This window comes from Myxosarcina sp. GI1(2024) (assembly GCF_053543375.1).
Genome location: NZ_JBKGTY010000003.1, coordinates 604,829 through 649,009, shown reverse-complemented (window position 1 = coordinate 649,009; position 44,181 = coordinate 604,829). Strand labels below are relative to the sequence as shown.

General features: G+C 40.7%; 35 protein-coding genes, 1 other RNA gene and 3 pseudogenes (1 of these 39 running past the window's edge). 17 read left to right on the top strand and 22 right to left on the bottom strand.

Translation table 11 applies throughout. From position 1 onward, the window contains the following. The coding region (locus ACLFKQ_RS16560) for an IS701 family transposase (RefSeq protein ID WP_449000191.1) at positions 1-1,047 on the bottom strand (1,047 nt) is incomplete at its 3' end. Between the two features lie 231 nt (positions 1,048-1,278). Between ACLFKQ_RS16560 and ACLFKQ_RS16555 the strand changes: the two genes are divergently transcribed. Together ACLFKQ_RS16555 and ACLFKQ_RS16550 are read left to right on the top strand one after the other, a co-directional pair. Next, entirely contained in the window at positions 1,279-2,169 is an 891-nt protein-coding gene (locus ACLFKQ_RS16555; protein WP_449000873.1) for an SDR family oxidoreductase, read from the top strand. A 15-nt stretch (positions 2,170-2,184) separates the two neighbouring features. After that, the gene (locus tag ACLFKQ_RS16550) at positions 2,185-2,379 is read left to right on the top strand and encodes a hypothetical protein (RefSeq protein WP_449000872.1); all 195 of its coding nucleotides are present in this window, start codon (positions 2,185-2,187) and stop codon (positions 2,377-2,379) included. Positions 2,380-2,514: 135 nt separating this feature from the next. On the opposite strand, the gene ACLFKQ_RS16545 is transcribed toward ACLFKQ_RS16550, so the two are convergent. The 4 genes from ACLFKQ_RS16545 to ACLFKQ_RS16530 form a co-directional block, all read right to left on the bottom strand. Continuing rightward, positions 2,515-2,952: a YMGG-like glycine zipper-containing protein gene (locus ACLFKQ_RS16545; protein ID WP_449000871.1), complete on the bottom strand. Its 438-nt coding sequence runs from the start codon at positions 2,950-2,952 to the stop codon at positions 2,515-2,517. A 50-nt stretch (positions 2,953-3,002) separates the two neighbouring features. Then, entirely contained in the window at positions 3,003-3,830 is an 828-nt protein-coding gene (locus ACLFKQ_RS16540) for a DUF2092 domain-containing protein (RefSeq protein ID WP_449000870.1), read from the bottom strand. Between the two features lie 245 nt (positions 3,831-4,075). Then, positions 4,076-5,785 carry an alpha/beta hydrolase gene (locus tag ACLFKQ_RS16535; RefSeq protein WP_449000869.1) on the bottom strand — a complete coding sequence of 570 codons (1,710 nt, stop codon included), beginning with the start codon at positions 5,783-5,785 and terminating at the stop codon, positions 4,076-4,078. A 380-nt stretch (positions 5,786-6,165) separates the two neighbouring features. After that, positions 6,166-6,720: a hypothetical protein gene (locus ACLFKQ_RS16530; protein WP_449000868.1), complete on the bottom strand. Its 555-nt coding sequence runs from the start codon at positions 6,718-6,720 to the stop codon at positions 6,166-6,168. A gap of 391 nt (positions 6,721-7,111) precedes the next feature. Between ACLFKQ_RS16530 and ACLFKQ_RS16525 the strand changes: the two genes are divergently transcribed. From ACLFKQ_RS16525 to ACLFKQ_RS16515, 3 genes are all read left to right on the top strand, one after another. Continuing rightward, a complete protein-coding gene (locus ACLFKQ_RS16525; RefSeq protein WP_449000867.1) occupies positions 7,112-7,639 on the top strand; it encodes a type IV pilin-like G/H family protein in 528 nt (175 codons plus the stop codon). A gap of 73 nt (positions 7,640-7,712) precedes the next feature. Next, entirely contained in the window at positions 7,713-8,357 is a 645-nt protein-coding gene (locus ACLFKQ_RS16520; protein WP_449000866.1) for a hypothetical protein, read from the top strand. A 28-nt stretch (positions 8,358-8,385) separates the two neighbouring features. After that, positions 8,386-8,685, top strand: a complete 300-nt coding sequence (locus tag ACLFKQ_RS16515; RefSeq protein WP_449000865.1) for a hypothetical protein — start codon at positions 8,386-8,388, stop codon at positions 8,683-8,685. A 101-nt stretch (positions 8,686-8,786) separates the two neighbouring features. Here the strand turns inward: ACLFKQ_RS16515 and ACLFKQ_RS16510 are convergent, their stop codons facing one another. Next, positions 8,787-10,448 carry a mechanosensitive ion channel family protein gene (locus ACLFKQ_RS16510; protein ID WP_449000864.1) on the bottom strand — a complete coding sequence of 554 codons (1,662 nt, stop codon included), beginning with the start codon at positions 10,446-10,448 and terminating at the stop codon, positions 8,787-8,789. A 581-nt stretch (positions 10,449-11,029) separates the two neighbouring features. On the opposite strand from ACLFKQ_RS16510, the gene ACLFKQ_RS16505 reads away from it, so the two are divergent. The 3 genes from ACLFKQ_RS16505 to ACLFKQ_RS16495 all read left to right on the top strand — a co-directional run bounded on the left by ACLFKQ_RS16505 (position 11,030) and on the right by ACLFKQ_RS16495 (position 13,391). After that, positions 11,030-11,431, top strand: coding sequence for a hypothetical protein (locus tag ACLFKQ_RS16505; RefSeq protein ID WP_449000863.1), 402 nt, complete (start codon positions 11,030-11,032; stop codon positions 11,429-11,431). 357 nt (positions 11,432-11,788) lie between these two features. Continuing rightward, positions 11,789-12,790 (top strand): arsenosugar biosynthesis radical SAM (seleno)protein ArsS, encoded by a 1,002-nt coding sequence (gene arsS / locus ACLFKQ_RS16500; RefSeq protein ID WP_449000862.1) that lies wholly within the window; start codon positions 11,789-11,791, stop codon positions 12,788-12,790. A 118-nt stretch (positions 12,791-12,908) separates the two neighbouring features. Next, entirely contained in the window at positions 12,909-13,391 is a 483-nt protein-coding gene (locus tag ACLFKQ_RS16495) for an OsmC family protein (protein ID WP_449000861.1), read from the top strand. Between the two features lie 26 nt (positions 13,392-13,417). Here the strand turns inward: ACLFKQ_RS16495 and bchD are convergent, their stop codons facing one another. Continuing rightward, entirely contained in the window at positions 13,418-15,442 is a 2,025-nt protein-coding gene (gene bchD / locus ACLFKQ_RS16490; RefSeq protein WP_449000860.1) for a magnesium chelatase ATPase subunit D, read from the bottom strand. Positions 15,443-15,922: 480 nt separating this feature from the next. Between bchD and ACLFKQ_RS16485 the strand changes: the two genes are divergently transcribed. The 4 genes from ACLFKQ_RS16485 to ACLFKQ_RS16470 all read left to right on the top strand — a co-directional run bounded on the left by ACLFKQ_RS16485 (position 15,923) and on the right by ACLFKQ_RS16470 (position 20,804). Beyond that, on the top strand, positions 15,923-17,173 hold the full coding sequence (locus ACLFKQ_RS16485) for a class I SAM-dependent methyltransferase (RefSeq protein ID WP_449000859.1): 1,251 nt from the start codon (positions 15,923-15,925) through the stop codon (positions 17,171-17,173). After that, the gene (locus ACLFKQ_RS16480; RefSeq protein WP_449000858.1) at positions 17,170-18,216 is read left to right on the top strand and encodes a glycosyltransferase family 4 protein; all 1,047 of its coding nucleotides are present in this window, start codon (positions 17,170-17,172) and stop codon (positions 18,214-18,216) included. The genes ACLFKQ_RS16485 and ACLFKQ_RS16480 overlap by 4 nt, the downstream gene beginning before the upstream one ends. Before the next feature lie 4 nt (positions 18,217-18,220). Further along, a complete protein-coding gene (locus ACLFKQ_RS16475; protein ID WP_449000857.1) occupies positions 18,221-19,516 on the top strand; it encodes a glycosyltransferase in 1,296 nt (431 codons plus the stop codon). 130 nt (positions 19,517-19,646) lie between these two features. After that, on the top strand, positions 19,647-20,804 hold the full coding sequence (locus ACLFKQ_RS16470) for a glycosyltransferase family 4 protein (protein ID WP_449000856.1): 1,158 nt from the start codon (positions 19,647-19,649) through the stop codon (positions 20,802-20,804). A gap of 101 nt (positions 20,805-20,905) precedes the next feature. Here ACLFKQ_RS16470 and ACLFKQ_RS16465 read toward each other — a convergent pair whose 3' ends face one another. The 8 genes and pseudogenes from ACLFKQ_RS16465 to ssrS all read right to left on the bottom strand — a co-directional run bounded on the left by ACLFKQ_RS16465 (position 20,906) and on the right by ssrS (position 27,684). Further along, the gene (locus ACLFKQ_RS16465; RefSeq protein ID WP_449000855.1) at positions 20,906-21,040 is read right to left on the bottom strand and encodes an endonuclease; all 135 of its coding nucleotides are present in this window, start codon (positions 21,038-21,040) and stop codon (positions 20,906-20,908) included. A gap of 328 nt (positions 21,041-21,368) precedes the next feature. Further along, positions 21,369-21,554 (bottom strand): annotated as a pseudogene (locus ACLFKQ_RS16460) (IS982 family transposase); the annotation flags it as partial. Between the two features lie 252 nt (positions 21,555-21,806). Next, positions 21,807-22,514, bottom strand: coding sequence for a hypothetical protein (locus ACLFKQ_RS16455; RefSeq protein WP_449000854.1), 708 nt, complete (start codon positions 22,512-22,514; stop codon positions 21,807-21,809). A gap of 22 nt (positions 22,515-22,536) precedes the next feature. Continuing rightward, positions 22,537-22,992: a hypothetical protein gene (locus ACLFKQ_RS16450; RefSeq protein ID WP_449000853.1), complete on the bottom strand. Its 456-nt coding sequence runs from the start codon at positions 22,990-22,992 to the stop codon at positions 22,537-22,539. Positions 22,993-23,032: 40 nt separating this feature from the next. Next, complete coding sequence (locus ACLFKQ_RS16445) at positions 23,033-24,448, bottom strand: MotA/TolQ/ExbB proton channel family protein (RefSeq protein WP_449000852.1); 1,416 nt, start codon at positions 24,446-24,448, stop codon at positions 23,033-23,035. A gap of 337 nt (positions 24,449-24,785) precedes the next feature. Continuing rightward, the gene (locus tag ACLFKQ_RS16440; protein ID WP_449000851.1) at positions 24,786-26,099 is read right to left on the bottom strand and encodes a M16 family metallopeptidase; all 1,314 of its coding nucleotides are present in this window, start codon (positions 26,097-26,099) and stop codon (positions 24,786-24,788) included. Between the two features lie 19 nt (positions 26,100-26,118). Next, a complete protein-coding gene (locus tag ACLFKQ_RS16435) occupies positions 26,119-27,393 on the bottom strand; it encodes a M16 family metallopeptidase (protein WP_449000850.1) in 1,275 nt (424 codons plus the stop codon). 108 nt (positions 27,394-27,501) lie between these two features. Further along, positions 27,502-27,684, bottom strand: a non-coding RNA gene (ssrS, locus tag ACLFKQ_RS16430) — 6S RNA. Between the two features lie 158 nt (positions 27,685-27,842). On the opposite strand from ssrS, the gene ACLFKQ_RS16425 reads away from it, so the two are divergent. Both ACLFKQ_RS16425 and ACLFKQ_RS16420 read left to right on the top strand, forming a co-directional pair. Continuing rightward, positions 27,843-28,763, top strand: a complete 921-nt coding sequence (locus tag ACLFKQ_RS16425) for an NAD(+) kinase (protein WP_449000849.1) — start codon at positions 27,843-27,845, stop codon at positions 28,761-28,763. 91 nt (positions 28,764-28,854) lie between these two features. After that, a complete protein-coding gene (locus ACLFKQ_RS16420; protein WP_449000848.1) occupies positions 28,855-30,498 on the top strand; it encodes a mechanosensitive ion channel family protein in 1,644 nt (547 codons plus the stop codon). Positions 30,499-30,502: 4 nt separating this feature from the next. Here ACLFKQ_RS16420 and tnpC read toward each other — a convergent pair. From tnpC to ACLFKQ_RS16400, 4 genes and pseudogenes are all read right to left on the bottom strand, one after another. Beyond that, positions 30,503-31,961 (bottom strand): annotated as a pseudogene (tnpC, locus tag ACLFKQ_RS16415) (IS66 family transposase). A gap of 218 nt (positions 31,962-32,179) precedes the next feature. Beyond that, positions 32,180-33,133, bottom strand: coding sequence for a bacteriorhodopsin (locus ACLFKQ_RS16410; protein WP_449000847.1), 954 nt, complete (start codon positions 33,131-33,133; stop codon positions 32,180-32,182). Between the two features lie 228 nt (positions 33,134-33,361). Further along, a protein-coding gene (locus ACLFKQ_RS16405) for an IS5 family transposase (RefSeq protein ID WP_448998612.1) occupies positions 33,362-34,116 on the bottom strand; the annotation gives its coding sequence in 2 pieces (ribosomal slippage) (positions 33,362-33,793 and positions 33,796-34,116; 753 coding nt in all). 60 nt (positions 34,117-34,176) lie between these two features. Then, positions 34,177-34,416, bottom strand: coding sequence for an orange carotenoid protein N-terminal domain-containing protein (locus ACLFKQ_RS16400; RefSeq protein WP_449000846.1), 240 nt, complete (start codon positions 34,414-34,416; stop codon positions 34,177-34,179). A gap of 1,040 nt (positions 34,417-35,456) precedes the next feature. Between ACLFKQ_RS16400 and cobA the strand changes: the two genes are divergently transcribed. Next, positions 35,457-36,998 carry a uroporphyrinogen-III C-methyltransferase gene (cobA, locus tag ACLFKQ_RS16395; protein WP_449000845.1) on the top strand — a complete coding sequence of 514 codons (1,542 nt, stop codon included), beginning with the start codon at positions 35,457-35,459 and terminating at the stop codon, positions 36,996-36,998. Between the two features lie 177 nt (positions 36,999-37,175). On the opposite strand, the pseudogene ACLFKQ_RS16390 reads toward cobA, so the two are convergent. Continuing rightward, positions 37,176-37,978: pseudogene (locus ACLFKQ_RS16390) on the bottom strand (hypothetical protein); the annotation flags it as partial. A gap of 169 nt (positions 37,979-38,147) precedes the next feature. Here ACLFKQ_RS16390 and purL point away from each other — a divergent pair. Further along, positions 38,148-40,472: a phosphoribosylformylglycinamidine synthase subunit PurL gene (gene purL, locus ACLFKQ_RS16385; protein ID WP_449000844.1), complete on the top strand. Its 2,325-nt coding sequence runs from the start codon at positions 38,148-38,150 to the stop codon at positions 40,470-40,472. 133 nt (positions 40,473-40,605) lie between these two features. Further along, positions 40,606-42,084, top strand: coding sequence for an amidophosphoribosyltransferase (gene purF / locus ACLFKQ_RS16380; protein WP_449000843.1), 1,479 nt, complete (start codon positions 40,606-40,608; stop codon positions 42,082-42,084). Positions 42,085-42,671: 587 nt separating this feature from the next. Here the strand turns inward: purF and ACLFKQ_RS16375 are convergent. Continuing rightward, positions 42,672-42,935 carry a glycosyltransferase family 2 protein gene (locus ACLFKQ_RS16375; RefSeq protein WP_449000842.1) on the bottom strand — a complete coding sequence of 88 codons (264 nt, stop codon included), beginning with the start codon at positions 42,933-42,935 and terminating at the stop codon, positions 42,672-42,674. Between the two features lie 335 nt (positions 42,936-43,270). Then, positions 43,271-44,181: the 3' portion of a sodium:solute symporter family protein gene (locus ACLFKQ_RS16370; RefSeq protein ID WP_449000841.1), read on the bottom strand. The gene runs 592 nt beyond the window's last position; only the last 911 of its 1,503 coding nucleotides appear in the window; the start codon falls outside the window, past its right edge — the gene reads right to left on this strand; it ends in the stop codon at positions 43,271-43,273.

The window sequence follows — 44,181 nt, the reverse complement described above, 5'->3', positions numbered from 1 at the left end:
GTAAGCTGAGAAAATAATTTCCCACCACCTTTCAATTTGTTCGAATTTAGTGAAACGGTAATCTGTCCAACCTAACTCTTGTTTGCACTGTCGAAATCCATATTCAACCCAGGTTCTCAATCCATAAAGATTACCAAGACGTTGCTTAATTTGACTTCTTTTGTCAGTAAGATTAGTCATAACAAAGGATGTAGAATTCTCTGGCATGGTTTCGGGGTTAGTAGTTAATTCCCAGTAGGTTCTCCAACATCTGCGACCAAAAACAATTTCTCTAACATATCTGATTTCTGAATTTTGATTACTAAAAATTCTTTCAAATTCACACCATTTATTAGCTCTAACTTTTTGATTATGAGGCATCCAAACCCCGTGATTATTCCTAATTGCTAAGACCCAAGGCAATTTAGGTTTGTCTAATGTCTGTATGAAATAACTGCTTTCTCCATACAAACTGTCTGCTAATACTAATTCAATCTCAAACTCAAAATCTATTAGTTCTTCGATTATTTCGGCAGCTAATTCAATCTTGGTTTGATATTTATCCCCTGGTTTTAATGTTCCTTTCGGTTTAAAAACTTTCAACATTAAAGGAAAAGTAATATTGTCGTATATCCCATAGCTATTTACTGTAACTATCCCCTGGTCTATCTTGCCAATACTTCCTAAGTATTGCCGCGCTACGTAGTCGGTTTTTTTTCCTTTCTTTCTATCTCCTGTTTCATCAATGACTACTGTTATTTTCTTCCCTGATAATGCCGAAAGTGTTTTTGATAATCTTCGTTTTCGAATCTCAATTATTGACCAAGGGGACTTAGCTAAAAAATGATGTAGTGATTGCGCTGAATTAATACCTACTATTTTCGCTATTTCTGGGAGTGATTTTCTCTTAATTGGTGAGACAATTCCTAAATGTAAGTACTTAAAACACTCGTAACTTCTTACTTCAGGGAATAAGTCTTTGTAGCTGCTACAATATTCGTCAATCACCGATACTGTCGGTCGTGCATCTCTGGCTAAATGTTTGAGAATTTGTAACTCTACATCCATTGCACTATGTACTCTCTAGCAATTTTGTTTTTCTAGTCCTTTATTTTACTACTCGGAGAGTGACATAAGAGGGATAAATACCCTCATTATGTATAGTAATTAATCTGTATTCATCACTATCTATGGGCTGTTACATTTAAATTACTCTATCTATAGTGGTGAGTGCGGAATGTCAGATATATATCTGCCGAAAAGTGACAAAAAAAAGATTAAAGTACTCAGAATAATCTTATGTTTAAATTGTCATCCTGCCCAAAATTGATTAGGGGCTGTCTGAAGGATTTACTTTCGCAAGTTAAAAGCTCCATTCTTCCACTAAAGTGGCGTGGTGGATTTAAAAAAAAACAGTTACAAAATCAAGTAGCTCTAATTACAGGAGCTTCCTCTGGTATTGGTGCTGCTTTAGCACGAGAACTTGCCCCACAAAATGTCAAATTGGTTTTGTTTGCTAGACGAGCTGAAAAATTAGCCGCCATCGCCGCCGAAATCGATCCTAGTGGACGACAAGTACTTACCGTTCCTGGGGATGTAACTCAGGACGTAGATCTCCAACGAGCAGTAGATTTGGCTCGTAGTAAGTTCGGTCAAATCGACATAGTAATTGCCAATGCTGGTTTTGGTGTGAAGGGAAATTTCGAAGAGCTTACTGTCGATGACTACCGACATCAATGGGAAACAAATGTCTTTGGTGTTCTCCGTACCATTTACGCAACTTTAGATGACCTCAAGCAAACACAAGGAAGATTGACGCTCATCGGTAGTGTTAATGGTTATGTGACTTTCCCTGGAGTTTCGCCCTATGTTATGAGCAAGTTTGCACTTAGAGCTTTATCGGAGTCATTATCCTCAGAATTGAAACCTTATGGCATATCCGTTACTCATGTTTGCCCGGGATTTGTGGCCACAGAATCCCGTTTGGCAAAGCTACAAAACTCGAAAAATCTCGAACGAGAGTCAATCCCATCATGGATGCTGATGTCTACCACAGAAACTGCAAGACAAATCATTCGAGCGATCGCTACAAGAAAAAGCGAAGTTATTTTGACAGTTTATGGCAAATTAGCTGTTTGGCTCAAACGGCATTTACCTCGATTGCTTTCTTGGTTGTTATCATTAGCCTAAGAATTTGACGCACAAATGCTGTGGTTGCATCGCATCTATGTGCAATTAACCGGATTCGATCTCACGATCGACTTTGGCCGCGGTTCCTCCGACGAAATCGACAACCTTCCGATCGCTCCAGACTGGAATTACATCGTCCGACTCTACAAACCGCGCAAGAAAATCCTCGACGGTTCGTGGGTCCTACCCGAAGCGATGCCAGTAGAATGAAAGTTGGAAATCTTGAGCCAGGACGCTCCAATCCGCAATTAGCCAATTGCAGTGAACGGGAAGCTCAGCAACTCATGCGATAATTTGAACACTTAAAATTACCTCACTTAAAATGTCTGAAAAAAATTCCCAACTCTACTTCACGGTATATCCTCTACCTTCCATGCAAGCAGCAAAAGCCTTGTTAAACTGAGCTTTCTGTGTTTTCTCATCATGATGGCGTATACCACCAGAAACTCCACCAACGGCTGCACCAATGGCGGCACCAGTACCAGTATCACCACCAATGAGTCCGCCGATTGCTCCTACGCCCGCACCGCGAGCCGCACCACGCAAAGCTCGGTCTGAGACGATACCACCGTCCGAACCACTTTTAGCTGGAGGTTGATATCCGGTTTGCTGAGTTGCCCAATTGCTACACTCACTTTTGTCAGTTTGCTGCTGTTGAGGACTTTGTCCCTCTTGATGATAAATATACTGTGCCCTTGCCAAACCAGCATTTACAAAGTTCATTGCTAGTAAGATTGAGACTGTAGTTATAATTAAATTTTGCTGTCGTTGTTCCTTATTCACGAGCTTATACCTCCCTCAAAATTTCCGAGTTTACATAACTCGATTAGCTGTTAATAGGGTGTTGCCCCAACAAACTCCACCTCTTTAGCATCAGCCGATGGCGAGAAAATGAACTGCCCTGCAGCTATTTCTGGGTTTAAATTCCAATCTGATAGAGTCGCCGTATATCTCGGTACACCTTCTCTTTCTTTGTAAGCAATCGCTACTTTTCGCAGTAGAGGGGTCTCGCTATCTTCAATCCATACCTGCCAGTCGATACTGTCTTGAACGAAGACTAAGTGATGACAGGGGATACCATCAACCTCAGACAGATTCGAAACGTAGTAACCGTATTGAACATTTTTGGTTAATCCCTCATAGATATCGCTATAGAGTAGTTCGGCTAAGGGCATATTGACATTTAATTTTTGAATTAAGGCATCTAATGTCTCATCCATACTCTCGGCAGCCTCGTCACTAGCATAAATATTACGTTCCGTGTCAACCACACTTACTCGTTCGCCGTCGTACCAAAACTCTCGTTGTACTAAATCTCCAGTGGTAGTGACCCTAAATTGATTGGGACGATTGACGATTACATCACTCTCGTGAGCAACTTGGAGATAAACGCCGGTGGTGGTAAGAATGTCACGTTCGGTCTCGGCAGAAAAAGCAAATTTTTCTTGAGCTTCAAGAAAATCAGACATCTGACGCAAAATTTCATCAGCTTTTTCTTCAATTGGCGAGGAGGCTACACCAGATTCATCAGTCTGAGCAATAATACCCTTGGTATCTAGCTTTTCAAACAATGGAAGCTCTGCAAAGGTAGCGAGTTGCGCACTAAGCAGCAATCCTGTCGTCAGAGCCGCTATCTTAAAATAATTTCCATATCTTTTCACTTGCGTACTCTCTTACTAGAGTCTCTATTATCTATACTACAATATTTGACTATCGCTCCGGAGGTACCAATCTCTCCTTTAGTAGCGATGGCCAAAACGTAAATAGTGGTTTATTTATCTAACCTTTGTCACCACAGAGGATAATTTTTCGGCGACAGAAGACAGATATAAACTAGTACCGCCAGAGCAAAAATATTATCGAGGCGTAAGGGATAGAGTTAACGGTAAAAGATGCGATAATCTCTTTATCGAGCTAGCTTGTCTAAGTTCTCCTCTCGAACAAACTTCTCGATCTCATCTACTAATTTTTCCGAGGAAGCCTCAGTAATTAGATAGGTTTTAAAATCTTGTTCTTTACTCAGATATTGCAGGTAGGAGGATTGCAGATAGGACAGGTATTCTTGATTTTGAGCTACATAGACTTCAGAAAAAGCCAACCCCGTACTATGACCATAATTTTCTATAAGCTGTTTATCTGGTAGGGTTAGCTTGTCTACCGATTTAATTGTCTCGCTCAATCCACCGTCAAGGTTAGAAATATCAACATGGGCTTGTCCTTCTTCCAGCACTAAATACTTGTTAGGGGGAGTAAGCCAGGTGAAAGAACGGAGTTGTTCAAAAACAAAAGGAGTAGCGGGGTCGTAACTACCTGCCCCGAGCAACAATGGGATTTGAATTTTACTCAATCCCTGGGGACCGAAAATACTCCTATTAACTGGATTGTGAGCTATAACTGCCGCGACTCGTTCGTCTCGAAAATTATAGTCTTTGCGCTCTAAGTTTAGAGCTTGGCATTGTAAGAGTAAAGAAATGTTAACCCTACCAATGAAAGCACACTCTCGTTCGAGATATTCGAAATCGATAGTGGCACCAGCAGTTGCCAATGCTGTATAACCGCCGAAGGAATGACCGAAAACCCCAACTTTATCTAAGACCAGCGTTCCGTCAAATTCTCGAATATTGCGCCTTTCCAAAGTATCGATGACATAGCTAATATCGAGAGGGCGGTTGATAAATTCATCGGTAAGAAATAGTTGGCTCGACAATCCTCTTAATAATGCTTGCTGTTGTTCGAAGTCGCTGCCCACATGTTGGGGTGCCACTACCACATAGCCGTGAGAAGCTAGATGTATTGCAGCATCAGCAAAGAATTCTGGCTTAGAGCCCAATCCATGGGAAATAACTACTACTGGAGTTTCTCGTCCTCGCCACTTTTGAGGCTGGTAAACATCGGCATAAAAAGTGCGGTTGCGACTTCGGTCGGTAAGAGTCCAGCGTTTTTGTTTCACACCAAAGTTTCCCCTCTGGCGCAAGTCGGGTAGATTAGCAAAATTGACGGGTTTGGCTTTTTCTGCTTCGCTAAGCGATAAGTTAGGAATTACTTCTTCACTAAAGACTTTGGTTGCCTTGACCACTGCTTTAGTAATCTTGGCAACTTTAAGTATTTGTGGTAGGTCGAACTGAACATTGGTCGGTAACTTACGAAAAAAATTGATTAAACTCAATCCCTCTTCATCGAAAGCTGCTGCCACTATTGCTCCACGCAGAGCCAATTTACCATTTATACCACCTTGAATTTGGATCGAGTTGCCGATACGAGTGAGAAGCTCTTCTCCAATTGAGCTATTAAACAAACGAGATACGAGGAGGGGATCGATAACTGCGGGAGTATTAAGTACTTCGCGAAACTTAATTTTTGCCGATTCATCAGCCCTAGCGAGGTCAAGATAGAAATCCAAATCTTGATTAACTATCCCCTCTCGAGCAAAGGTATCTAGAGATTCAACCTGCAGGGATTCATTAAACGGAGGATAGACAAAAAAGAGCGTTTGAGCCTTTACAGAAATGGCAGTTGATAGGACTGTTATCAATCCCAATGCTAGACGATTGAGCCAATAAGACATAGATAATCGGTGGGAGTGAGTCCGATAGCCGATCGAGTACTGCTTGGTCATTAACAAAAATAAAAAATAAAAATAATTTGTTCGACATATGTGTAAAGCTGAGGAAATGAGTATCAGTTATAAAAGACATCGTTTACCCCCCAAACTCTTTTCCTACTACGCCTGGCTGTATTACAATTGCCACTTAATATTTTCAGAGATATTAAGAAAATGATGCGTTATTGAGGCATACAGATTAGTTACAAAGCGGTTCGAAAATGTTGTCATCAGTTTGCCCAATCCTATGCTGACTAGATTCCCCTGTCATTACATCCACAACCCATTCCAACGATTCCAGCACAAACCATGCAAGTCGCCAAAGCTGCGTTGTTTAACATATTTTTGTTTCGCTACCATTTTTTTAGCAAGCCCATATTCAAAACATAGCCTAATTAGTTACCGGGTTTTATATCTTCTACATCTGGTCCAATATTAATAGTGGTCTCAGTCTGACCCGGTTGGAAAGTAATTAGTTTACCTGTAATTAGAGACAATTCCTGTTGAAACTCCGGTGCATCTGAACGGTCTATATTAAGGATCGTAATAGTCTCATCTCCTTCGGGTTTTTTATAGGTAATTATATACTGCTGATAATCTTTGTCTGGTGCAAATATTTTGCCAACAACGTTAATCGGACCGAGTAGTATCCCACTAACTGCACTACCAGAGTCGGAAAGTAATTTCTGAGCGTATTCCCCCGAAGCGATTTCCCGAACGCTTTTACCCATGATAGTTTGATTATGGTCTCGATATTTCTCTGATTCGAAGTTTATTTCTAGAGTTTTTTGCTGAATATTGACTTGGCAGGACTTGAAGTCTTGCTCCTCTTCTTGTTCGTTAAGGTAAAGACATTTACCTCCATAAGATCGCTCTCTAGCAATAGCAGTACCGAACAATGTACTAATAAAGAAAGCGATCGCCAAAAAGGAAAATAGTGGTTTATTCATTTATCTAATCTACAGCCGACTCAGCCTCAATATTGGATATTTCTTTTTGTTTATTAAACAATAATTTTGCGTGGTATTTTCCCCAAGACTTATGCACTGCAACCTGATAAACCTCGATCTAACTTCACCAATTCATTGCTCAAACTAGAAATTTTGGTTCAACTGCTTAAGTCCACTCTACTTAAAAATCATATCTTTTTTAAGACTAAGACACATTTTAAAATTGTTAATTTATAAAAAATACTATTAATAAGTGCAAGATGGCAGAGTTACGTCAAGAACTACAGCGTAGTCTATTTGACGCTCTAGTGTAAACCTACAAACTATAAAAACATATTTCAAATATTATATAATTCACATTATTTCCAGCCAAAAAAGAGAAGTTAAGAGCGTGAATAAATTATTGAAAAGTATAAAACCATTGATTCCCGTATCTTTTGGAGTTTCAATTCTAGGTCTTGCTACCTTTGGATTGACCGTTGTCACTCAAGCACAAGTAGAAACTCCCTCGTCGTCACAGCAACTTCCAGTTAAACCTGTTGCCAAAATGATCTACGGACAAACGGCTTTTTATAAAGAAAACGGTGAGTTCATCGAGGAAGTATACGAGCTTCGCAGTTACCTTCAGCAGAATTTTGACATGGAGTTGCCATCCAACACCGATTACGATATAAGCACCACCGAGGAAGCCTCTTACAACTACGTCATACCCAAGAGCAATTCTTCGAGATCTCAGGTTGGAGCACTCTTTATATCGCCTCAGGAAACTGGCAAACTGATGAGAATTATCTGTCAAAACAATAATCCGGGAGCGGAGCCTCCTGCCGCTCCTAAACTGATTAGAGACATATTAGATCCGAGCAATGTAAGCATGCAATGCGGAGAGAACTCATTTCAAAATCTTTTGTTTAATGAATAGAAATAGCTCTCGACAAATTAAATTAAAGGATATATTGTCTCAAAAATTAAATTTTCTAAGAGGAGTGCAATTAATGAATGGAAAATGGCAACAAAATCTAATAGTTATCGGACTGCTCCTCATCGGCAGTAGCAGTACCAGTATTTCTACTTTGGCTGCTCCCCTCGAGCGAATAGAGAAATCAACATTTCCGTCGCGATTGATAGAATCTAGTATTAAACAAGCTCAAGCAGAAACAGAGGAGCTTACCAAAGAAAGCACGGGTCAACTGACAGCAGAAAATATCGGTCGAGTTTTAACTCAGATCCAAGAGGCAGGAGACCAACAGAATGTAGAAGCCATTCTCGAATACCTCGCACCCTTTGCCCATTCAGAGGTTAGTTTAAATATGGGGAATACCATACTAACCACTACAGTTAATGGCATAGAAGAGCATCGTAATTTATTAGCTCAGTCATACAATCGCTTTAGCGATCGCCAGACACTAAACCAAGAAGTAGACATCTCGGTTTCGGCTGACGGAGAATATGGCATAGCCACCGTCTATCGTCTGCGAGAAGTTACCAGCCAAGAAGGAACGAGATTATTATCGGGAAGCATCAATACATTAAGATTTGGCATGGTAAATCAGCGACCGACAATCGTTTCTGCTACTTTAGAAGGGTGGTTATCAGAGCGTCCCTCCACTGAAGAAACAGAACCATCAGAACAACCATAAGTCAATCATTAAAATTCGAGGTATTCTAATGATCAAAGCAACTTTAATTGGCTTAACCACATTGACACTTGGTATTGTCGGACTACCATCTCCCGCCAGAGCAGATTTTGGCGACGTTATGCTTGGCGTAGGAGCTGGTGTAGCCACTGGCTTGATTATCAACAATAACAACCAAAGGGCGACAGAAGACCGATACAAGCAAGTTCCACCAGAGCAAGAGTACTACCGTGGCGTACAGGATGGAGTTAACGGCGAAAGATACGACAATCCTCGCAACTCTCCAGACTATGACAAAGGTTATGATGAAGGACTAAAAAGAGGGCAATAACCGTTCTTATTTCATCATTATCAATCGCCAATTGACTTAAAAATGCTTTGGGTAGTCAATATTTTCATTCGACTGAGAAGCATATACTAAGCAACTCCCACTTATTGGGATTTAGAGGAATTTGGAGAATCTTTTTCTAGGCTTGCAGGTTTTAACAGCGACTTGAGAGAATCGATTTGGAAACCAGGTGTCATGTAGTCTGGCGGTAGATAATTGTCGGGAATAGTGGTTCGGTTACCATCGCGAAGAGTAGTGTAGTGGGGTGACATGATTTCTATCCCAGACTCGTTACATTTATCTTGAATGTTTTGATGCAATTCCGAATAGATAAACTCCATTCTTTCTGGATGGTTGGTAAAAGCCCTAAGTTGATAGCTCACATAAAAATCGTCGAGAGAGGTTTGGAGTACACAAGGTTTTGGGTTGTCCAAAATATCAGTTGTGGCAAGAGCGGCAGTTGTCAATATCTCACGGATCTTACGCCACGGAACGTCATAGCCCAGCGTTACTGTAGTATGTAATGACAGAGGAGTATTCGACTCTCTAATTAGAGCACTGTAGTTTACAATACTGCTACTAAGCAAAACACTATTGGGAATAGTCACTAGCTCCCTCTCTATCGTACGAATCCTAGTCACCAGCAGAGTCCTGTCTTCTATGTCTCCTAATTTGTCAGCTACTTCAACGCGATCGCCTACTATAAAGGCACGAGTATAAATTAGAGTTATGCCAGCGAAAATATTATTGATGGCATTGGTAGCTCCAAAGGACAACAAAGCCCCAAAAAAAATGGAGACCCCCCGAAAAGCTGGAGATTCGGCGTTTGGCAGGTAGAAATAAGCACTGGCAAAGGCTACAGCAATGATAATAAAGGTCAGCAGCTGGTGAGTCGGTTGTGCCCATTCTGGATAAAACCCTGGCAGAGTAAAGACTCCTCTAGATATAGCAGAAAAGAAAAAACGAGAAAAACGAATAGCACAATAGGCGATGATGATAATTAGTAAAATTGTCATCAAATTTGGCAAATAGTCGATAAAAGCTCTCCCAAACCGCTCCAACTGGCTTGCCAACCATCCCCACATTGTTTTGCCAAACCTACGGGTAAGCGGAAACAGACTCAGAACCAGAGCGAAATACCCAAAAATTGCTAGCACCGCCAGCACTCTGAAAACTAGCTTGGTAAGTATCTTTAAAAACCCCGATAACTGGGAAGAAGAAACTAGTACTAGTCTCTGAATGCGAATATTGGGTATGCGGCGATTGCATTGCTCGTTCAGCCACCGATAGACTTGAGGAGCTATGTTGTTTAACAATTTCAACAACATAAACAGTCCGACGGTACTCACAACAGCTATAATTGAGCTTCGTATTCGAATTTGGACGCTGCGCTCTTCTCGATAGTCCTTGACAGCTTGCTTGAGTTTTTGAAGATATTCTTTAACCAAAACCTGGCGAGTTTTTCCAACTGCTTTGGCATCTTCATCGCTGATAGCAAACAGTAATTGATTTTCTGCTCCTACGATAGTAGCTCCTTCAAGTTCTAGGGTGTTGAGCGCCTGTACTGGAACTGTAGATTTGGCAAACCGCTCGATGAGATACTCGAAGTTCGAAGCTCTTTCCTCAACAGAAGGAGCCAATGCTTTAGTTTGTATCTCAAACAAAGGTCGACTTTCTAACTGAACTGTTACGCTAGATGAACTATCTGCCGTTGCGGGAGAAGAGGTTGAGGCTGGTTGGGAGAGTCCGTAAGAATTTATTGCCAAGATTAATGTTAAACAGAATCCCAGAATAATTCCTCTCCAATATTTTCCCAACATCTCGCTCTCCCAAAAAAGTTTTGTAGATACTTCCGCATACAGTTAATTATCGGTTATCTTAGGCACCTATGTTGGGTAGGCTTGATACTAAATCTCTCTGACAAGAGAAAGCGACACATCATACCGTTTCTTACGCATTAGCTGGCTTCTTACGCATTAGCTGGCGAGATAAAATATATCTGTAGAAAATATTTATCTATATAAATCAGCTCTTTGGCACGAGAAAGCTATCTGTTATGAACAATTGATTTCAATGCGATTAATTTAACTAAAATTTACAAGGTTGTCATTTTTGAGCGAAAATAGAGATAGATAGACTAGACTAGCCTTGATTTTGAGGTTGCCTTGTTATTCAATCAAAGTTTCTAGCTTTTAGTTAGATCTATCGGCAAATTAAACCACTAATTCCAAAAAAATCTCAAATCAAAGACTAGAACGTAAGCTGATTTACAGCTAAAAAACTAAGAGCTAATAGCTGAGAATTTACGAACTAGAAGGCAGGGAATTAAATTGGGGAGGTGAAAATCGTGCTCAAATCCAAATTAATCAGTGCTACACTTAAAACTCCTGCTAGCATATTGCTCATTGGGGGAATTGGACTATGGTCTTCTAGTCTGTCAGCCGAAACAGTTCCCACTACTAAAGATACAGCCGAGCATTTAGAAGAAATTGTCTCGAGGAATCATACTAAGGTGTCGGATGGCATGGTTCAACTGGCAAATGATTCGACCATAGAACCGACAATCAAGCGACCTTCACAACAACCTAGAGCCGAAAATACCGTAAGTTACTCTATCTCAGTCGATCGAATAACCGACGATTCTAGTTCGGACTGGCAGGTTCAGTCTGCCAGTCAAGACTGGCGCAATCTCAATCGAGGAGATGGTTCCGCCGAGGATATAGTACGATTTGTTGTCTGGCGATTTTGAAATTCGTTTGTTTGGGTGACAAAGTTTGTTGCTAGAGAAGCTGCTGTGTTCTGCTTATATCTCTCATACAATCGGCTTCTGCTTAGAGACTGTTGGTAAATTTAGATTAAGAAAGTGTTCTCAAATAGATCTAGAGTATAACTATGTCCCATATTAGATTTTTCAGACAAACTTTAAGATTTTAAAAATAAAATAAAATATCATTAAATATTTACACTAGAATTATTGGCGATCGCCTATTTAGTTAAATAGTATCGATTTCAAAAAACTAATAATAAATATTGTTCTAGCTTACGGAATATATATTACCAGTATTTTGCGATCTAGCATAAAAAATAGATATACATAAAGCCGAATATGATTCAGTCTAAAACTAAGAAATTTAACATAATTCCTTTCGATCGCTCTATAGAATCGCCATTATCTAAAAATAAAATTACTGTTTTACAAATTAATTTAGGCAGAAAATGCAACCTTGCCTGCATTCATTGCCACGTAGAGGCAAGTCCCAAACGCACCGAAGAATTATCTCCCGAAGTTTGTCAACAATTAATCGAATTAATCAACCGCTTTCCCCAAATACAGACTGTAGATTTAACTGGTGGCGCACCTGAGATCAATTATGGATTTAAACCACTAGTTGAAACAGCAAGGGCTAAAAATAAAGAAGTTATCGTTCGTTCCAATTTGACAATCTTTTTCGAGCCTGGATATGAAAATTTACCAGAATATTTTGCCAAGCAACAACTCAGAGTTGTGGCTTCTCTTCCCTGTTATTTAGAATCAAATGTAGATAAGCAAAGAGGAGCAGGAGTTTATCATCAATCGATTCAGGCTATCCAAAAATTGAACCAACTTGGTTATGGTAAACAACCCAATCTAATTATTGATTTGGTTTACAATCCTACCTTACCGCTAGATGATAACTTTTCTTTGACTCCCGACCAACAACAGTTAGAACGTGATTACAAAACTTTTTTGTTCGAACAGTTCGATATCGAATTTGACCATCTATTTACTATTACCAATATTCCCATCGGAAGAACTAAAAAATATCTTCAAAGACGAGAACTGCACGATGCTTATCTCAAATTTCTAGAAAGTAATTTTAATCGAGTAATTCTACCACATTTGATGTGTCGCAATGAATTATCTATCGATTATTTAGGTAATGTCTATGACTGCGACTTCAATCAAATGGAAAACATCGCAGCCACAGACGACAACGGACAAAAATTAACCGTAGCCAAACTATTAGAGTTAGGTAATTTGGATGCGATCGATCGAATAAAAACTGCTAATTATTGTTATGGCTGTACGGCAGGAAGTGGTTCTAGTTGCGGTGGCTCACTGGTTTGAGCTTGCTTATGGTTCAGTCGAAACCTCTTTCAACCGAAAAAAACTGGAAAATGTAAGATTAATGTCAATACTGCCAGAAGAGTGGCAAGATAAAAATATGCAGTAGAGGAGAATTGTTTTGTCTGAAAAGTCAAAAGAACATTGCTATCAAATTTCTCTACAATGGACGGGAAATAGTGGGCGCGGTACGTCCAATTACAAAACTTACGATCGCGCTTATGAAATTATCGTTCCAGGTAAACCAACAATATTAGGTTCATCAGATCCTACTTTTCGCGGCGACAAAACTAAATACAATCCCGAAGAATTACTAGTCGCTGCTCTTTCTAGCTGCCATATGCTGTGGTATTTACATTTGTGCGCCGAGGCAGGAATTATTGTTACTAGTTATGGCGATCGCGCCATGGGAAAGATGTGCGAAACTAAAAACGGTGGTGGAAAATTTACCGAGGTTATTCTAAAGCCAGAAATTACTATCAGTGTCGAAAGTAATTTAGAATCAGCCAAACAGTTACATCATCAAGCTCATGAGCTTTGCTTTATTGCCAATTCGGTCAATTTCCCCGTTCTTTGTCAACCATCGATCGGATTAGAGACATGAAGAAATGTTTTAATCATGACTGTTAACTAGAGATTAGAAATTGCACCTCTTGCCATATCGGCGATCGCGCGATCGGTAGCTTTGGGTAAATGGTAGTAAGTACCGCCCGCTCGTTCGGCTAGTTCTTTTGCAAAGCCTGTAGAAACAAAACGGCTTTCAGTATCAATTACCAACAGTTTCATATCCAAACTGCGAATTTTCCCGGCAATCTCTAGTAATTCTTCTTTGATATTGGGTTTTTCGCCTTCTTCTAGTGGTTCGCCCAGAGAGCGGGCGAGAGGGATATTTCCCCTCCCGTCAGTAATGGCGACGATTACTACCTGTCCGATATCTCCCGACATTCGAGCATTGATGCCGACATTGACTGCCTGGGTTAAACCGTGAGATAAAGGAGAACCACCGCCGCAAGGAAGACTTTCTAAGCGTCCCCGAGCCATCGTAATCGATCGCGTAGGTGGAAGCAGTACTTCTGCTCGTTCGCCACGAAAAGGGATCAAAGAAATTTGATCGCGATTTTCATAAGCCTCAGTTAACAAGCGCATGACGGCACCTTTAGCCGACTGCATCCGATTCAAAGCCATCGAACCCGAAGCATCCACTACAAATACGATGAGCGAACCTGCTTTTCTAGCCAAACGTTTGGCACGGAGATCGCTCTGTTCGACAATTACGTTCCGCCCCGGATGTCGCAGTCGTCGCGCTTTTTGATAGGGTGCGGCGCTACGAAGAGTGGCATCTACGGCAATTCTTTTTACTTTGCCTTTGGGTAGCATTGGCTTGATGTAACGTCCGCGATCTTCGGAGAAAATTAAACTTCGTGCCCCAGATTTACCCTGACGCTGCATAGTTTGGGCAAAACTCAGCACGCTGGGATCGAGAACTACTCCTTCAATATCAAAGACAAATTCTTCAGGAATAGCAGGTGGCTCTTGTTCTGTATCTTCTTCTTTTTCTTCTTCCTCTGGTTCGTCTTCATCGGAGTCAGTTTCGTCTCGATCTTCAGGCTGTTGCTGGGGTGGCGGCGGAGGTGGCGGTGGTGCTTCTTCTGGTGGCGTTTCGATGGTAGTCGCACGAGGAACGATAACTAACTCTACTGCCTTACGCAAATCTTCAGCGATAACGTTCTCTCTTCCTTCTAGGGCAGCGCAGGCTTTCGCCACTCTAACCGCAAATAGTTCTGCCCGATGTCCTTCTACCGTTCCTCTAACTGCCTCGTTGACTAAATATAAAATCTGGTCGTGAGTAATTTTTACTTCTTTCAACCACTCGCGCGCTAGCACGATATCGGTTTTCAAGCTATCGATGTCGTTTTCATACTGGCTTAAAAACCTTTCGGGAGAGTTGGTATAGTCGATTACTTGGTTTACTGCAGCTACCCGTTGTTCTAAGGATAATGTCACGTCGGCAGATAGGGCGATCGCAATTCTGTCGAGTAAATGTTCGCGCAGTATTCCCTCTTCGGGATTGTAGGTAGCGATTAAAATTGGTTTGCAGGGATGCTGAAAACTAATGCCCTCTCGTTCGATAACGTTGCGCCCTTCAGTCAATACCGTTAGCAACTGATTGGCAATTTGCTCGTCTAAGAGGTTAATTTCGTCGATGTATAAAACACCTCGATGTGCCTGTGCCAAAAGTCCTGGCTGAAAGATTGGTTCGCCCTGTTTTACCGATTCTTCCACATCTACCGAACCCAATAGTCGATCTTCAGTTACCCCTAAAGGTATCTGAACGAAAGGGGCAGGAATAATTTGTGTTGGTAGATCTTCTCGATCAAACTGCCCATATTTAGCTATGGTTTCGTCATCCCATTCGTCTGGCTTAGTCGGATCGCAGTTGTAAAGCGATCCTTTAATTATTTCTATTGGCGGCAAAAGCTGATAAAGTGCCCTTGCCATCACCGATTTAGCTGTTCCTCGGCGACCGGCGATCGCCACTCCTCCAAGTTCTGGATCGACTGCGGCGAGTAACAAAGCAAGTTTGATTGCTTCTTGTCCGACAACAGCAGTGAGGGGAAAGTTAAATTTTTTAGAGGCGGTAGTAACAACAGACATTACAAAGAGAGGGTGTAAGAGTAATTAGGCTCTGCAATTTTTTACTTTAATCTATTTAAAGGTCTGAGTTCAAAAATAAAGATACATATATCACCAGAACTTTGACCAACAATAAAAACTTTAAAAGAATTAAAAATTTTATGGCAAGGGTTGGACGACAATACAATTGATGCTATGCTTTGCTTGTCAAATTTGAAATTTTAAACTATGATACGCATCTAATTTGGTAAATAAGCTCGTGGGTCAGAACCTTTAAAAAATCATTATCTTTGAAGGAGAAAATTTTACTTAAAACTAGCTTAACTCATTACATCTAGGAAAAACAGTGCGACTCGGCAAATTTTTAAAATTACTTATTCTCAGTAAATTCTAGAAAACACTAAAATTGCGATTCAGTAAGAAGTGAGTAAGAATAGATAATTCATTTTTCGATGTTAGATATTATCGAGTTTTTTAAATATAAATATACATCAATTCGCTATGCTAGAAACTAGCGTCCCTAAACTAAATATCGAGATAATAATCAAGCAAATTGAAGAAGAACTAAATATGGAACGACACGATCCAGGTAATGACTTTTCTCAAATTGACTTATCTCAAATAGAGTACATAAACGCTTTAATTGCTAATGCGGATTTTTATGCAGAAGCTCCAGCTAAATGGCCTAGCAAGCTGTATTTCTTTCCTTTTAATTTTGTCAAAGTTCAACGCTTTATTTTAAAGATTTACGGGTTCATTTTTAAAAAACAACGAGTAGTTAATAATTCTATTTCTCAAGCATTAAAAGTAACTCTGACAATCAACCAGAAATTAATTTCCGAAGTTAACAGTTTGGTAGAGTCTATAGAATCAACCAAAATGAAACTTCAGAATTACGAACGAGAATTATCCAATACAGAACAACACTTTTCTGAGATAAAAAATTACTATTTAACCAATGATGTTTATATTAAAAAAAATCTAAAACGCCAAAAGCAATTATTAGAAAGTATAATTGAAGCAAGTAACTTAAATAAACTAAAAGATTTAGATTCAAACAAAAACGATAAGCTTTTGCCCAAAACAAGTTATTTACAGGACGATTTTTATATAGCTTTAGAAGATAAATTTCGTGGTGCCAGAGAAGATATCATTAGTAAATTGAAAATTTATTTACCACTAATAGAACAAGTCAAGAGTAAAATAAACAATGCACCAATTTTAGACATTGGATGTGGTCGAGGTGAATGGTTAGAATTATTACAAAATAATGGGTATCAAAACCAAGGAATAGATATCAATAGAGTAATGGTCGAGCAATGTCAAAAACGTGAGCTTAAGGTTATTGAGGCTGACGCTGTTGAATATTTAAAGTCTTTACCAGCAGAAAGCTTAGCTGGAATAACTGGTTTTCATATTATAGAACATTTACCTTTTGAAGTTTTACTAGAATTGTTTAGCGAAACGCTTAGAGTTCTAAAAAAAGGAGGAATAGCAATTTTTGAAACACCTAATCCTCAGAATATCTTGGTAGCTAGTTATAAATTTTACATAGATCCAACCCATTTGCATCCTCTTCCTAGTGAATTAATAAAATTTGTCGCAGAATTACAAGGATTATCAAAAGTACAAATCCTTAATTTAAATCCTTATCCTAAAGATTTGTTTCTCAAAGGTTCTGAAGTTTCAGAAAGATTCAACAAGCATTTTTATAGTGCCCAAGATTACTCAGTAATAGGTTATAAACCATGAAAGTTGTAGTTGCAACGACGCAAGTTCCATTTGTACGTGGAGGAGCAGAAATTCATGCAGAAAATCTTGTCAATGCATTAAAAAATGAAGGGCATCAAGCTGAAATCGTAGCTATTCCTTTCAAATGGTATCCTCCAGAAAAGATACTAGATACTATGTTAGTCTGCCGTCTTTTAGACTTATCAGAGTCTTGTGGACAAAAAATTGATAAGTTAATCACTCTCAAATTTCCTGCTTATCTAATACCTCACTCTAACAAAGTAGTCTGGTTACTACATCAGCATCGACAGGCTTATGAACTTTGGGGTACAGCTTTAGGAGATTTAGAGCATTTTCCCAATGGAATTCAAGTTAGACAGGCAATTATTAATGCCGATAATAAGATATTGAAAGAAAAAATATCTTTGTATGCTAATTCAATTAATGTTACCAAAAGATTAAAAAAATACAATCAAATTGATGCTATTCCCTTATACCATCCACCGCATAATGCAGAGCTTTTATACTGCAAAGAATATGGCGATTATTTTTTCTTTCCTAGTAGATTAAATCCTACCAAAAGGCAATTTTTGGCGATCGAAGCTTTGGCAAAAACTAAAAATAATTTTAGAGTAATTTTTACTGGTAATAGTGATAATAACGAATATAATCAGAAACTATTAAATTTAGCTAAAGAGCTTGGTGTTAAAGATAGAGTTTCCTTTTTAGGTACTGTTAGCGAAACTGAAAAAATCGAACATTACGCTCGATGTTTAGGAGTAATATATCCGCCTTTTGAGGAAGATTATGGATATGTAACTTTAGAAGCAATGTTAGCCTCTAAACCTGTAATTACTTGCATCGACTCAGGGGGACCAACAGAATTTATAGAGAACCATAAAACTGGATTGATTGTAGAGTCTAATCCCGAATCAATAGCTGCGGCAATGGATGAACTCTGGGAGAATGTTTCTTTCGCTAAACTACTCGGAAAAGCCGGAAAAGATTATTATAAAAGTCTCAATATCAATTGGTCTAATGTAATCACACAACTCTTAAAATAAAATAATGAAGCTTAACTGGTTTTCTCCACTATCACCTGCTAAAACAGATATTGCTGATTACACATTACGTGTACTGCCAGAATTAAGTAAGTATGCAGAAATAGTTCTTTGGACAGATCGAACTAATTGGGATAGAGAATTAGAGCAATATGCTCGAGTCAAACATTATCAATTAAATTATCTTCCTTGGTCGAAAATTAATAATGCCGACCTTAATATTTATCATATTGGTAATAATGCTGAGTTTCACAGTGTTATCTGGAGTATAAGTCGAATCTGTTCGGGAATAATTGTTTTACATGACTTCAAGTTACACGAGCTTTTTGGTGCAATATATAGAGAGCACAGAAAAGATAAGAATAGTTATTTACAACAAATGGTTCGCTACTACGGAGGGGAATGCAAACAAATAGCTGAAGATTTCTGGACAGGAAAACTATCTACTGAGTTTATGGCGGAACACTATCCCCTAACTAACCTAGCAATAGATGGTGCGATAGGAGTAATTACCCATAATCGAGAAGCATACCAAATTTTGACGAAAGATAATTGCTCGTTGATTGGATACACTCCTTTACCTTACGCTAGTCAATCTCATTTAAAACCAAACCATTCCCCTAATTCTCCACCTTACAAATTAATAGTATTTGGTTATATAAATTATAATCGACGGCTAGATACCATTTTAGAAGCTTTAGCGAGTTTACCCGAAAAAAATCAGTTTTATCTCGATATTTATGGTGAAATATGGGATAGGAATTATATTCAACGAAAAATCGAGTATTTGCAACTGCAAAAGTTAGTCAAAATTCATGGATTTGTTAGAGAAAATGTTTTAAATTCTGCACTAGCTAATGCACATTTAGCTATTAATTTGCGCTATCCCACAATGGGAGAAGCATCGGGTAGTCAGCTACGTATTTGGAATCATGCTTTACCCAGTCTCGTTACCAAAATAGGCTGGTATAGTACACTTCCGGAGGATGCAGTAGCCTTTGTGTATCCTGAATCGGAAATTGAGGATATTCAACAACAATTACGCAACTTTTTGTGTCAAACAGAAAAGTTTTTTACGATGGGCAAAAAAGGGAAAGAATTGCTTGAAAAATATCACACACCTAAAATTTATGCTAGAGCTATTTTTGAGTTTGCAGAAAAAGCAATTCAATATAGAGGTTATCCTTTAGCAGGCTATCTAGTAAGAAAGGTGAGTGAAGAAACAAATAATTTAGAAACATATCATTTCTCTAAAGAACAAATAAAAAATAGCGCCGAAGCAATTAGTTATCTCGTTCAATAAACTTTTATGTAGCATACGTTTTTGGAGAAAAATATTTTTAATTTTTAAGTTTAAATATTTATTTTTATACTATTCAACATTCTACGATGTTTTTATCATCGTGTATTTGGTTTTATGATTTTTATTGTTAATGTTTAAAATTACCATAGATGCAACTCCCATTACTACTAAACCTAGTGGAATTGGTTTATATGTGGCTAATCTTATTTATTATTTAAACAAATTACAAACTGAAGAAAACTTTCACCTAGGAATTGTCTATCAACCTGGAATGAAAAATTGGTTGACTGGTAGGTGGAAATTTCCTCAATATCTCCAAAAATATGAAAATCTTTACTTTCTACCGTTGCCAGTTACAGTTTCTAATTTATTAGCCAAATTTCCCAATCCCATACTTCCTTATTTAGAAAAATCTTTTGGTTTTCCCGACATCGTTCATGGAACTAATTATGTAGTCTATCCTTGCCAAAAAAGCTTACGGGTAATGACGATTCACGATCTTACTTGTATTAAATATCCTCAGTACACAGATGTAATTGTCAAGACTTATAGCGATCGCATCAAACAATGCTTGCAGTGGACGGATTTGGTAATTACAGTTTCCCAGGCAACCAAACGAGATATTATCGAACATCTTGGGGTACCAGGCGATCGCATTTATGTTACTCCTCAAGCAAGTCGATATTCTCCTAACTACTTATCTTTCCTACAAGTTGAAAGACTCGAGAAAGAAGTTAATTATGATTTTTCTCTACCATACTTGTTATTTGTTAGTACTATAGAACCTAGAAAAAATATTAACAATCTTATCGTTGCTTTTAATTATTTAAAACAAAGATATCAGCTCGAACACCAACTAGTTTTAATTGGACAAAAGGGTTGGCTTTATCAATCTATATTTCAGACAATTGCTAATTCCCCCTGGAAACAAGAAATACATTATCTCGGCTATTTATCTGATGCAGTGGTCGCATTATTTTACTCTCAAGCTGATGTTTTTGTTTATCCTTCTGTTTATGAGGGTTTTGGTCTGCCTGTATTAGAGGCGATGACTTTAGGGACGCCTGTGGTTACTTCCAATACTTCTTCTCTACCAGAAGTTGCTGGCAAGGCAGCTTTGCTGGTCGATCCTCAAGATCCCATGCAATTAGCAGATGCCATACTGCAGCTCGTTACTAACTCTCAACTACGGCAACAATTAATTTTCCAAGGTAAACAGAGAGCTAGTTTATTTTCTTGGGAAAGAACCGCTAGAACTACTCTTGAAGCGTACAAATCATTGTTGTAAACTTAATTTTGAATTTAAATTGAGCGATAGTGTAAGAAGTTGTTAACCGCGTGGCGCGATCGCGCGCCAACGCGGTCAAACTAAAAGAACTAAAAGTTCTTTTAGTTCTTCGCTTCAGAGCTTTTTCTCTTATCTGTTTCATTAGCAAAATAAGCCCAAGTTCCGATGCTTACGGCTAACAAGTAACCTAAGACTAAAACAGAAATTAGGGCAATTGCAGTAGACGTAATAGTCATGGTTGCATCTCCAAATAGCAATCGATTTATGACTTGTATTCACAATTTAGCAATCATGTCAAGGTGATTCAACAAATATTAACGGGATCGTCAAATCGTTACAGATAGAAATGAAAGACTCAGAATTTACGGTACTCGACTTCTGCAGTCGAGCTAGTAAGATATCTGGTTATTCAATCATCACAGGGCGATCCCTGAGTATTTTTTAGCCATAGTCATTTGCGATCGCCACTATGAGAAGATACTGTATTTTTAAGCCAAAATGAGAAAAGCAAACTTATCTTATTAAAAGTCGTTGCCGATTCTGTAATTCGTCAGTTCGACAAACTTAAAAAACGACAGGAGCAAGAGCAGATAAAGCTTTAGGGTCTAAATCGAGATAAGGTTTGTGAGGCAAACAAACAAGAATAAGCAATTAATCCTGCCATCAAATTAACCAAAAAATCCAGATACTACCATGTCTTGAATGCTCGATTTGAAACAGATTTTTGAGTTGCTGGTTAATTATTTCGATACTTTGTGATGAATTTTTGACTTAGATGTTTAACTGTTACAGATTTAACACAATTTGTGCCAAAAACAATTGTGAGAGAAAATAAAGATAAATAAACTATACTAGCTTTGATTTTGAGGTTGCCTCATTATCCAATCAAAGTTTCTCGCTTTTAGTTGGATTAATCAGTAGATTAAAACCATCAATTCCAAAAAACTCTCAAATCAAATTTAGTATTGTTGCGTGTTTAAATATTGAGGCATTCGATCGAAACTACTGTACTCCGATTGCTCTACCCCCCGAGCCAAAAGTAATCGGTATTTCTTCTTGATGAGGTTCCCAACCCACATCGAATCCTTGAGCCCAGGCTTGCTCTCTAGCCGCCCGAAACGCTGAAAAACCGTCCGGTCTGACGATAAAAGCCAAATAATCTTCTTGAGGTTTCAAATTAGCCAAGACTTGATTGAATTCGGATTCTGGTAAAGCCAATTCATCTTTATTTTCTCCTTCCCTGGTAGGAATTGGCTCGTAAATCATCGAGAAGGTGCTAGCATTAAGCATTTTGACGTTATAGTATTGAGTCTGAGTTCGAAAGTTAATCAGACGATTGGAGCGACTGCGAATACAAGAGCGATAATCACTCATGCGACGGACATATTCACTAGAGCTTTCGAAATCTAAACTATCAGAAAAATCTGGTCTGTTGCAGGAAGGAAGGTTACCGATTAGCAACTCAATTTCTCGTTGTACTTTGGCATCATTGAGATAGGTAACTTTTCCATCTCGAACCTCAAAAAATCTTGGGTTTTTTTGAGTTTTAGTTGCCAAGGGGGTCCTGACAATTGAATCTGCCTCCACGGCAATTAGCGTAACGAATAGACTAACGAACATTAGTACTCCGACTGTATTAGTCAGAATATCTAGAAAAGAGTCCAAGTTTTGACCGGGAACGGCAAGCTTACGCCGCATTCTATTTCTCATAATGCTAATTATAGTTAGTTGTTTATTGTTGAATGGTTAACTTCCAACCAAAATCGACAGGTTCGTAGCCAATATCGATTCCTTCCCCTTCTACAAGACTGCGTACCTGCTCGAATATCTCGATACCGTTTGGTCTTACGGCAACGATAAGATATTCACTCTCTTTATTGACTTTTACTTGTTGAATTAGTTTTTGCAAAGCCGAATTAGGATCTTGTAAATCCGCTCTGGGAACGAATTCGCCACTGGGGTGAAGTAGCACCCCATCATCGCGACATTCGATATAGCGAGGAGATTTGCTTTGATTTGCTCCTCCTGCTTGTTCTTTGGCAACGATAGTCACTTCTTGTTGCTCGAGAGCTTGAGTGGTAAGTACGATGATCAGTAAGATCAGGGTGCCAATAGTACAGGCTAAGATTGAAAGAAAGGGAAATAACTCTACCTCTATATGTTTTCGAGTAATAGTTTTCCTACGCATGGAATCGCTAAAAGCTAATAGTTGAAGTTGGGATTATCGATTAGTACGAATTACGACCGTCTTGTTCTACTAAGGTGATGCGACGGGGTTTGTTAAGTTGTTGGAGTAACGGTTCTAGTTTGCCCAAGTTATCTCTTACTCCTGTCAACACTGTCTCTAATTGAGCAGTTTTTTCCAAAGAGCGCAAGCTCTCATCCAAACTACTTTGCAAGGATTTAAAATCACTAACTTGGCTGGTGACTTTTTCTAGAGCGGCAACTCGATTTTCTAGGGCTTTAGCCGCATTTTCTAGTTGATGGCTAATCTCTTGAGTGCGATCGCTTAAATCGTTAGCTGTAGCGACATTTTTGCTTCTAATTTCGTCTACAGTGGCTCGAATCTGAAAAATTAGCTCTTGACTGGCTTGCTGTTGTTGGGTAAAGAAACTCATAAATTCCTGTCGATCTTGAGTTGCCAACTCTCTAATTTCGGTAACTCGATCCATTACCTGAGAATTCACATCTTGTACTTTACTTATTTCCTCAATAAATCCTTTAGCTAGAGCTTGTGAAGCTTGTTGGGCGTATTGTTGAGCTGGTTCGACTAAAGCTTCTGGATTGGGAAAATGTCCGTCGATCGCTTCTTTAACGGCTTGGTCAATGGCTGCTGCATCTAATTGCTTGTTTCGATCGCGCAGTCTGGGTAAGAGTTTATCGTTAATAAAAATATCGATTCCCAAGAGCAAGCTAGATTCGTAACGTTCTACCAATACTAAAGGAATCATTACTAATACACTCAAAAATAAAGCTAGCAGGGTGGTATCGAAAGCAACCGCTAAGCCACCGGTTACGGTGCCAATTCCTTCTTTAATTTGTTCGACATCTCCTGCTTCCTCGAGAAAACCAGAAAAACCACTAACCGCACGAGAGATACCGATTACCGTACCGATAAAACCTAACAGGGGAATTGCCCAAACCAAAATGCGTGGAATCGAATAGGAAGATTCCGAAGCACTTAAGTAGAAAGCAGAATCATCCAGAGCAAATTCATTTGCCGTGGCGCGATCGCCACTCTGAATATAGGTTTTGAGAATCCGACTACAGCGTAGAGCGACTAAATTACCGTCTCTTGCCAGTCTTTCCTGAAAATACCTAACTTCTTGAGAATTCGGTCGATCTAAGGGTATGTGATCGGCAATCCAGATGCGATTCAAAGCGCGATATTCTTGCTTGAGTCTGACATACTTAAGTACGGTAATCGCAACCACTATTGCTGCTAAAGCTACTGCTACATATTGAGTAAATCCTCTTTCGTAAAAAAGAATACCGAGATAAGTTTCTCTAAATAGCAATAATATTCCGTATACTCCTACAGTTATAGCTGCGGCAACTAACAAAACTAGAGGGAGATTGACTTCCAATTCTTGACGTTGGGAGCCACGAGCACGGGATTTAGATTTAGGGTTAAGCTTATTCATCTTACTTAAATTTACTAAATTGGCTTTGATACTTTCTCGATATCTTAAGAGATATGCTATGGCTGTTGTTTACTGTATTCTGTAGTTAAGTACGACCAAAAGTCGCATCAATGCTTTCTCACCTTAGGTCGCGGAGTAATCTTTGACCTACACAACCCTAACATCGATAAAACGATTGTAAAAAATATCTCGTTAATTGCCATTTTTCTAATCTGAATCGATAAGATCCGATGCTGCCCTAGTAAAAATTACGGCATTCGAATTGATAAATCTGGGATTAGAGCCTACCTCACTATATGTATAAAGAGGATAAATCCAGGTAAATTTGACGAAAACACTAGGCAGCGGAGTCATCTCTAACCAGAGAAATATAAGGTCGAGCTAGATAACGCTTTGCCACTTCTAGAATCTGTTTAGAAGTAACTCGAGCAATGGCTGCTTGAAAATTGCCATCGAATTCTACTCCCAAACCTATAGTTTCATACCAGCCGTAAATTTGAGCTAGCTCGCTATTAGTTTGCTTGCCTAAAGCATATTGTCCTAAAAATTTGTTTTTGGCTCTTTGTAGCTCCGCTTCACTGAGCTCGACTTCACACAAACGACTGACTTCATCCCTCAACCCAGAGATCGCCATTTCAGTATTTGTCGGTGCAGTACCCATATAGGTAACAAAGGGAGCGCGATCGATACGGGTCGGATAAAATGCCGATACGTCGTATGCCAATCCTCGTTTTTCCCTGAGTTCGACAAACAGACGACTGGAAAGACCATTACCCAAGTAAGTGCTAATTAATTTTAATGCTGGATAGTCAGGATGGTTGACACTGGTACCCAAATAACCCAGCATTACAATTGATTGCTGGGTATCCAGAATGGTTTCGGCGGTAAAAGGTTTGGTGGTTAGAGTAACTAAGTTTGGCTCGCCAAGACGCTCCCTCGGAGTTTTCCAATCTCCGAAATTTTCTTCAATTAAGCTGACTGCTCGTTCCTGGGTAATACGTCCCGAGAGACTAATAACTAAATTATCCGGACGAAAATAACTTTGATAGAATTGCTGTAAATCTCCACGAGTTAGTTCTGCTACCGAGGATTCGGTACCCAACACCGAAACACCATAGGGATGCTCTCCATACATTTGTTCGCGGAGTCGATTAAAAGCCACATTAAATGGCTGTTCCCGCTGAGAACGAATGTTTTGTAAGGTCAATCTGCGTTCTAACTCTACCTCTGCTGGCGGGAAAGAAGGGGAGCGCATAATTTCTGCTAGTAGCTGCAGCATCACGGGAAAATCAGCTGCTACGGTTTTTAAACTGAGTACGAAATAATCGGTGGCAGCATCTGCACCCAAACCCGCACCACTGGATTCTACTTTTTCAGCAATATCTAATGCCGTAAGGCGTTGGGTACCTTTAGTAATTACAGCGGAGACTAAATGAGCGAGTCCGGCGCGATCGCGAGGTTCGGCAATAGTTCCGGCATCTTTGAAAAAAAAACGACCAGAGATTATATCGGCAGCTTGGTTTTCTACAATTATTAAGGTGATGCCATTATCTAGTACGAGACGGTGTAAATGAGGTTCTGAGATTGTCAGCGGTTCGCTGCGTGGTAAAGACGTGTCTTGTAGCTGACCGTTGGTGGAGTTATGAGGCATTGGAGCTAGTAACTATCGTTTAACAAGATTTGAGAGTAGTAATAGCATAACGTTCTGGGGATAAATAGCGACTAGCGATCGCTCTCAACTGGGGTGCGGATAATCGTTTTAGGATCTGAGGGTAAAGTGCCGAATCCTGGGCAGTAGCCACTATTTCATAGAAGCCATAGATTCCCGCTAACTGATTTGGAGTTTCCATGGAAAAAATGTAGTTGTTAATTAATTGTCGTTTGGCACGAGCTAATTCTGTATCCGATAGTAGCTCGTTTTGCAATTGCCATAGGCGAGCGCTAAGTAAGCATTCGACTTCTGTTAGGTGTCGTTGGTCTAACCAAGCACTAATGGTAAAAATACTAGAGTCTTTTTGCAGCGAAAAATCACTACAAATATCTAATACTAGCTGACGCTCTTCTCTAAATTCTCTCACCAAACGAGAACAGCGACCTCCCGCTATGATTACCGATAACAAATCTAGGGCGATCGCCTCTTCTAAATTTGCCGCATTCGGTCCGACCCAACCCATTAACAACCGTGCGTGTTCGATTCTAGGTAGCTGTAATTCGCGACGGCGAATGGCGACCGCTGGTGGCTCTGCTGGTACTGGTGAGATGGGACACTCAGCAGGTAAACTAAATTCTCTAAAAGAACCTTCTACGAGCGATCGCGCTAGCTGAGATTTAATTCCTCCTACCATTACTACCGTCATCTTTTCTGGTTGATAGTGGGTGCGGTGAAAACAGCGCAGGCGCTCGGGAGTGTGCTGCATCAACAGCTCTGTTTCTCCCAAAATCGAGCGTTTGTAGGGATGATGCTGATAGAGGGTTTGACACAAAGTTTGAAAAGCGATCCAGTCTGGATCGTTATAGCTCGAGTTAATTTCTTCTAAAACTACATCCCGTTCGCGCTCGAATTCTTCATCTGGGATGCTGGCGTGGAGTAAAATATCTGCCAAGCAAGGGAGAGTCTGAGATATGTTTGCTGTAGCGGTGGTTAAATAAAAATGAGCGTAGTCATAACTAGTAGCGGCATTAGTCACACCGCCAGTACTTTCGACGATCCAGTCGAACTCTCCTCGCTGTATATTAGGAGAGCCTTTAAAAATAGCGTGTTCTAAGAAATGTGCCATTCCAGACCAAGTTTCTGGCTCGGCAGACGTGCCAGCCTCGACCCAAATATCTGCTACTACTACTGGTGTTGCAGGTAAATATTGATGGATTAAAGTCAATCCATTGTCTAATTTGTAAGTCTCGGCTTGAAATTTAATTGAGTTGAAGCTTTCTAATAATTGTGGCATTAACTAGCTACACTTGCGGCAATATAGCTAATAATAACTTTTTCTTAATCAATTATTATTTGTCAGCCAAATTTTATCTAGAAATTATGACATTTTGAAGATTAAAAGTGGCATACCGCCGCGCCGTCTTACCCTAGTTTACGACCTGGGTTCACCAGGTGGGGATTGACCTCTACTGCTTCCATTTCCGAGTGCGAGCTCGGTATACTTCCACAGCAAATAGCTATTCCCCTAATAAATCAAGCATAGATCGTTAAACTATGCAGGTAGTCACCAACGCGGTAGCACGACCTTTTCTATCTTAATAACTTTTAGGTTTTTAGCAAGTCAACGATCTCGATCTGATTCTTTAGAGTCTAGCAAATTAAAGCAACCGATGCTAATTACCTCTTGCTTCATCTTGCTGCGCGATATTATAGGGAAAATACGCAGCAACCAATGAGATTAAGGTGGAGTTAAAACACGCGATTATCGCCTATAAAGCAGGGGACAGCAACAGCAAAAAATGGGCTGAAAAATGCGCTAGAGAATTAGAAACACGGAAATGCCAAGTTTTGCTGGGACCGAGTGGAATTATTGACAATCCTTATCCCGTATTTTTAGCTTCTTCAACCATCGAAATCGATCTAGCAGTTGTATTGGGAGGAGATGGTACGGTGCTCGCAGCAGCCAGACAGCTAGCACCAGAAGGTATTCCGATCTTGGCAGTCAATGTCGGCGGGCATCTAGGTTTTTTAACCGAACCTTTCGAACTATTTAAAGATACGGAGAAAATTTGGGAGCGTCTAGAGTCCGATGTTTATGCCGTTCAAAAGCGAATGATGTTGGAAGCGCAATTATTTGAGGGCGCTCGCGCCAATTCCCATGCTGTGAGCGAACGTTTTTTTTGTCTGAATGAAATGTGTATCAAACCAGCCAGCATCGATCGCATGCCTACTTCGATTTTAGAAATGGAAGTAGATGGGGAAGTAGTCGATCAATATAGTGGGGATGGTTTGCTAGTCTCGACTCCTACAGGCTCTACTGGATATACGGCCTCGGCTAATGGACCGATTTTACATCCGGGAATGTGGGCGATCGCCGTAACTCCGATTTGTCCCCTCAGTCTTTCTGGTCGTCCTATTGTCTTACCTCCTGGCAGTATGGTTAGCATTTGGCCTTTTAACGATCCCGAAGTCAACACTAAACTTTGGACTGATGGAGCTTTGGGAACTACAATCTGGCCTGGACAAAGAGTTTTAGTCCGAATGGCAAATTGCCAAGCTAAATTTATTATCCTCAGAGAAAGTTATTCTTTTTATCAAACTCTGAGAGAGAAATTATTGTGGGCAGGAACGAGAATTCACTACGAAAATAATGGTTTGAAGTGAACTCAAATTAATAGCAACTGCTCGGTTGACCGAGAAAGCATTTCGATCGTTGCTCGATGCTAATTATACTGAGTAAATATTGGAGGGATTGATGAATTATAAAAAATTATTTTACTTAGTTATAACTGCGGTCACGGCAGTATCAATTTGGTTTACCGATGGTAATTTGACACTAGCGCAATTTAGCTTTGATGGTTTTGAAAATTTACAAATATTGCCTAATACTGAAGATACGGCAAAAGCTCCTGTAGTTATCGATGGTAGAAGAATATTTTTTGTCAGTCAATCTACAGAACAACAAGCCATTGAAAGAGCTACAAAAATTGAAAATGATATTCAAGATGCCATTGAATCTTTCGAATCTCTAAAAGTTACTGTAAGACGAGAGAATAACTATCCGGTAATTTATCTCAACGATAACTATTTGTTTACCGTTACCAGAGGAGAAACCCTTGGTAACGAAACCCTTCAGACTAGCGCGGAACAGTTACGAGATGATATTGACTTGGCGATTGCCCGAGCTAGAGCAGAAAGAAGTCGGGAGTATCTCAAACAGCGAGTTATTGCTATGGTTTTATTATTGGCATTTGCCTTACTTGTGAGCAGATTTTTAGATCGTCTACAAAAATATCCCCTACGCACGGCAATTAAAAAAATTATACCCGGTTTTCCTAGCAATAATAGTTCTCAGCCTTCTAGTCTGACTACTTTATATCGACTCAAATTAGGTTTGATTCAGTTTATTCTCTGGGCAGTCGTCATTTTAATTATTTCTGAATTATTTCCTGTTTTGCGTCAGTGGCGATTTCAAATATTTAATCTCTTCAACAACACCGTATTCGATTTTAGTGGCTATGACTTTTCGATTATCGATTTGGTAATTTTGGTGACTTTGGTCTTTGTTGCCATCACTGGTAGTGGGTATGTGACTAACTTGTTGCGAATTAAAATTTTGCAAATAACCAGAATGAATCGCGGCTTGCAAGAGGTAATTTTAATCGTAACTAGATATGGTCTAATTTCTATTAGTGTAATTATCGTCCTACAAGCCTATGGCTTGAATTTAAGCTCTTTAGCATTAATTGGTAGTGCTTTGGGTGTAGGTATTGGTTTTGGTTTTCAAGAAATTGCCAAAAACTTTGGTAGTGGTCTGGTACTGTTATTCGAAGGCACTATCCAGGTAGGAGATTTTATTGAAGTAGGCGATCATTTAGGAACGGTAGAAAGAGTAGGGGCGCGGAGTGTAGTTTTGCAAACTTTAGATCGGGTTTCAGTAATCGTCCCTAATTCGCGTCTGTTAACTGAGGAAGTAATTAACTGGAGTCATCGTAATACTGCCGCTAGACTACATATACCCGTAGGTGTTGCCTATGGTTCTGATGTCGAAAAAGTTAAATTTGCCCTACTAAAAGCGGCCGAAGAACACTTAGAAGTTTTACGCAATCCGCAACCACAAGTATTTTTTACTGACTTTGGTGACAGTTCGCTTAATTTTGAACTGTTAGTTTGGGTAGCTAATCCCAGTATTCAGGTACGCTTAAAGAGCGATCTCTATTTTAGTATCGAAGCAATTTTAAGAGAGCAAAATATTGAGATACCTTTTCCTCAGAGAGATTTGCATTTGCGTACTGGAAATTTACCCCTAACTCTTCCTCCTCAATTAGAAGGTCATCTGCTCTATCTACTAAAAGGTTTGATTGCCAAACAATACACTAGTAGTAAAACTAATAGGTAAGGATTCAGGTGCAAGCATGAGGAATAAGAGAAGGATAAGAACAATGTCCAACTGTAGCTTGTAAAGTCTGTTGAAAAAAAGTAATCACCGAACGTCCTTGCAAACGACAAGATTGAATTGCACTCAGCAGGTTGGCTGTATGTTGAAACCGTTCGATGGAACGAGAGCCACCACAAACTTTCCGCTTGGTTACAGCAGTTCTCAAACATCGTTCAGCTAGATTATTGTCGGGGGGTATCTGAGGATGTGTCAGAAAATACCACCATTGCTCCGCCTTATCACGCAGCGAACGTAGCAGTTTTCCAGCTTCATGACCAGCATTCTTGAGCCAAGTCTTAATTGCGCTAGTCACTCGCCTTCGGAAATCCTCTGCCCAATCTCGATAGTGGCTTTCCTGATGGGTCTGTCGCCAAACCCGATGTTGCTTAAATGCCTCATCAATTAGAGACAGAAAGGTGGTAGCAATTTCTTGGTTATCTACCCCTTTAGTCTTTAACAGTTTTTGAAAATGACGACGTAGATGAGCCAAACACTTTTGTTGTCCTGCTACTGAATAGCCGTTGTAGACACTAAAATCGTCGCTAATCAAAACTCCATCATAGAATACTCCTAATACAGCTTCCAATTCTCTGCGTTTTCTAGTATCGCCGGCATGAAACAGGCAGAACTCTGACCCAGCTAAAACCCAGAGCCATTCTTTGACTCCTTTAACTGAGCAGGGGGTTTCGTCACAATGTAGAGGAGGATGCTCTGAATTAATCGACTTTTTCAACCCTTCAACACTGTTGATACTCGCTTGTTGTACTCGTTCGTTCATTGGTGGCAACTAAAGTTCCCCTACTAATTTCTATTGCTCCCAGTTCCCACAACAGTTCTTGCTGTTTAGCATAGGACATATGAGCATAGTTTCCCAGCCAGGAAAGTAACCCCTGTAGTCTGACTCCCAAGTCTTGACCTGGAATCATTGTGGGAGACCGTCGAGCTGCCTCTATTGCTCCACACTTGCCGCATTGACAGTGATGACGTTGGTACTCTACGACTTGTATCGGTTTTGCCACCAACTGGGCTACCTGTTGAGTATCTACTCGTACCCCCTTAGTCTTCCATTGTTGATTTCCACAGTTGGAGCAGATGGTCGGTTTCAATACTTCGTAGCGGTCTACACGCCCAAATCCTTTTCTCGTCTTCCCTTGATGTCCTGGTTGTCCTCCTGGTTTTCTTTTTGTCTCTTTTTTGGCTTCTTCCAACCCTACTTCTGGTTTTCTCTCGCTTTTTTTCAGCAAGTCAGTTGAAGGGGGTTTCGATGAGGTTTGGCTGTCGAGGTTGAGGCTCTGTTCCAGTTGTTCTATTCTTTTTTCTAGCTTCTCAATCAGCTTTTGTTGGGTAGTCACGATTTCTGCCAGTTTCTCATTGGACAACTGGCGCAGTTCTTCGGCTTTGAAGGGGTGATTAGCTTCGCTCATTATTGGCTACTTTAATCTCTTTTTCCTTTTTGTCAACCCTGATACCTGAATCCTTACACTAATAGTAAAAAATAATTTTATTTAATTTATAAAAAACAGCCTAGCAACTGTTAAGTCGCTAGACCGAACGGAGACAAATTTTGTACGTGAGCCACCAGTACCTCAAAAAACACTTTGAAAAAATTCTCATTTCTTGAAGCGCTTTTCAATTATCTGTTTTACTGTGGAGGTTCTACGTAGTCTCTTTCACGAGAGTAACCATTGGTAGCCTTTAAATCTAATGCTGGTTTGTAGCCCTCGATTTCACTGCGAGTTTGAGCGATATTAGTTAAAATTACTCCGTAAATAACCTTGGAAAAAATATCTGCCATAGTAAACAAAAATTGGCGGGTAACTGCTGCCCATCCTCCCCAAGCAGGATAAAGTTGCCAGAAAAAAGGTACGAGATAAGCAAGAGGATAAAGCGTCCAAGAAATTAGTAACAGCCACCATACTCCCATAAACATTTTGCTTGGTTTGTCGGGTAGTTGTTTGCGGGAGTGACCGATCAGATTGCCAACTAAGAATAAAATGTAAACATAGAAAACAGTGCTAATTGCACCCCAAATCAGAAAAACGGGAAGATTGGTAACTTCAAAATACTGTCCGATGTATCCTGTATAAATCATCAGCAGTCCCGCCGTGATAAATTTGAACCGCAACTTGCGTTTATGTCCCCTGGTAAGATCGAAGAGAAACAGCATTTGCGTTAACAGCAATGGCACGTCAATCGACCAGTTAAGGTAGCGATAGCCATTATTAAAAGTACTTTCAGTGAAAGTTCCTAACTCAGATACCGTAAGCTTCCAAACCGTACCGTCAAATTCAAAAGCATCGAGCCAGCCATTTAGCTGTCGAAATAAAATTAAAAATGCTGATACCATTACGACTGCTGACAACACCGATGAAGGCTGATAGCGCGGCGCAGAACGCTTGAGGGTAACTATAAAATAAACAAAGCCGCAAGCCATAGCACTTACACCCAAAGTCAACAGATGGGAAATTAACTGACGCTGTATTGGAGTGTATGTCAGAAAATTTTCCATGTTGATTCCTGGTGGAAAATCGACTTGAGCTTGAGCGAGAAAATTAGACATTGATGAAGAATAGCTCAGTAATTCTACATCGAGCACAATGCACCTCCTATTAAGTTGATTTGTGATTTAATAATTGGTAATAACTGCGAGAAAAATATTATTTGTCCGATATCGACTGTAGTTCCTCACAACTTTTGTGTTTTTAAAGGATTGGCTTTATTGCTTCGAACGACGATGGAGCGAAATAAAACTTCGATAGTTAAAATTTTTTTATATAGCGGTTTTTTTTAAATTATTGTTAAAAGTTAGGTTCTGTTGACACAATTAACGCAACCAAATTAAAGCCGAAGCAAATTCGGCAAATCCCAAATAACATTCGTCAGTTTTGTCAAAACGGCTGAAAACGCGACGATAGTATTTAAGTTTGTTAAAAAAGCACTCAACTAGATGTCGCTCCTTGTACAGATGTGAATCGTAATCTCTAGGGTTGAGGCGACCAGAACGAGGCGGAATCACGCCTTGAGCACCAGTTTCCTCAATCAAGACCACAAAAGCATCACAATCATAGCCTTTATCGGCAATTACCTGTTGAGCTCGATAACCAGCCACCAATGCCTCTCCTTGACTGATATCGGCGGTTTGCCCTGGAGTCAGAAGCAACCGCAGCGGATTGCCCAACGCATCTACCACAGCATGTAACTTGGTACTAAATCCGCCACAAGAACCTCCTAAAGAGTGTTTTTCTGACCCCCTTTTGCTCCTGCTGCACAGGGATGAGCACGAATCATGGTGCTATCGGGAATTAAACTTTCTAAGTCAGCAGAGTGGGACATTTCTTGCAAGAGACGATGCCAAACTCCCTTCTGACACCAACGCCGATATCGTTTGTAGAGGCTGTTCCAGTTGCCAAAACGTTTGGGTAATTCACGCCATTGAGCACCTGTGCGAGTAATCCAGAGAACCGCATTCAGAAAACGACGACAAGCTTTGGGGTCTTTGATACGGATGTCTTGTTGGTGGCTCAGAACAACGAAAATTTGCTGCCAAGCAGAATCGTCCAACTTAACACGAGATTTCATGAAGAATTTTTTGACTAAAATCAGCAACTTCAGGTACTTTCTCATCTTTGCCTCTTTACGTCAACAGAACCTAAGACTAGCGACATCGCGTAAGAAAACTAAACGGTCTGGAAAAGGTAGTTTTCTGAGATTGTCTAATAGATGTTGCGCTTCAGGTGGTAAGATATCATTTTCAGATACTTGCACTATATTTTGGAGATCGTCTCGATAGAGATACCAGAGAACGGCCAACTGTTCGTCTACTGCCAGGGAATCAAAGTAATAAACTTTCTCTTCTCCTAAGCTTTTAATAGAACTCATACAAATACCTCAAACGTTTCGGGCTGTTAGTTTTTCTATTTTGGTTCAATCTAGATTAATGTTTAGTGTGAGTGCAACTAAGCGAAAATACATCTATAAAAAGTCACACTAAACTATAAAAGTTGCTAAGTTTATCTCTATCTTTTGTTGTAGTTATTTCAAAACCAAAGTTTAATACTTACAACTAATTACTTAACTTGTATATACTTTTATGTACTTAATTTTAGAGAAACCGAGGTTTAGGGTAGCTCTAGATCGATACGTCTACTTTTAGAGCTACAGTTTTTTGACTGTTGGAGGAAAAAAATCAACTAAATTAAGCTTGAGTTTGGTAAGCTCACGACTTGAAAGGTTAAACAGAATTCCCTTATGAATTATCGACGGCGATCGTTAATGTCAAGCAGGCATAACTCGCCGACTGAATTGTTTACCTTCTTCTGGTACTAGCTGGGCATAAATTCCTTGTAGCGTCTTGTTCGGACTGAGAATTAGTCCGGTGACGTAACCGCAGATATGGGCAAAGCCTTAATCCCGGCAGAAGAGAGCTCGCTAGGAGGCCATGCCAGCAGCAATTGTCGACGGGATTCCAATCAGCGGCAACATTGTGGTTAACTGTCTTGACACTTCTAATTTCTCTAGCCGATCTCCCGATCGCCTTTTTCAGCGAATAACCTTCCCAGTCATGTGATGAAATCGCTCAATTCTGCCGCCCCAGGAAGTCGATGACAGAAGTCGTGTCCTTATCTGAGCAGAGGAAACTATTTCGAGTACGTTTCTTGCTTCAAGCAGCTTAAGGAATAAAGAGTCACGAACAAATCTGTTCAGAGAAAATAAGCAGATTTTAAAAGTCAATCCTGACACTTTCAATCGATGGGACGTCAGAGTTAACAATCCAAAGAAACTCCGGCATTGTTAATCTTAGGCGAGCGCTGAAAGAGGTTAAAATCTATCTCTTAGAGACCTGAAAAGCAGCTCCATTCAAAGTTTGTCTGCTTAAATAGCAGGGACGAGATAGAAATTTACTAGCCTAAAAGTAACTAATGTCAAACAGATTGAGTCAAGGTAAAGTATATCTAGTCGGCGCGGGAACCGGAAATATCGCTTATCTTACTTTAAAAGGCAAAGCATTACTAGCTAGTGCGGAGGTTTTAATTTACGATGCTTTAGTAGATTCTCAGCTCTTAGATTTAGCCCCCTCTGACTGTCTCAAAATAGCTGCCGGTAAACGAGCAGGAAAAGCCAGCACTCCTCAAGCCAGAATCAATCAGTTATTAGTAGCCTACTGTTTACAAGACAAGCAGGTAGTTAGACTTAAAAGCGGCGATCCCCTAATTTTTGGGCGGGCGATGGAAGAAATAAAGGCGCTACAGACAGCAGGTTGTGAAGTGGAACTCGTTCCAGGAATCTCCTCCGCCCTAGCCGCCCCCTTACTTGCCGGTATCCCTCTTACCGAAAAAAATTTAAGCAGTTGTTTTGCCGTCATTAGCGGACATCAACCAGAACAGCTTGACTGGGAAGCTTTAGCCCGTATCGATACTCTAGCAATCTTAATGGGAGGGCGTACTTTACCGCTAATTGTCAGAGAATTAGTAGCTCATGGGCGATCGTCAAAGGAACCAGTAGCAATTGTGCGTCACTGCAGCCAAGCGCAACAAGATATCTTTTGGGGAACTTTAACCGATATAGTAAGTAAAATAGAGCCTAGTGCTCTCTCTCCCGCAGTTATTATTATCGGTAAAGTCGTGTCATTAAGCAGTCAATATGGCGATCGCCAGACAGAAACCAAGAGCAATCTTCCTCTCAAAAGTAAAACTGTCTTGGTTACTCGCGCTAGCGAACAGTCGAGTAGTTTTACTATCTTACTAGAACGGCAAGGGGCAAAAGTTATCGAGATGCCAGCTTTAGCCATAACTCCTCCTTCAAGCTGGCAAGAATTAGATCGGGCGATCGCCAATATACAAAGCTTTGACTGGTTGATTTTGACTTCGGCTAACGGAGTAAATTATTTTTGCGATCGCCTAATCGATTTGGGTAAAGATTTTCGCGCTTTGGGTCAAATTAAAATTGCCGTAGTGGGAAAAAAAACGGCGGCAGTACTTCTTAAAAAACATTTGCAACCAGACTTTATTCCCCCCGATTTTGTCGCCGACTCACTCGTGGCTAACTTTCCCCAAGCTTTAAACCGAAAAAAAATCTTATTTCCCCGCGTAGAAACAGGCGGTAGAGAAGTATTAGTCAGAGAGTTAACCAGCCAAGGCGCAGAAGTAACCCAAGTTGCCGCCTATCAATCTCAATGTCCCGATCGCATCGAAACTCATGTCTGGCAAGCTTTACAACAAAAACAAATCGATATAGTTACCTTTGCTAGTTCTAAAACCGTTAAAAACTTTTATCGCCTGATTGAAAAAGAATTACCTGACGATACTAAACCCGAATCTATTTTAGAAACCCTAACTATAGCTTCGATCGGTCCTCAAACTTCTAAAACCTGTATTGAATTATTAGGCAGAGTGGATGTAGAAGCGACAGAATATACTCTGGAAGGGTTGACAGAGGCAATTACTAAATATTTATCTCAATAACCAATAAATATTTGTTAGCCTTACATGAAATTAAAAGAATTAATTGATAAATTACCCACATTCGGCAGGTACAGGAGTTACGCAGTTGAGTTTAAAATGCTTTCCCAGCGTGCAATGTTTATCTTGCGATCCGCTAGCAACGTGGGGGTGTGTACCGCTATCCGTCTTGCTTTTAGTCTAGCGCAAGTAATTGAAGTGCGTAACTTCTGAGGTAGATCGGCAGAGCAGATAATATTTTCGATAAGGAGAGCCAAAAAATTGAAGAATGCGACTTTGTTCTGAAGTCAAATTGCTAATCTGCTTGAGTTGGGCAAAGCGAACCAGATGAATGGACATAAAACATTGAAATATCCAGCGCAGTGTAGGTTTAGCAGTGGGTTTGCCTAATTGATTGGCAACAGTAGCTTGGGCTTGAGCTAGAGAATTGCGTAAAGCTCTTTGTCCGATGCTGTAGACGAAAAGACACAAACCCATAACCATAGCCAATGCAGCTACTCGCTTTCGAGACTCAAGAAAAACTACTGGTAAAAAACAATGGATCTTTGAGGAAGCAGTGCGACCCCGCGTCGGCGTAAGACGCAAGGGAACGCGCACCAAGACAGCGAAAACCACGTTCGGGCGATTGTTGTGCTTTATATTCAACTAATAACTCGGAATTACTAATGTGTTGGGCATCCAAAACATTGGTAGCCAGAATAAATCTTCCTGCACGTTGCTTTTCTGTAGCGATCGCTAGCTGGTTAGGACTGAGACAAGCTTTAATCTGGTAATAGTTGACAATCAAATTTGTGTCGGCATAATTTGTTGAGGTTAGTCTGTGCCGAATTCAGACTTTTAGCTAGACGTTGTTCTAGTTGCTTGAGGTCAGCTTCTTGTCTTGCTCTACTTTCAACGACCAAGCAACGCTGTGGAATACCAGCATAACTACTACAAAATTCAGCAATAGCATATCCTTCTACTTCGCTACTGACTAAAGCTTTAAGATCTTGTACTTGGATTTTCGAGCTTGATGGTGTCATGTTTTTAAAATACCATCTACTCCTCATTTACCTGCGGAATGTCGGAAATAATTAAATAATTAATATAATCGCCGGCTCGATCGCCACGAAAATAGCTAAAATGAACCCTGTGCCGTTCGTCCGAGGTGTCATGTCTAAAATTGAGTCAACGCCGTTTACTGCTGAAGAAATAGCCGCTGAAGGTATTAAGCTTGAAGAATACCGAGAAATTGTCAACAGGTTAGGTCGCCATCCCAATAAAGCTGAATTAGGAATGTTCGGGGTAATGTGGTCGGAACACTGTTGTTATAAAAATTCGCGACCCTTACTCAAACACTTCCCCACTACAGGCGAACGCATCCTAGTTGGTCCTGGAGAAAATGCTGGAGTTGTAGATTTGGGTAATGGACTGAGATTGGCTTTTAAAATCGAATCACACAATCATCCTTCGGCAGTAGAACCCTTTCAAGGTGCCGCGACGGGAGTAGGGGGCATTTTACGGGATATTTTTACTATGGGAGCGCGTCCCATCGCCATTTTAAATTCTCTACGCTTTGGCGATTTGAGCGATGCCAAAACCAAACGGATTTTTCAAGGTGTGGTCGAAGGCATCAGCCATTACGGTAACTGTGTTGGCGTACCCACTGTTGGTGGAGAAATTTATTGCGATCGCGCCTATCAAGGTAATCCTCTAGTCAACGTTATGGCATTGGGCTTGATGGAAACAGAAGAGATTGTTAAAGCTGGCGCTTCGGGAGTGGGCAACCCAGTATTATACGTCGGTTCGACTACTGGTAGAGACGGTATGGGTGGCGCGAGTTTTGCCAGTGCCGAACTAACCGACCGGTCAATGGACGACCGCCCTGCAGTCCAGGTAGGGGATCCTTTTTTGGAGAAATCTCTGATTGAGGCTTGTTTGGAGGCGTTTAAAACTGGTGCGGTAGTGGCAGCACAGGATATGGGCGCGGCAGGAATTACCTGTTCGACTTCGGAAATGGCAGCCAAGGGCAATGTCGGTATCGAACTGGATTTAGATAAGATTCCCGTCCGCGAAACGGGCATGATTCCCTATGAGTATTTACTATCTGAATCTCAAGAAAGAATGTTGTTCGTTGCCGAGAAAGGAAGAGAAGCAGAATTAATTGAAATTTTTCACCGTTGGGAACTCCAGGCAGTAGTGGCAGGAGAAGTGATTGCCGAAACCATAGTAAGAATTTTATATCGGGGAGAAGTGGCTGCGGAAATACCTGCAACCGCACTAGCTGATAATACTCCAATCTATCAGCGACAACTACTAGCCGAACCGCCAGAATACGTCCGACAAGCTAGCCAATGGAATCCAGATAGTTTACCTGCTTGTGATTACCAAGGCTTGTTTGTGGACAACACTTATAAAACTTGGAACGAAATTTTACTCCAGCTATTAGATACTCCCACCATCGCTTCTAAGCATTGGGTGTATCGTCAATACGATCGCCAGGTACAAAACAATACTATTTTATTGCCTGGAGGAGCAGATGCCGCGACCGTACGTGTCCGTCCTCTCAATGCCAAACCTAGCGAATGTCAAACTGGTGTGGCAGCCACTACGGACTGCAACTCTCGCTATGTCTATCTCAATCCCTATGAAGGGGCAAAAGCGGCGGTAGCAGAAGCAGCCCGCAATCTTAGCTGTGTCGGTGCCGAACCCCTAGCGATTACCGATAATCTCAATTTTGGCAGTCCCGAACAACCAGTGGGATACTGGCAGTTAGCTAATGCCTGTCGCGGTGTTGCCGATGCCTGTCACGAAATTAAAACTCCCGTTACTGGCGGTAATGTTTCTCTTTATAACGAAACTCTCGATGCTCGCGGAGTACCCCAGGCAATATATCCTACTCCCGTAATCGGCATGGTGGGTTTAATTTCCGATATTACTAAAATCTGCGGACAAGCATGGCAACATGAAGGAGACATTATTTATTTATTGGGTAGTTCTCAGTTGCCTACCTTGGGCGCATCGGAATATTTAGCTACAATCCATAACATAGTTGCCGGTCAACCCCCGACAGTCGATTTTGACTTGGAACGTCAAGTACAGTTAGTCTGTCGTTACGGTATCGGTCAAGGCTGGATTAATTCTGCCCACGATCTATCAGAAGGGGGTTTAGCAGTTGCTTTGGCTGAGTCTTGTCTTGGTAGGGGATTGGGTGCGCAGGTAAAAATCGCCGTATCCGAGCGCCAGCGTTTAGATGAAGTGTTGTTTGGCGAAGTTGCTAGCAATATTATTGTCTCGGTCGATTCAGAAATGGTTACCAGTTGGGAAGCTTATTTACAGTCGAATTTGGCTGGTAGTTGGCAAAAAATCGGTATGGTGGGCAAACCCCAAACCCAGCTAAAAATTTTAACTAACGATAATCTTTCTTTAATCAATGTTAAGATTGACAACGTACTTAAGAGCTGGCATCGGGCAATAGAGAGTAGACTGAGTGTTTAGTAAATTTTAAATTTTATTACAATAGAGTTGGAAAGATGTCAGACAGGTTTCTATAGTTCCCCAACGAATTCTTTGTACTTAACTAATTGCCAATTTCAAGATTCATTATCGCAAGCAGGAGCAAGTTTACAGCATGATGCCCAACCCTCTCGATTGGCAGACAAACTTCACTAGCCTCGATCGCGCCGATAAACCCGAAGAAGCCTGTGGAGTATTTGGAGTTTATGCTCCAGGAGAAAATGTTGCTAAATTAACTTACTTTGGTCTTTACGCCCTACAACATCGAGGTCAAGAATCGGCAGGAATTGCCACTTTTGCAGGAAACACCGTACATTCTTACAAAAATATGGGCTTGGTTTCTCAAGTTTTTAGCGAATCCATTTTGGAACGGCTGCCCGGCGATTTGGCAATCGGTCATACTCGTTACTCTACTACCGGTTCTAGCTTGAGAGCAAATGCTCAACCTGTGATAATCGAAACTCGTTTGGGTTCCTTGGCACTGGCTCATAATGGCAATTTGGTTAATGCTGTAGAACTGCGAGAACATCTAACCGCAAGAAATGCTAATTTTATTACCTCTACCGATTCAGAAATGATTGCTTTAGCGATCGCTGATGAGGTCGATCGCGGTAAAGACTGGATTCAAGGAACGATTAGTGCGTTTAAATTGTGCTCGGGAGCCTATAGCTTAACTATTGCCACTCCTGCGGGTTTGATGGGGGCACGCGATCGCAACGGAATTCGTCCTCTGGTAATTGGCGTTTTGGATGTAGAAGGACAATCTCCCCGATATGTTTTAGCCTCGGAAACTTGCGGTTTAGATATTATTGGCGCAGAATATCTGCGAGATGTTAAGCCAGGAGAATTAGTTTGGATAACCGAATCTGGACTGGTTTCAATTGATTGGGCAGCACAACCCGAGAAAAAGCTGTGTATTTTTGAAATGATTTATTTTGCTCGCCCCGATAGCATTATGAACGAAGAAACGCTCTATAGCTATCGCTTGCGTCTGGGAAGACAGTTAGCTCGAGAATCTGCCGTCGATGCCGATTTAGTTATTGGCGTACCCGATTCGGGAATTCCTGCAGCGATTGGTTTTTCTCGCGAGTCTAACATTCCCTATGGAGAAGGATTGATTAAAAATCGCTACGTCGGTCGAACTTTTATTCAGCCTACCCAAAGTATGCGCGAATCGGGAATTCGCATGAAGTTAAATACTTTAAAAGATGTCTTGTCGAGAAAAAGAATTATTATTGTTGACGATTCGATTGTCAGAGGCACTACGAGTAAGAAAATTGTCAAAACTCTAAGAGATGCCGGGGCAACCGAGGTACACATGAGAATATCTTCGCCACCCGTCACTCATCCCTGTTTTTACGGGATCGATACCGACAATCAAAAACAACTTGTTGCCGCTATCAAATCGGAACGAGAGATTGCTGCAAGCATTGGTGTCGATAGTCTAGCTTATCTTAGTTGGTCTGGAATGCTCGAGGCTACGGGTGAAGATCCCAACGATTTTTGTTCGGCTTGCTTTACTGGCGACTATCCGATTTCTGTTCCCGAAGACGTTAAGCGGTCTAAGCTGATCTTAGAAGAGACTAACGTTTAGATAAAGTTGAACGCGAACGCTCGAGTTTTACAATGATCGAGTTTAGTTGCTGGCGATCGCTAACTTTACTAATAAAAACTTAAAAAATAAGTAAGTCCAGAACAAGTCAAAAATATGAAGAATTAAGAGCTATCTATGAAACAAGCACTAGCGTAAATGACCAAAAATTTTCAATGGGATTAAAATCTGGGGAATAAGGAGGTAGATAAATTGGGGAATAAGGAGGTAGATAAATTAATTTAGCTCCAACACCTGCAATCGCTTTTTCAATGTCTTCTCCTTTATGGATACTATAGTTATCCCAAACGCAGCAGCAAAGCTGCAAGCGACGCTAGTCGCGTCTTGAGCCAATAGGCTCTGCGTCGCACCCTTCCAAAGCTTCAGCACAAGTTGGCGGATGACAAAAGCTTCAAATGTCAATCTATCAGTTGAACCTAGTAGATTGATTGAGGCGACAATTCCCTTTAAGGCGATCGCTCCCATCATTGATACATTTTTACCTCGTTTATGAGGACGAGTACAAGAGTGATCTTTGACCTCGTGGCGCACGAGCATATAATCGAACAAGATCTAGGTTGACTCCTGCCTCATCTAAAAAAACTAAGTCTTTGAGCCACTTCAGGATAGGTATCTAAAAGCGCCACGGTGGCTGCTAGTGCTTCGAGATGGAGCAGGTCGTCGCTATCGACCCATCCCAAATACTTGCCCTTAGTTGCGACGAGTGCTGCGGCTAGAGATTTAGTAAATCCTTGATGATGGTAGGCGACCGTTTTGATGCGTCGGTCTTGGAGTTCGTAGCGTCGGGCGATCTCTACGCTGTTATCGGTGGAACCATCGTCCCAGATGAGCAACTCCCAGTCTGTGTAGGTCTGAGCGAGAACACTTTCAATTGCTGCTGGAATGCTGGCGATTGTAACTGGTGATAACTAAGGAGACCGTACTCACTAAAGTTAGGCTTGATGGCGAGGTTTACCATCGCGATTATAATTCCTAGCAGTTGTTTTGGCTTGGGTAAAAGCCTCAAACTAAGTTAGCAAAGTTCAGTTGGTCAAACCCCTCAACTCTTGTCAGCGTAATCATTTCTAAAACTCTTTTGTTTTCAAAGTCCTTAGCGTACAATTTTACCACGCTCGGTACTGTGACCCCTATTTATTTATTTGCTAAATCTTTCCCGTTCTGTGTTCGCTTAACCGCGATATAACTGCGTTTCCCGTTCTTCCGAGCGCACGCGCTGTTGGGGAACTTGACCTCCTCCCGTTGCCTGAGAAACGATGATATATACGACCAATCCCACTAAAGGACTGATTAAAGTGGGAAAACCATCAAAATCGGCAGTAAAAATATCATTAGGAATATATAAAAGGGTATTGTCGATTCCGAAAGTAGTAGGCATTAATACAAATAAAACCAGTCGCGTCAGTGAACCTAAAATAATACAGGAAATTGCTCCCTGCCAGGTTGCTTTTGACCAGTAAAGACCCCCAGCCAGAGGCACCAATAACCCCGCAAACCCTAAATCGAAAGCCAATAGCAATAAAACCCCAGTTTGCGGAACTCTTAAAGCAAAAAATACTCCTAATCCCGTAATCACAAACGCCATTATCCGAGTGATTAATAATAGTCTGTCTCCTGCAGCGTTGTGGTCGTCATGGCGAATACCGATAATATTGTGGGCGATTACCGAAGAAGTTCCTAATATTGCTCCATCTGCCGTTGAAAGAGAAGCTGAAAGAATTGCCACTATAACTAATAGTCCGATTATCGGAGGTACGATACCGTCAAGTAGGGCATAGAGAATCGGACCATCGACTGTAATTCCGGCATCGGCGAGAATTTGGGGAGCGGATAAAGCCATTAGAGAGAAAGGAACACCAATGATTAAAGTTCCGGCACAGCCAATCAAACAAGCTCTTCGAGCGGTTTCGGGACTCTCAGCAGCAAAAACTCTCGCCATAAAGTCAATCGCCACGATATCCCCCAATCCCAAAGCCAATAAAGTCGCCCAGTTAATTGCCGCGCCAGCAGCAGGATCGCTCAGTTGTGCTAAAGCTAAAGGACCAGTATCGGCAGGTATTACCAAGCCAAAGTTACCCACCA

Bases quoted from the DNA above. Each gene is read 5' to 3' on its own strand.
- ACLFKQ_RS16480 (WP_449000858.1), top strand. From the start codon at position 17,170: ATGAAAGTTGTAGTTGCAACGACGCAAGTTCCATTTGTACGTGGAGGA.
- purF (WP_449000843.1), top strand. From the start codon at position 40,606: ATGATGCCCAACCCTCTCGATTGGCAGACAAACTTCACTAGCCTCGAT.
- bchD (WP_449000860.1), bottom strand. From the start codon at position 15,442: ATGTCTGTTGTTACTACCGCCTCTAAAAAATTTAACTTTCCCCTCACT.
- ACLFKQ_RS16515 (WP_449000865.1), top strand. From the start codon at position 8,386: ATGATCAAAGCAACTTTAATTGGCTTAACCACATTGACACTTGGTATT.
- purL (WP_449000844.1), top strand. From the start codon at position 38,148: ATGTCTAAAATTGAGTCAACGCCGTTTACTGCTGAAGAAATAGCCGCT.
- ACLFKQ_RS16440 (WP_449000851.1), bottom strand. From the start codon at position 26,099: ATGCCTCATAACTCCACCAACGGTCAGCTACAAGACACGTCTTTACCA.
- ACLFKQ_RS16435 (WP_449000850.1), bottom strand. From the start codon at position 27,393: ATGCCACAATTATTAGAAAGCTTCAACTCAATTAAATTTCAAGCCGAG.
- ACLFKQ_RS16485 (WP_449000859.1), top strand. From the start codon at position 15,923: ATGCTAGAAACTAGCGTCCCTAAACTAAATATCGAGATAATAATCAAG.
- ACLFKQ_RS16445 (WP_449000852.1), bottom strand. From the start codon at position 24,448: ATGAATAAGCTTAACCCTAAATCTAAATCCCGTGCTCGTGGCTCCCAA.
- ACLFKQ_RS16520 (WP_449000866.1), top strand. From the start codon at position 7,713: ATGAATGGAAAATGGCAACAAAATCTAATAGTTATCGGACTGCTCCTC.
- cobA (WP_449000845.1), top strand. From the start codon at position 35,457: ATGTCAAACAGATTGAGTCAAGGTAAAGTATATCTAGTCGGCGCGGGA.
- ACLFKQ_RS16470 (WP_449000856.1), top strand. From the start codon at position 19,647: ATGTTTAAAATTACCATAGATGCAACTCCCATTACTACTAAACCTAGT.
- ACLFKQ_RS16450 (WP_449000853.1), bottom strand. From the start codon at position 22,992: ATGCGTAGGAAAACTATTACTCGAAAACATATAGAGGTAGAGTTATTT.
- ACLFKQ_RS16555 (WP_449000873.1), top strand. From the start codon at position 1,279: ATGTTTAAATTGTCATCCTGCCCAAAATTGATTAGGGGCTGTCTGAAG.
- arsS (WP_449000862.1), top strand. From the start codon at position 11,789: ATGATTCAGTCTAAAACTAAGAAATTTAACATAATTCCTTTCGATCGC.
- ACLFKQ_RS16550 (WP_449000872.1), top strand. From the start codon at position 2,185: ATGCTGTGGTTGCATCGCATCTATGTGCAATTAACCGGATTCGATCTC.
- ACLFKQ_RS16535 (WP_449000869.1), bottom strand. From the start codon at position 5,785: ATGACCAAGCAGTACTCGATCGGCTATCGGACTCACTCCCACCGATTA.
- ACLFKQ_RS16530 (WP_449000868.1), bottom strand. From the start codon at position 6,720: ATGAATAAACCACTATTTTCCTTTTTGGCGATCGCTTTCTTTATTAGT.
- ACLFKQ_RS16420 (WP_449000848.1), top strand. From the start codon at position 28,855: ATGAATTATAAAAAATTATTTTACTTAGTTATAACTGCGGTCACGGCA.
- ACLFKQ_RS16455 (WP_449000854.1), bottom strand. From the start codon at position 22,514: ATGAGAAATAGAATGCGGCGTAAGCTTGCCGTTCCCGGTCAAAACTTG.
- ACLFKQ_RS16475 (WP_449000857.1), top strand. From the start codon at position 18,221: ATGAAGCTTAACTGGTTTTCTCCACTATCACCTGCTAAAACAGATATT.
- ACLFKQ_RS16465 (WP_449000855.1), bottom strand. From the start codon at position 21,040: ATGACTATTACGTCTACTGCAATTGCCCTAATTTCTGTTTTAGTCTTA.
- ACLFKQ_RS16400 (WP_449000846.1), bottom strand. From the start codon at position 34,416: ATGAGTTCTATTAAAAGCTTAGGAGAAGAGAAAGTTTATTACTTTGAT.